The organism is Mucilaginibacter sp. UYCu711 (assembly GCF_050433825.1).
Classification (GTDB): Bacteria; Bacteroidota; Bacteroidia; order Sphingobacteriales; family Sphingobacteriaceae; genus Mucilaginibacter.
Genome location: NZ_JBNPWM010000010.1, coordinates 1 through 57671, shown reverse-complemented (window position 1 = coordinate 57671; position 57671 = coordinate 1). Strand labels below are relative to the sequence as shown.

At 42.3% G+C, this 57671-nt stretch carries 59 protein-coding genes (1 of these 59 running past the window's edge); 33 read left to right on the top strand and 26 right to left on the bottom strand.

Annotation, left to right across the window (positions count from 1 at the left end):
- Positions 1-960: the 5' portion of an NAD+ synthase gene (locus ABIB50_RS20095; protein ID WP_429382679.1), read on the bottom strand. It extends 690 nt beyond the left edge of the window; 960 of the gene's 1650 nt are visible here — the first part of the coding sequence; the start codon lies at positions 958-960; the stop codon falls past the left edge of the window.
- Between the two features lie 68 nt (positions 961-1028).
- Here ABIB50_RS20095 and gldB point away from each other — a divergent pair, with 68 nt between their 5' ends.
- Positions 1029-2069, top strand: a complete 1041-nt coding sequence (gene gldB / locus ABIB50_RS20090; protein ID WP_429382678.1) for a gliding motility lipoprotein GldB — start codon at positions 1029-1031, stop codon at positions 2067-2069.
- Positions 2070-2148: 79 nt separating this feature from the next.
- Here gldB and ABIB50_RS20085 read toward each other — a convergent pair whose 3' ends face one another.
- The 5 genes from ABIB50_RS20085 to fabG form a co-directional block, all read right to left on the bottom strand.
- Positions 2149-2334 carry a hypothetical protein gene (locus tag ABIB50_RS20085; protein ID WP_429382676.1) on the bottom strand — a complete coding sequence of 62 codons (186 nt, stop codon included), beginning with the start codon at positions 2332-2334 and terminating at the stop codon, positions 2149-2151.
- Positions 2335-2517: 183 nt separating this feature from the next.
- Positions 2518-3378, bottom strand: a complete 861-nt coding sequence (locus ABIB50_RS20080) for a DUF4349 domain-containing protein (RefSeq protein WP_429382675.1) — start codon at positions 3376-3378, stop codon at positions 2518-2520.
- A gap of 268 nt (positions 3379-3646) precedes the next feature.
- The gene (locus ABIB50_RS20075) at positions 3647-5731 is read right to left on the bottom strand and encodes a hypothetical protein (protein WP_429382673.1); all 2085 of its coding nucleotides are present in this window, start codon (positions 5729-5731) and stop codon (positions 3647-3649) included.
- A gap of 247 nt (positions 5732-5978) precedes the next feature.
- Positions 5979-6443 (bottom strand): hypothetical protein, encoded by a 465-nt coding sequence (locus ABIB50_RS20070; protein WP_429382671.1) that lies wholly within the window; start codon positions 6441-6443, stop codon positions 5979-5981.
- 87 nt (positions 6444-6530) lie between these two features.
- Positions 6531-7274, bottom strand: coding sequence for a 3-oxoacyl-[acyl-carrier-protein] reductase (fabG, locus tag ABIB50_RS20065; RefSeq protein WP_429382669.1), 744 nt, complete (start codon positions 7272-7274; stop codon positions 6531-6533).
- Positions 7275-7460: 186 nt separating this feature from the next.
- On the opposite strand from fabG, the gene ABIB50_RS20060 reads away from it, so the two are divergent.
- The 4 genes from ABIB50_RS20060 (at position 7461) to ABIB50_RS20045 (ending at position 11036) form a co-directional block, all read left to right on the top strand.
- Positions 7461-8360 (top strand): NAD(P)H-binding protein, encoded by a 900-nt coding sequence (locus ABIB50_RS20060; RefSeq protein WP_429382667.1) that lies wholly within the window; start codon positions 7461-7463, stop codon positions 8358-8360.
- A gap of 12 nt (positions 8361-8372) precedes the next feature.
- The gene (locus tag ABIB50_RS20055) at positions 8373-9290 is read left to right on the top strand and encodes a helix-turn-helix domain-containing protein (protein WP_429382666.1); all 918 of its coding nucleotides are present in this window, start codon (positions 8373-8375) and stop codon (positions 9288-9290) included.
- A 133-nt stretch (positions 9291-9423) separates the two neighbouring features.
- Positions 9424-10389 carry an NAD-dependent epimerase/dehydratase family protein gene (locus tag ABIB50_RS20050; RefSeq protein WP_429382664.1) on the top strand — a complete coding sequence of 322 codons (966 nt, stop codon included), beginning with the start codon at positions 9424-9426 and terminating at the stop codon, positions 10387-10389.
- A gap of 23 nt (positions 10390-10412) precedes the next feature.
- Positions 10413-11036: a YdeI/OmpD-associated family protein gene (locus tag ABIB50_RS20045; RefSeq protein ID WP_429382662.1), complete on the top strand. Its 624-nt coding sequence runs from the start codon at positions 10413-10415 to the stop codon at positions 11034-11036.
- Between the two features lie 27 nt (positions 11037-11063).
- On the opposite strand, the gene ABIB50_RS20040 is transcribed toward ABIB50_RS20045, so the two are convergent.
- The 4 genes from ABIB50_RS20040 to ABIB50_RS20025 form a co-directional block, all read right to left on the bottom strand.
- On the bottom strand, positions 11064-11426 hold the full coding sequence (locus tag ABIB50_RS20040; RefSeq protein WP_429382660.1) for a DUF5615 family PIN-like protein: 363 nt from the start codon (positions 11424-11426) through the stop codon (positions 11064-11066).
- Positions 11423-11653 carry a DUF433 domain-containing protein gene (locus tag ABIB50_RS20035; protein ID WP_429382658.1) on the bottom strand — a complete coding sequence of 77 codons (231 nt, stop codon included), beginning with the start codon at positions 11651-11653 and terminating at the stop codon, positions 11423-11425. The genes ABIB50_RS20040 and ABIB50_RS20035 overlap by 4 nt, the downstream gene beginning before the upstream one ends.
- Before the next feature lie 124 nt (positions 11654-11777).
- Positions 11778-12761, bottom strand: a complete 984-nt coding sequence (locus ABIB50_RS20030; protein WP_429382656.1) for a type I phosphomannose isomerase catalytic subunit — start codon at positions 12759-12761, stop codon at positions 11778-11780.
- 21 nt (positions 12762-12782) lie between these two features.
- The gene (locus tag ABIB50_RS20025; RefSeq protein WP_429382654.1) at positions 12783-13481 is read right to left on the bottom strand and encodes a hypothetical protein; all 699 of its coding nucleotides are present in this window, start codon (positions 13479-13481) and stop codon (positions 12783-12785) included.
- 150 nt (positions 13482-13631) lie between these two features.
- On the opposite strand from ABIB50_RS20025, the gene ABIB50_RS20020 reads away from it, so the two are divergent.
- The gene (locus ABIB50_RS20020; RefSeq protein WP_429382652.1) at positions 13632-14300 is read left to right on the top strand and encodes a hypothetical protein; all 669 of its coding nucleotides are present in this window, start codon (positions 13632-13634) and stop codon (positions 14298-14300) included.
- 17 nt (positions 14301-14317) lie between these two features.
- Positions 14318-14611, top strand: coding sequence for a hypothetical protein (locus tag ABIB50_RS20015; RefSeq protein ID WP_429382651.1), 294 nt, complete (start codon positions 14318-14320; stop codon positions 14609-14611).
- Between the two features lie 64 nt (positions 14612-14675).
- On the opposite strand, the gene ABIB50_RS20010 is transcribed toward ABIB50_RS20015, so the two are convergent.
- Positions 14676-15905 (bottom strand): NADP-dependent isocitrate dehydrogenase, encoded by a 1230-nt coding sequence (locus ABIB50_RS20010; protein ID WP_429382650.1) that lies wholly within the window; start codon positions 15903-15905, stop codon positions 14676-14678.
- A gap of 199 nt (positions 15906-16104) precedes the next feature.
- Between ABIB50_RS20010 and ABIB50_RS20005 the strand changes: the two genes are divergently transcribed.
- Both ABIB50_RS20005 and ABIB50_RS20000 read left to right on the top strand, forming a co-directional pair.
- Positions 16105-16812 carry a hypothetical protein gene (locus ABIB50_RS20005; RefSeq protein WP_429382649.1) on the top strand — a complete coding sequence of 236 codons (708 nt, stop codon included), beginning with the start codon at positions 16105-16107 and terminating at the stop codon, positions 16810-16812.
- 72 nt (positions 16813-16884) lie between these two features.
- Positions 16885-17298: a hypothetical protein gene (locus ABIB50_RS20000; RefSeq protein WP_429382648.1), complete on the top strand. Its 414-nt coding sequence runs from the start codon at positions 16885-16887 to the stop codon at positions 17296-17298.
- 12 nt (positions 17299-17310) lie between these two features.
- Here the strand turns inward: ABIB50_RS20000 and ABIB50_RS19995 are convergent, their stop codons facing one another.
- The 3 genes from ABIB50_RS19995 to ABIB50_RS19985 all read right to left on the bottom strand — a co-directional run bounded on the left by ABIB50_RS19995 (position 17311) and on the right by ABIB50_RS19985 (position 20051).
- On the bottom strand, positions 17311-17805 hold the full coding sequence (locus tag ABIB50_RS19995; RefSeq protein WP_429382646.1) for a hypothetical protein: 495 nt from the start codon (positions 17803-17805) through the stop codon (positions 17311-17313).
- A 96-nt stretch (positions 17806-17901) separates the two neighbouring features.
- Positions 17902-19701, bottom strand: coding sequence for a DNA polymerase III subunit gamma/tau (locus tag ABIB50_RS19990; RefSeq protein WP_429382645.1), 1800 nt, complete (start codon positions 19699-19701; stop codon positions 17902-17904).
- Positions 19702-19778: 77 nt separating this feature from the next.
- Positions 19779-20051, bottom strand: a complete 273-nt coding sequence (locus tag ABIB50_RS19985) for a hypothetical protein (protein WP_429382644.1) — start codon at positions 20049-20051, stop codon at positions 19779-19781.
- A gap of 234 nt (positions 20052-20285) precedes the next feature.
- On the opposite strand from ABIB50_RS19985, the gene rpsF reads away from it, so the two are divergent.
- Genes rpsF through rplI form a run of 3 tightly spaced genes read left to right on the top strand, consistent with a single transcriptional unit; the run spans position 20286 to position 21375 of the window.
- On the top strand, positions 20286-20651 hold the full coding sequence (rpsF, locus tag ABIB50_RS19980; protein WP_429382643.1) for a 30S ribosomal protein S6: 366 nt from the start codon (positions 20286-20288) through the stop codon (positions 20649-20651).
- Positions 20651-20914 (top strand): 30S ribosomal protein S18, encoded by a 264-nt coding sequence (gene rpsR / locus ABIB50_RS19975; RefSeq protein ID WP_067054791.1) that lies wholly within the window; start codon positions 20651-20653, stop codon positions 20912-20914. The genes rpsF and rpsR overlap by 1 nt, the downstream gene beginning before the upstream one ends.
- 17 nt (positions 20915-20931) lie before the next feature.
- On the top strand, positions 20932-21375 hold the full coding sequence (rplI, locus tag ABIB50_RS19970) for a 50S ribosomal protein L9 (protein ID WP_429382640.1): 444 nt from the start codon (positions 20932-20934) through the stop codon (positions 21373-21375).
- A gap of 118 nt (positions 21376-21493) precedes the next feature.
- Here the strand turns inward: rplI and ABIB50_RS19965 are convergent, their stop codons facing one another.
- On the bottom strand, positions 21494-21991 hold the full coding sequence (locus tag ABIB50_RS19965; RefSeq protein WP_429382639.1) for a hypothetical protein: 498 nt from the start codon (positions 21989-21991) through the stop codon (positions 21494-21496).
- Positions 21992-22106: 115 nt separating this feature from the next.
- Between ABIB50_RS19965 and ggt the strand changes: the two genes are divergently transcribed.
- The 4 genes from ggt (at position 22107) to ABIB50_RS19945 (ending at position 25980) form a co-directional block, all read left to right on the top strand.
- On the top strand, positions 22107-23783 hold the full coding sequence (gene ggt, locus ABIB50_RS19960; protein WP_429382638.1) for a gamma-glutamyltransferase: 1677 nt from the start codon (positions 22107-22109) through the stop codon (positions 23781-23783).
- Between the two features lie 67 nt (positions 23784-23850).
- Positions 23851-24297, top strand: a complete 447-nt coding sequence (locus tag ABIB50_RS19955; protein WP_429383085.1) for a MarR family winged helix-turn-helix transcriptional regulator — start codon at positions 23851-23853, stop codon at positions 24295-24297.
- A 154-nt stretch (positions 24298-24451) separates the two neighbouring features.
- Positions 24452-24925: an FKBP-type peptidyl-prolyl cis-trans isomerase gene (locus tag ABIB50_RS19950; RefSeq protein ID WP_429382637.1), complete on the top strand. Its 474-nt coding sequence runs from the start codon at positions 24452-24454 to the stop codon at positions 24923-24925.
- Positions 24926-25038: 113 nt separating this feature from the next.
- Complete coding sequence (locus ABIB50_RS19945; RefSeq protein WP_429382635.1) at positions 25039-25980, top strand: FKBP-type peptidyl-prolyl cis-trans isomerase; 942 nt, start codon at positions 25039-25041, stop codon at positions 25978-25980.
- Position 25981: 1 nt separating this feature from the next.
- Here ABIB50_RS19945 and ABIB50_RS19940 read toward each other — a convergent pair whose 3' ends face one another.
- The 3 genes from ABIB50_RS19940 to ABIB50_RS19930 are packed head-to-tail and all read right to left on the bottom strand — an operon-like array spanning position 25982 to position 29655.
- On the bottom strand, positions 25982-27289 hold the full coding sequence (locus tag ABIB50_RS19940; protein WP_429382634.1) for a cryptochrome/photolyase family protein: 1308 nt from the start codon (positions 27287-27289) through the stop codon (positions 25982-25984).
- A 3-nt stretch (positions 27290-27292) separates the two neighbouring features.
- Complete coding sequence (locus tag ABIB50_RS19935) at positions 27293-28204, bottom strand: TIGR01777 family oxidoreductase (RefSeq protein ID WP_429382633.1); 912 nt, start codon at positions 28202-28204, stop codon at positions 27293-27295.
- Complete coding sequence (locus ABIB50_RS19930; RefSeq protein WP_429382631.1) at positions 28201-29655, bottom strand: SDR family oxidoreductase; 1455 nt, start codon at positions 29653-29655, stop codon at positions 28201-28203. Before ABIB50_RS19930 ends, ABIB50_RS19935 begins: the two co-directional genes overlap by 4 nt.
- A gap of 275 nt (positions 29656-29930) precedes the next feature.
- Between ABIB50_RS19930 and ABIB50_RS19925 the strand changes: the two genes are divergently transcribed.
- From ABIB50_RS19925 to ABIB50_RS19885, 9 genes are all read left to right on the top strand, one after another.
- Positions 29931-30563, top strand: a complete 633-nt coding sequence (locus ABIB50_RS19925) for a TetR/AcrR family transcriptional regulator (protein ID WP_429382630.1) — start codon at positions 29931-29933, stop codon at positions 30561-30563.
- A gap of 6 nt (positions 30564-30569) precedes the next feature.
- Positions 30570-31928 carry a TolC family protein gene (locus ABIB50_RS19920; protein ID WP_429382629.1) on the top strand — a complete coding sequence of 453 codons (1359 nt, stop codon included), beginning with the start codon at positions 30570-30572 and terminating at the stop codon, positions 31926-31928.
- A gap of 13 nt (positions 31929-31941) precedes the next feature.
- Positions 31942-32997 carry an HlyD family secretion protein gene (locus ABIB50_RS19915; RefSeq protein WP_429382627.1) on the top strand — a complete coding sequence of 352 codons (1056 nt, stop codon included), beginning with the start codon at positions 31942-31944 and terminating at the stop codon, positions 32995-32997.
- 5 nt (positions 32998-33002) lie between these two features.
- Entirely contained in the window at positions 33003-34550 is a 1548-nt protein-coding gene (locus ABIB50_RS19910; RefSeq protein WP_429382626.1) for a DHA2 family efflux MFS transporter permease subunit, read from the top strand.
- 255 nt (positions 34551-34805) lie between these two features.
- Entirely contained in the window at positions 34806-35429 is a 624-nt protein-coding gene (pnuC, locus tag ABIB50_RS19905) for a nicotinamide riboside transporter PnuC (protein ID WP_429382625.1), read from the top strand.
- A gap of 48 nt (positions 35430-35477) precedes the next feature.
- Positions 35478-36017 carry an AAA family ATPase gene (locus tag ABIB50_RS19900; RefSeq protein WP_429382623.1) on the top strand — a complete coding sequence of 180 codons (540 nt, stop codon included), beginning with the start codon at positions 35478-35480 and terminating at the stop codon, positions 36015-36017.
- A 295-nt stretch (positions 36018-36312) separates the two neighbouring features.
- The gene (locus ABIB50_RS19895; protein ID WP_429382622.1) at positions 36313-36873 is read left to right on the top strand and encodes an RNA polymerase sigma factor; all 561 of its coding nucleotides are present in this window, start codon (positions 36313-36315) and stop codon (positions 36871-36873) included.
- Positions 36870-37427, top strand: coding sequence for a hypothetical protein (locus tag ABIB50_RS19890; RefSeq protein WP_429382621.1), 558 nt, complete (start codon positions 36870-36872; stop codon positions 37425-37427). Before ABIB50_RS19895 ends, ABIB50_RS19890 begins: the two co-directional genes overlap by 4 nt.
- Positions 37408-38832: a hypothetical protein gene (locus tag ABIB50_RS19885; RefSeq protein WP_429382619.1), complete on the top strand. Its 1425-nt coding sequence runs from the start codon at positions 37408-37410 to the stop codon at positions 38830-38832. Before ABIB50_RS19890 ends, ABIB50_RS19885 begins: the two co-directional genes overlap by 20 nt.
- 123 nt (positions 38833-38955) lie before the next feature.
- On the opposite strand, the gene ABIB50_RS19880 is transcribed toward ABIB50_RS19885, so the two are convergent.
- Together ABIB50_RS19880 and ABIB50_RS19875 are read right to left on the bottom strand one after the other, a co-directional pair.
- Positions 38956-40143: a class I SAM-dependent rRNA methyltransferase gene (locus ABIB50_RS19880; protein WP_429382618.1), complete on the bottom strand. Its 1188-nt coding sequence runs from the start codon at positions 40141-40143 to the stop codon at positions 38956-38958.
- A gap of 182 nt (positions 40144-40325) precedes the next feature.
- The gene (locus ABIB50_RS19875) at positions 40326-41885 is read right to left on the bottom strand and encodes a trypsin-like peptidase domain-containing protein (protein WP_429382617.1); all 1560 of its coding nucleotides are present in this window, start codon (positions 41883-41885) and stop codon (positions 40326-40328) included.
- 188 nt (positions 41886-42073) lie between these two features.
- On the opposite strand from ABIB50_RS19875, the gene dapF reads away from it, so the two are divergent.
- The 5 genes from dapF to ABIB50_RS19850 all read left to right on the top strand — a co-directional run bounded on the left by dapF (position 42074) and on the right by ABIB50_RS19850 (position 50591).
- Entirely contained in the window at positions 42074-42859 is a 786-nt protein-coding gene (gene dapF, locus ABIB50_RS19870; protein WP_429382616.1) for a diaminopimelate epimerase, read from the top strand.
- A 186-nt stretch (positions 42860-43045) separates the two neighbouring features.
- Positions 43046-45937 (top strand): DEAD/DEAH box helicase, encoded by a 2892-nt coding sequence (locus ABIB50_RS19865; RefSeq protein WP_429382615.1) that lies wholly within the window; start codon positions 43046-43048, stop codon positions 45935-45937.
- 113 nt (positions 45938-46050) lie between these two features.
- The gene (locus ABIB50_RS19860; RefSeq protein ID WP_429382614.1) at positions 46051-48507 is read left to right on the top strand and encodes a PIG-L family deacetylase; all 2457 of its coding nucleotides are present in this window, start codon (positions 46051-46053) and stop codon (positions 48505-48507) included.
- An 86-nt stretch (positions 48508-48593) separates the two neighbouring features.
- A complete protein-coding gene (locus ABIB50_RS19855; RefSeq protein WP_429382613.1) occupies positions 48594-48785 on the top strand; it encodes a hypothetical protein in 192 nt (63 codons plus the stop codon).
- Positions 48786-48893: 108 nt separating this feature from the next.
- Positions 48894-50591, top strand: a complete 1698-nt coding sequence (locus tag ABIB50_RS19850; RefSeq protein WP_429382612.1) for a sodium:solute symporter — start codon at positions 48894-48896, stop codon at positions 50589-50591.
- A 53-nt stretch (positions 50592-50644) separates the two neighbouring features.
- On the opposite strand, the gene ABIB50_RS19845 is transcribed toward ABIB50_RS19850, so the two are convergent.
- On the bottom strand, positions 50645-50818 hold the full coding sequence (locus ABIB50_RS19845) for a hypothetical protein (RefSeq protein WP_429382611.1): 174 nt from the start codon (positions 50816-50818) through the stop codon (positions 50645-50647).
- A 64-nt stretch (positions 50819-50882) separates the two neighbouring features.
- A complete protein-coding gene (locus tag ABIB50_RS19840) occupies positions 50883-51221 on the bottom strand; it encodes a hypothetical protein (RefSeq protein ID WP_429382610.1) in 339 nt (112 codons plus the stop codon).
- Between the two features lie 155 nt (positions 51222-51376).
- On the opposite strand from ABIB50_RS19840, the gene ABIB50_RS19835 reads away from it, so the two are divergent.
- Positions 51377-51838 (top strand): hypothetical protein, encoded by a 462-nt coding sequence (locus tag ABIB50_RS19835; RefSeq protein ID WP_429382608.1) that lies wholly within the window; start codon positions 51377-51379, stop codon positions 51836-51838.
- 356 nt (positions 51839-52194) lie between these two features.
- On the opposite strand, the gene ABIB50_RS19830 is transcribed toward ABIB50_RS19835, so the two are convergent.
- Together ABIB50_RS19830 and ABIB50_RS19825 are read right to left on the bottom strand one after the other, a co-directional pair.
- Positions 52195-52686, bottom strand: a complete 492-nt coding sequence (locus ABIB50_RS19830) for a hypothetical protein (protein ID WP_429382606.1) — start codon at positions 52684-52686, stop codon at positions 52195-52197.
- Complete coding sequence (locus tag ABIB50_RS19825; RefSeq protein WP_429382604.1) at positions 52683-53264, bottom strand: RNA polymerase sigma factor; 582 nt, start codon at positions 53262-53264, stop codon at positions 52683-52685. Before ABIB50_RS19825 ends, ABIB50_RS19830 begins: the two co-directional genes overlap by 4 nt.
- A gap of 322 nt (positions 53265-53586) precedes the next feature.
- Here ABIB50_RS19825 and ABIB50_RS19820 point away from each other — a divergent pair, with 322 nt between their 5' ends.
- Positions 53587-53946 (top strand): DUF6249 domain-containing protein, encoded by a 360-nt coding sequence (locus tag ABIB50_RS19820; RefSeq protein ID WP_429382603.1) that lies wholly within the window; start codon positions 53587-53589, stop codon positions 53944-53946.
- A gap of 91 nt (positions 53947-54037) precedes the next feature.
- Here ABIB50_RS19820 and ABIB50_RS19815 read toward each other — a convergent pair whose 3' ends face one another.
- On the bottom strand, positions 54038-54547 hold the full coding sequence (locus tag ABIB50_RS19815; protein WP_429382602.1) for a DinB family protein: 510 nt from the start codon (positions 54545-54547) through the stop codon (positions 54038-54040).
- Positions 54534-55754, bottom strand: a complete 1221-nt coding sequence (locus tag ABIB50_RS19810; RefSeq protein WP_429382600.1) for a sensor histidine kinase — start codon at positions 55752-55754, stop codon at positions 54534-54536. The genes ABIB50_RS19815 and ABIB50_RS19810 overlap by 14 nt, the downstream gene beginning before the upstream one ends.
- A 219-nt stretch (positions 55755-55973) precedes the next feature.
- On the opposite strand from ABIB50_RS19810, the gene gltX reads away from it, so the two are divergent.
- Positions 55974-57476: a glutamate--tRNA ligase gene (gene gltX, locus ABIB50_RS19805; protein ID WP_429382599.1), complete on the top strand. Its 1503-nt coding sequence runs from the start codon at positions 55974-55976 to the stop codon at positions 57474-57476.
- Positions 57477-57671: the final 195 nt, after the last annotated feature.

Here is a 57671-nt window from a genome sequence, read left to right as displayed (position 1 = left end):
ATTTTCCGCTCCCAATGCCTCAGCGGCCAACGCGCATACAACTGCCGAATCAATACCGCCTGATAAGCCTAATATCGCCCTGCTAAATCCAGACTTATGGAAATAATCGCGGATACCTAATATCAGCGCCTGGTGGATCTGTGCGATATCACTCTCGCGTTCTTTTTTTACGGTTGACGGATGATCAAAAGATATCGCGTCGTTATCATCTAAAGTATAATAGGTTAAGCATTCCTCAAAGTAAGGCAGCTCATCAACCAGGTTACCGGCTTTATCAAATACTAACGATCCGCCATCAAATATCAGTTCGGTTTGCGCGCCTACATGGTTAACATAAAACAGCGGCAAATTATACCGGATAACGTTATCTTTTAAAATAGCAATCCGTTCCTCATCATGGTTATAAGCAAATGGCGACGCGGCTATATTAATCATCACATCCGGGTTTTGCTTTATCAGCGTATCCATCGGGCGGGTAATGTATAGCGGGTTTTCAATGGTGTTCCACAGGTCCTCGCAAATAGTTAATGCTATGCGCTTGCCTTTAAACTCGATACAATTAAACTCTGTCGACGGCTCAAAATAGCGGTACTCGTCAAAAATATCGTAGTTAGGTAGCAGCGCCTTGTTTACTACTGCTTTAACCTTCCCGTTCTCAATAAAATAAGCCGAGTTGTTCAGGTCCTTTCCTTCCGGCTTATGATTAGGGATAGGCAAACCAATTATACAAGCGATATCTATACACTCGGCAGCAATTTGTTGTGCCGCTATTTCGCATTGGTTTATAAACTCGCTAAACTCCAGGAAATCGCGCGCCGGGTAGCCGCAAACGCATAGCTCGGCAAATACAACCAGGTCGGCCCCGTTTTGCTTCGCTTTTTTTATGTTTTGGATAATATGCGCCGTGTTCGACTCAAAATTACCAACGTGATAGTTAAGCTGGGCTAAAGCAATTTTCATAAATATATTCTAAGTATCCGCTTGCACCTAAATGCAAATAATAAATTAAATTTGTTGAAAGTATAAAAATGATACCATCCTTCTACAAGTTCAAACAAATTTATTTAATTTTTATTATCGGCGTGCTGTTAACAGCCTGCGGCCGAAACAAAAAAATTGATGTCAGCAATATACCAATTGATGTTAAAATAGAACGCTTTGACCACGATTTTGACGGTTTGCGTACAAAACCAATGGAGCAACAAGCCATATTTATGCTGCAAAAGTATGGGGGCTTTTACCGCGATTATACCCAGCAGATCCTGGAAGCCGGCAGCATTAATGATACGGCCTATTTTAACACGCTGCGTAACGTTTTTAAGGGCCAGGCGTATTTGGACCTGAAACATGACGTTGATGCCGTATACCCCGGCAATATGGCTAAACAGGAGGCCGAGCTAACAGATGCCTTCAGGCGGATAAAATATTATTATCCCAAGAAATCAATCCCAAAAGTATATGCTTATTTCTCGGGCTTTAAAGCGCAAACATCTGTTGGCGATGGTTATTTTGGGATAGGGCTGGATTTGTTTTTAGGCGCCGATTCAAGATTTTACCCGGCTTTAACAGAGGTGTTCCCCCGGTATATCTCAAGGCGCTTTACACCCGAAAATATTGCGCCGCGTGTGGTTGAAGGTATGGCCCGCGAGGATATGTTCCCCGAAAGTGAAAATGATAAAACATTGTTATCAAAAATGGTGTATAATGGTAAGATACTTTACTTTATGGACCAAATATTACCAGACGTAGCCGACTCTGTAAAGATTGGCTACACCACCCAGCAAATAAAATGGTGTACAGATTTTAAATCGACGATATGGGCTTACCTTTTAGAGCAAAACCTGTTGTACGAAACTGACGATCAGAAGATCCAAACTTATATTAACGAGGCACCCTTTACCCCGCAATTGGGCGAGCATAACCAATCGGCACCTAAATTAGGTGTATGGACCGGCTGGCAAATTGTAAAGGAGTATATGGACAGGCACCCCGACGTTACCTTGCAGCAACTAATGAACAACCAGGATGCGCAAAAAATATTGAATGATTCAAAATACCGGCCCAAATAGCTACAAGCTAAGGCACAAAAAAAGCGTCCCGCAAATACTGCAGGACGCTTTTTTGTTAATATATAAGTTAAAGTATAAGTTACTTGATAATGGAAAACACTGCTTTTAAAGCAACGCCTGTACCAACCGCTAATATAACGTTAGCAACAGCCGACGCATGTCTAAAGTCCGCGAAGCGTAAATAAACGCCAACTAAACCTATAACTATAGCAATTACTAATAATATGTAATGGCGGTCTGAATTTGCTTCTTGTATTGAGCTCATAGTGCTTATTTTTTTATTGCTACAAAAATAGAAATGTTTACCGAAAAACTAATACCGTTTTAAAGATTTTAAATATTTGTTTTTAACAGCATTCCCTCCGTCCCCTCAGGGTCTCTCGGAGAGGACCCTGAGGGTGCATTTGCCATACGCAGGGTCCTCTGCGAGAGACCCTGCTGAGACGGGTTATATTGTTGGTTTTGAAATTGATTTTTTACGATAAGCCTTTACCGTTAACCAAATACCAATACCTGCTGCAATAAACACCCAGGCATTAACCAGTATCAGCATAAACTCTTTAAAAATGTACCAGCCATTACCAAAGGCCAGGCCCACCCTGTTAAAGAAAGGAATATTATAAGCCGATGGGTTATCATTAGCAATAATCTCTTTAAGGATAGTGTTACTTTGATAAAAGCTTAAACTCACGGTACTGTATTTTACAGCGTCGTCAATACGGCGGTTACTTATTTGCTGGTCTATCAGGTCGTCTTTTAAAAGCAATACGTCGGCAGGGTTCTTTATAGTTACCTTGCCTTTGCGTTGCTGATTTAAAAACTCGCGGCGTCCGGTTACTTTAAGTTGTGATGAAAGATAATCCAAGGTCTTATCTTCCAGGTCCATCTTGCGGAGCGTGACATAGATGCCCATATGGCTAACCTGGTTCATGTATTCATCCAGCTTTTCTGATGGTACTTTAGCCGTTATCTCGCAATTGGTATTCATGGCCGATACCCGCATTACCGAATCGTCGCTTATCTTAACATCGTGACTATTATTAACAGATGATGTGGTTTGATGATGAACGATGGTGCCCTTAAACTGTGTAGTCAAAGCGGTTACCTTTTCACTGCTTTGCTGTACGTTTTTTACCTTGAAACCGATCTCGGCTGTTTTAACAATTTTGGGTTGATTGCCAACGGAATCAGTTTGCTTAACCGCAATACTATCGGCTGATGATCTGTCGGTTTCATAGTTACCGGATCCTTTACAAGCGGCCAGCAGCACAACGCCTGCCAGCAGCAGATTTAAAATTTTGTTTTTCATGATGGATAGATTTAAATGGTTTAGTATTGATACCAAAACATGTTAAATAGTAACCCATTATAAGTGCTGATTATAAAGTTGTTACAATTGAAGTTACTCCGACAACGCGGTGTTACAGGTGTTTCAGGTGTGACACCTGTTTCTGTAACACTGTAACAATAAAATCCTGTATTAATGAGATGAAATCATAATTGAGCGTTCTCTAAGTGTGCCAGGTGTGCCAGCTGTGCCAACTGTTACACCCGTGCCTGGCACAGTACAGTATGTCCTATACTTCCCCCTCGCGCTTGCGCAAAAACCACTCGATAGCCAGCAACGCAACAATCAACCCGAAGATCCATTTCACATCTATCATATCGTTGTAGTGGCTGTCCTCATACACCAGGGTTTTGATGTTTTCGTTCTTGCGGATCAGGTCGGCCAGCTGGCCAATCTGCGAAGGGTATAACATTTGCCCGCCGCCCTGCTTAGCCATATTTTTTAACAGCTGATGATTAGCCGCGCTCTGGCGGATTTCGAGATTAAGTGGCTTAACTGTTAACTGCCCATTGGCATTGAAAAGACGGTTCCCTAATTTGGTCGACGCGGCATAAGTATATTCCCCAACCGGTAATGTACCGGCATCCAGCTGGTAGCTTTGCCCGTTACGCGTGGCTAAAAAGCTGTAGTTTTTACCATCGGCATTTTTAAGTTCTATTCTTACGTCGGGGGTGTTAACCAGTTCAAGCGCATCGTTGTACAACTCGGCGTTTATCAATACATTCTCGCCCTCGTCAAAAATATTTTTTGCAGGATAGGCCCTAAAGCGCTGCCTGTTGGCATTGGCGGTAAGGTACTGCACGCTTTGGCTAAATAGTTCTTCTAGAGCATGATGATTGCCGTAAGCCTCAAACTCGGCCAACTGCCAGCGCCAAAGGCCCTCGCCGGTAAGCACACCTATGCGGCGGCCATTATCATCGCCAAATAACAACAATGGGTAACTGGTAGTAACCGTACCGATGCGCTGTTTAAACAAAATGCCGTTGGTAACCGCCGCGGTATAGCTGCCAAACGGCGCCATTAAAGGCGGCATCCGGCTTATTTTTTGCATGGTGGAGTCTGTCATCACAAACGACGTAAACTCGGCCGCGGGTTGGGCAAAAACCTCCTGCATATCCAACCGGCCCGCGCTTATGCGGGTTAATTTTTGAACCTCGTTAAAGCTGCCCAGATTAGCCTGCCCGCCTAATAAATACCATATGGGTGTTTTGCCTTTAACTAATTCGCTAAGCTGGCCGTTTGCAGCAGGCATAGTTTGATGCAGGATAACCAGGCTATAATCGCTCAGCTTTAAACCTGCGATATCTGCCACCTGGCTGGTTTTCAACTCGTAGTTTTTATTGGCTTCTATAGCTTGTTTAATAACGGTAATGTCCGGGTGGGGGCCATCATACAATAACAGTATTTTTTGCTTGGCATCCAGCACTTCTACATAAATAGTTTCCGTGTTGTTTTGGGTAGACAGCTCGTTTTTTACCGGTGTAATGCTGATATTAAATTTATGGATCCCTTTTCTATCGGCATTTAACTTAATGGTCAGGATCTTTTTAAAAGCATCATTAGTTACCGGGATTATCTGCCCGTTTACCTGGCGGCCATCTTCGGTAATACTCAAGTGCATGGTTTCGCCTTTGCTTTGGTAGGCCTGGGCTAATACCTCTATCTCGAAATCGTTCCCTAAAAACGCGGTTTTGTTATAGTTTACATTGCCAATCAGCAGGTCGCGTTTAGCGACGGTGTCGCCTAAGGCTATGGTGTAAACGTTGGTTTTGAAGTTACGCGCCTCGTATTGCGGGTCGGCGTCCTGGTTATATAAACCGTCGGTAGCCAATACCAACGCGCCGATGTTTTGGTTAACAAACCTATCATTTAACTGGCGCAAAGCAGCGGCTATATTGGTTTGCTTATTATTAAACGTTTTTGATAAGCCGTTACTTAGGTCATGCCCGAAATTAAATTCCTGCACCTCGTAACCATCGCCCAATTGTTGTTTTAGCTTACCCAACTCATCAACAAATTTAGCCGGGTCAAAACCAGCCGGGTGGAAAGTATTGATAGAACCTGAATTATCCTGCGCTATTAAAACCAACGGCTTTTGCGGTTTATAATTGGTCGACCGTACCAATGGTGACACCAGCAGCAACGCGATCAAACACACCACAATCGCCCTGAAAGCCGCCAACACATACCTGAATTTATTGGACAGGTTTACCGGTTGCCGGTACATCAGCCATGCATACAACGCACCCAACAGCAGGCAAACAGGTGCCCACCAGCCGGAAACAGTACCCCAGGTGATTGAAAATAGCAGCATTTTTAAGGTTGAACGTTATACGTAATACGTTTTACGTTATTGTGCAAAATGCAAAAATATTGTGAATGTTTAGTGTAATAATGTTGATAAGAGGTTAGCTCATCCAGGTGTACTTTTGTCTAACTATTTGCCATTGGCCTTTTATTTTTCTTAAAATAAACATATACCCCATCGCGCCTTCTGCATACCTGTTTAGTTGCACATATGCTTGCTGCTGATCTAATGAAAAAACAGGTATGGACAATTCCTAATAGGGCGTTCTTTTTTTCCTTTTATTTTGCTCCTCTTTTAATTCATTTCCACTAATAAATCTAACGTTTGCTAAAGATTTTTTGTCAACCTTAAACTGCTTCAAGAAATAGTATTGTGTGAGGATATACAGTGAGTCTGCTTTTTTAAAGTGTAAAGGGTCTTTAGAGTTTAGCATTTGATTAATAGATACAGTATAAAAATCACTTGTTTCGGCAGCGATAACAGTAACTTTTTTAAGATCGGTTAATAGTTTTAAACTATCCAAAGCATTGTAATGTGCAATACCCGGTTTGGTAATAGCCATACCCATCGAATCAAATAACACTACGCAGCTTTGCTGGGTAATAATAGCTTTTACAATATCATTAATATCTTTCTTATTCGGCACAGGGTAATCCTTCTTAGGCTCATGGCATCCAAAAAGAAATATCCCAACCACAAAAAGTAAAAATCCGCGCATAAAAAAACAGCATATCTGTATTACCAAATATGCTGTTTTAAATATAATCCGGCAACTAATCTCTAATCACCGATCTTTAATCTCTACCTACAACATTCCTCCATCAACCGGGATAACCTGGCCGGTGATGTATGTTGCCATGTCAGACGCAAGGAATACGCAGGCGTTAGCTACGTCTTCGGTTTCGCCGGCGCGTTTAAGCGGGATAGATGCTGCCCAACCTTCAACTACTTTCGGGTCTAACACCTCGGTCATTTCGGTACGGATAAAGCCCGGTGCAATAACGTTGGTGCGGATATTACGCGAGCCTAATTCTTTAGCTATTGATTTAGAGAAACCAATAATACCTGCCTTTGAAGCCGCGTAATTTGATTGCCCGGCATTACCATCAACCCCAACAACCGAGCTCATGTTAATAAACACACCATCGCGGGCTTTCATCATTATTTTTGATGCCGCTTTGGTAATATTGAATATAGATTTAAGGTTAACGGTTAAAACGTCATCCCATTGCTCTTCGGTCATACGCATCAGCAAACCATCTTTAGTTATGCCGGCGTTGTTAACCACTATGTTTAAAGTGCCAAAATCGGCAACTATATCATTGATCAGTTTTTCTGCTTCATCAAATTTTGAAGCATCGCTGCGGTAACCTTTTATCTGGGTACCAAAGCTTTGCAGTTCCTGCTCAAGGGCCAGGCCTTTTTCAACAGATGATAAATAAGTAAAAGCCACATTAGCGCCATGCTCGGCAAACTTTTCGGCAATTTTGCGCCCAATTCCTTTTGACGCTCCGGTTATTAACGCGGTTTTTCCTTCTAATAATTTCATAAACTTTTAAACAATGCTGTTTAGGGCAGCGAAGATAAGAATTTAGTATGAAAAGTTAATGAAAGGGTAAAGGGCAGTATACATTAGCAGATAATATATCTAAATGTGGCTACAACAACAGTTGATTTGGCTACACCTGCTTACCCGGCATGGTGCACCTTTGTACCACATCAATAAATAACAAAAATGAAAATCATAGTAACAGGTTCGTTAGGGCATATTAGCCTGCCGCTTACCCAGGAATTAGTAAAAAACGGGCACCAGGTAACCGTTATCAGCAGTAAAGCCGACAAACAGGAAGCTATTGAAGCATTAGGCGCCACGGCGGCCATTGGGTCATTAGAAGATGTTGATTTTTTAACAGCCACTTTTACCGGGGCAGATGCCGTGTATTGCATGGTGCCGCCAAATAATTATTTCGACCATAGCCTCGACCTGCACGCTTATTACCGCAGACTCGGACATAACTACGCTACTGCAATTGAAAGATCGCGCGTAAAACGTGTGGTTAACCTAAGTACCATTGGCGCTCATTTAGAAAAAGGCTCGGGCATTTTAATAGGCGCCCATGATCTGGCCGAGATCCTTGACGCGCTACCATCTGACGTAACCATTACCCATATGCGCCCTACATCATTCTATTACAACTTATTTAGTTATATGGATATGATAAAAAACCAGGGCGTGATAGCCACAAATTATGGCGATGGTGATATTGTTCCCTGGGTTTCGCCGATTGACATTGCTGCTGCTGTAGCCGAAGAATTGCAGGCCCCACTTACCGGCCGAAAGGTCCGTTACGCATGCAGTGAAGAGCTTACCGGTAATGAAGTAGCTGCCATATTAGGATCGGCAATAGGCAAGCCCGATTTGCAATGGGTTGCAGTTACTGATGAGCAGGTGTTAAACGGCTTAGTAGGCTTTGGCATGAACCATAAAATTGCCGCCGGATTGGTTGAAATGTATGCCAGCCTGCACACCGGGTTATTGTCTGAAGATTATTTCCTTAACCGGCCCGCCGTTATGGGTAAAGTAAAAATGGCTGATTTCGCGAAAGAGTTTGCGGCGGTTTATCATCAAAAATAAGTATATTGTGATATGCCAAATATTAAGCTGCACCGGTTTAAAACGATAAGCGAGTTCCATAAATTCAGGGGCTTGCCTAAACCCGAGCATCCGCTTATCAGCGTTATCAATGTAGCCGATGTGAAAGAATTGCCGGCTAACGAGATAAGCCTGGTAAACGATTTTTATTCTATTGCGCTTAAAAGAAATTTTAATGCAAAACTGAAATATGGTCAGCAGCAATATGATTTTGACGACGGCATCATGTTCTTTATGTCGCCGGGCCAGGTATTCAGGATAGAAGTGGAAAAAGATACCGAATCACAACAATCGGGATGGATGCTGCTTATCCATCCTGATTTTTTGTGGAATACGCCATTGGCTAAAACCATCAAACAATACGAGTATTTTAGTTATGCCGCAAATGAGGCGTTGTTCCTGTCAGAAAAAGAGGAAACGATAATTGCCGGTATTATGCAAAACATTCAGCAGGAATATCAGGCCAACATTGATAAATTTAGTCAGGATATTATTATTGCCCAGGTAGAGTTATTACTAAATTATTCCGACCGTTTTTACAACCGCCAATTTATAACCCGTAAAATAGCCAACCACCAATTACTTGACCGGTTGGAAGATGCGCTGACCGCTTATTTTAATAGCGATGCTTTGGCGACAAAAGGATTGCCAACGGTAACCTACATTGCCGACATTCTTAACGTTTCGCCCGGCTATTTAAGCGGATCGCTAAAAACCCTAACCGGTAAAAGCACCCAACAACACCTACATGATAGCCTGATAGAACGGGCTAAAGAAAAACTGTCAACAACCGGTTTGTCGGTAAGCGAGATTGCCTATCAATTAGGTTTTGAGCACCCGCAATCATTTAGTAAGTTATTTAAGACAAAAACCAACGTTTCGCCGTTAGAGTTCAGGCAGTCGTTTAATTGATATACTGCCAGGTATGTTCCGCCTTTTTGTGCCTGTTCATTAGCATGCTGTGCAATATCTCTGGAAACTTTACTGCTGTATATCCTCATTTGCATATCCGCACATCTATCACCACATTTGCACATCCACAATAATGATATTAATAACAGGGGCAACAGGTTTTTTAGGAGCAGAATTGGCTAAGCAGTTGGCCGATAGGGGGCAGGCTATTCGTTGTACTAAGCGGGCGTCGTCTATAATCCCTATGCTGCTGGTGCCTTATAACCAGATAGAATGGGTTGATGCCGATATGCTGGATATTTTTGCTTTGGAGGGTGCTTTGGAGGGAGTTACGCAGGTTTATCACTGCGCGGCCTGGGTATCGTTAAAACAAGCTGATAAGACCGCTATGATCCGCACCAATGTAAACGGTACAGCCAACCTGGTTAACTTATGTTTGGACAGAGATATCAAACTGGTACACGTAAGCTCCATAGCCGCTATAGGCCAGGCAAAGCCGGGCGAACTGATCACCGAAAATCATCATTTAGAGATAAGTACCGAAAACGACGGCTATGCCATATCAAAGCTGGAAAGCGAGATGGAAGTATGGCGCGGTATTGCTGAAGGTTTGGATGCAGTAATTGTTAATCCTTCATTAATTATAGGGCCAAACGCAGGTACTTTGGGTAGTGGGCAACTTTTTGAAACGGTACGCAAAGGGTTGAAATTTTATACCGATGGCACCTCAGGTTTTGTTGATGTGGCCGATGTCGCCAAATGTATGATAGCATTAATGGAAAGCGATATTACCGAAGAACGCTATATCATCAGCGCCGAAAACTGGCATTATAAAGATATGACCGCCGCCATAGCCGCTGGCTTTAACATAACACCACCTGCTACTTTAGCCAAACCCTGGATGATGGAACTGGCCTGGCGCGGCGCAAAATTAGCCGGGTTTATTACCGGCAAGCCGCCGGCTATTGATAAAATTGCGGCACAGTCCGCGGTACAATTTCGTGATTTTGATAATAGTAAAATTAAAGCTGCCATTGGTATCGAATTTAAGCCGATAAGCAAGTCTGTTACAGAGATCTGCGAGCGATTGGCTAATTAGTTATAAATAATTATCTTGGTACTATGAAGCAATATGATCCACGCGTAGACGAGTATATCGGCAAAACGCCGGCCTTTGCACAGCCCATACTAAAGTATATCCGCGAGCTAATGCATGCCGCCTCGCCGCATATTACTGAGAATATAAAATGGGGGTGCCCTTTTTTTGAGTATAAAGGTATAATTGGCAATATGGCCGCCTTTAAGCAACATTGCGCCGTTGGCATCTGGAACAGTGCTAATATTAAAGACGAACACGGTTTTATAAAGGTGGCCGGCGAGAAAGATTCGGCAGGTAGTTTTGGGCGCATAACCAGCCTGGCCGACTTGCCGCCCGATAAGATCTTGCTGGGATATATTAAACAGGCAGTTGCTTTAAACGAGGATGGTAACGCTAAACCAATTGCGCCGGGCAGGTCAGCAACGCCAAAACCAAAGGCCGAAATTGCAACGCCCGACTATTTTATTGCAGCTTTACAAGAAAATCAAAAAGCAAACACGGCGTTCCAAGCGTTTAGCCCATCATGCAAACGCGAGTACCTTGAATGGATAACCGAAGCCAAGACCGAACCTACACGCCAAAAGCGTATGGAAACAGCTTTAGAATGGATAGCCGAAGGTAAGACAAGGCACTGGAAATATAAATAAGCGTTTGTGTACCGATGCCTTTATTCTTTATAAAGGCAAGATTCTGATACGCTTTTTATCCTCATCGACTACAAGCAAGGCGCCTTTTTCCAGCAAATCAGTATAGGTTTCAAGGGTTGGGAATAGTATGTTGGTTAAATACGGTATAGTTACGTTTTGTGTCCTTACTTGTATTACACTTGGTTTATCGGCTTTTGTTAAAGCAAGCGCTGTTCCAAAATCCAGGTCGTGTGTAAAAACCAAGTGTTCGTTTTTTATGGCCCAAGCGATGATTGTCTCATCCGGAGCATCAAATTTGCCAATAGCGGACCAGTGAATAGCGTCTATGTTATGAAGTTTAAATTCCTGAACCCATTCAGGAGATAAATTCATATCAATTAGTACTTTCATGCAGTAGCAAGCGGTACTTCGATTTCTTCAGACCGCCAGGCGGCGTATGATAGGGCAGCAATAATATCCTCGGCTTGTAAATATGGATACATCTTTAAAATGTCCTCATTAGTTTGGCCAGAAGCTAAAAGCCCGATAATGGTACCAACAGTCACTCTTAGCCCCCTTATGCAAGGCTTACCACCCATAACATTAGGGTTTAAGGTAATACGTTCTAAGTTTTTCATAATATGCGCTATTGTTCATCAAAAATAAACAATAAAATATAATTATTAGTTTCCGAAGCTTACTAAATAAAAATGGACAGCTTTAGAATAAACCGAGCTGCCCATTAATAATGTTTAAATTTGCTTACGCTATAAAACTTTCCAATATTTTAAACCCGCCTTCTGTTTCCAGTTCAATTTTATCAATTGTTTTTGGCAGCAAAATACACTCACCCATTTTAACGGGGTAACTTTCGCCGTTGTATTTAATGGTGTAAGCGCCGGCAAGGCAAACGTGTATCACAAACGAATCCAGGTTGCTGTAATCTTTGCCGGTACTTTCGGTAGCATCCAATACGCTGGTAGTGAAGTACGGGCAGCTAACCAACTGTACAGTTTCGTCTTTTTCGGGCGTGTATTTGGTTTTGTAGTTGCCGTAATATTTATAGTCGATAGCCGCTAAAGCTTCTTCAGTATGCAACTCGCGTTTATTACCATTTGCATCCACACGATCGAAATCATAGATCCGGTAGGTAATGTCTGATGTTTGCTGGATCTCGGCTAATAATAAACCCGCGCCAATAGTATGTACACGCCCAGCAGGTAAAAAGAAAACGTCACCTTCATTAGCAGTTTCGCGGTTCAATACATCCATTAAATGGCCGCTGTTAAACTTTTCTAAATATTCTTCCTGGGTTAATTCCTTATTAAAGCCCGCAATTAGGGTCGAACCCGGGTCAGACTCAATAATGTACCACATTTCTGTTTTACCGAATGAGTTATGGCGTTTTTTTGCCAGCTCATCATTTGGGTGTACCTGGATAGAAAGATCCTCGTTAGCATCAATAAACTTTACCAATAGCGGGAAGATGTTACCAAAGTGCTTGTATACTTTTTCGCCCACCAACTCGGCGCCATATTGCACTAACAGATCGGCTAACGATTCGCCGTTAAGCGCACCGCCCTCAACAATTGAAACGTCAGACTTTACGCCCGAGATCTCCCAGGTTTCGCCGCAATTTGGCAGGTTGCCAAAATCTTTATGCAGGTAAGTTTTTATTTTTTGACCACCCCAAATTTTGTCTTTGAAAATGGTTTTGAATTTAAGCGGATATAATGCTGTTGACATGATAGGATGTGAATTTTTGCGCTAAGTTATGGATTTTGTGTAAGCCTTAAACAAGGTTTCTCTAAAAAATAAAACTATCATGCCCATAATTGCTGTGTGCAAATAGATCAGATCGGCCACGCCCAGCAAGTGCCTTTTAGCTAAAAACCCGGCTTTTAATACTTCACCTAAAAGCATAAATTCATAAGGCATCATGATACATAGCGGGATGGTACAAAACCCTGTTGTTATTAAAAGTTTGTTTTTATTAACCAGCTTTTTATAAGCCATATATATTGGCGGGAACGCTAAGGCAAATACCAATAAAAAGTTAATAACCTTAATTAACAGTAACGACTGATGGTTGAATAAATAGGTTAATACTCCTCTTTCATCGCCACCACCCATGCCAGCAGTAAATATGCGCGCGAATGCAAGATTGCCCAATATCAGCACGAAACCTAAATTATACCGTTTTGTGTTAGCAGATCGAAGAATAAAATAGCCCGTCCACATCATTAGATAGCTAAAAAGGGGGCCGGCAATGCCGGCTAAATAGGTATAGGGATTGCTTTCGCAGGCGGCACAAATGGGCCTGATCAAATTAAAATCTAACTGTATCCCGGAGGCGCCGCAGATCAGGTACCCTGTTAGCATATGCGCCATTTCATGCAACTGGCCAAATACAAAAACAAATGCCATAAAGGCCAGGCAATAGCGCCATGTAAGTTTAATTTCCATGCGGGCTATGACGCGGGTGATTAAAAGCAGGTTACAAAAATCGCATTGATTTCTTACCTGTAATAAAAGAAAAGTATATTTAGACATTAAAACTTATCACGTATGCGACTATATCTACAATTGCCTTTAATTTCATTGCTTTTAATGTCATTGTACAACGATGTTAAAGCTCAAAGCACAGAAAAACTAATATTTTCGTTGCCACAAAAAAAAGTGGTTAATAGCTTATATAACAAGATTACATTAATCGATATCAGGCCGGATACGGAACATATGGGGATGATACAAACAGGAGTTTTCAACAAACCTACTGTAGTTGTTGCCAAAGAGCCACTTAATAATCAACTCAATAATATTTTGGCTGCGCTAATAGATAATACGGCAAAATCACAACAAATAGTATTGCAATTGCGTCGCCTTGATTTTGCTGAAGTGACTGGAGCTATTAGTGAAAAGGGATACTTCTTTTTAAATGCGCAACTGTTTGCAAAGGCAACCGATGGATATAAAAGAATTGGTACGATAGATACTGTGGCAAAAGTATCCGCTATGGACGTTTCTAACGCTTTGCTTAAAAAAGGAGGCGAAATACTGTCAAATTTTATAGCAGAAAATTTATCAAAACAGCCATCAAGTTATAGTTATAATTATGATGCTATAGAAAAAGTGGACAGTATTGAGAAAAGCAAACTAACTGTTTACAATTCCAACATCTACACTGATGGTTATTATTTAACTTATACATCATTCAGCAACCAAATTCCCGATGGCCAGATTGTAGTTGACGGCGATGAAGTAAAGCCCGGGAAGGTAAAGTAGCAGACAACAATGGCAAATTGAAAAAGATAAGGTCGGAGTCGTTATATGCCATAGTACACAAGGGTAGACCTTATATTGTAAATGCTTTCGGATATTATCCTGTTAACAAATCTGGCAACGACTTTTATTTTACAGGTAGATTGGCTCAGAGCGCAAAAAATGGAGTTATGGCATCAGGCGCAATGTACGGCGCTATAGGAGGAGCAATTGCCGGGGCATTTTCTTCCGCAATGTCTGATCAGATCTATGATGTAAAAATTTATTATTTGACTGGAGATTTTATTCGGTTAAAAGAAGCAAAAACAGATTGAAACCTTTTATAATAAGAAAGCCCACCTTCAATAAGGTGGGCTTTCTTATTACTATCAACTGGAATTACTTACCCAACTTCTTTTTCAAGTTCTCATCAATTGCCTCAAGAAACTCTTCGGTGTATAAGAAATCTATACCGTGTTGTACTTTTGGTTTTATAGTGATGGCCAGATCCTTGGTCATTTTACCACTTTCAACAGTCTCAATACAAACTTCTTCTAAAGCTTTGCAGAAGTCGATCAACTCCTGGTTTCCATCTAATATACCGCGGAACTCTAAACCACGCGTCCACGCGAAGATAGACGCGATAGGGTTGGTAGATGTTGGCCGGCCGGCCTGGTGCTCGCGGTAGTGGCGGGTTACTGTACCGTGTGCAGCTTCTGCTTCCATAACGGTTCCGTCCGGAGTAACTAAAGTTGAGGTCATTAAACCTAATGAACCAAAGCCTTGTGCTACTGTGTCAGATTGTACGTCGCCATCATAGTTTTTACAAGCCCAAACAAAGTTACCGTGCCATTTAAGGGCCGATGCAACCATGTCGTCAATTAAACGGTGCTCATAAGTAATGCCGGCATCAGCAAATTTTTGCTTGTAATCGTTTTGATAAATCTCTTCAAAAATATCTTTGAAACGGCCATCGTATTTTTTAAGGATGGTGTTTTTGGTTGATAAATATAAAGGCCAGCCTTTCATCAGCGCCTGGTTAAAGCAAGCATGTGCAAAACCACGGATAGACTCATCAGTGTTGTACATTGCCAAAGCAACGCCATCGCCTTTAAAGTTAAATACCTCGAAAGATTGCTCCGGGCTACCATCCTCTGGTGTAAATTTTATGGTAAGCTTACCTTTACCTTTTGTTAAAAAGTCGGTAGCGCGGTACTGGTCGCCAAATGCATGACGGCCAATGCAGATTGGTGCTGTCCAGTTTGGCACTAAACGCGGTACATTGTTCATCACAATAGGCTCGCGGAAAACTGTTCCGTCCAAAATATTACGGATGGTGCCGTTTGGCGATTTCCACATTTGTTTCAAGCCAAACTCTTCCACACGCTGCTCATCAGGTGTAATGGTAGCGCATTTAATACCAACGCCGTATTGTTTAATAGCGTTTGCAGCATCAATAGTAACCTGGTCGTTAGTTTCGTCGCGATACTCTAAACCAAGATCATAATATTTAATATCCAGGTCCAGGTACGGAACTATCAGTTTATCTTTTATAAATTTCCAGATGATGCGGGTCATTTCGTCGCCATCCAGCTCAACTACGGGATTATTTACTTTAATTTTTGACATACCAGGTTATCTTATTTTTTATAATGGCACCAAAGATATAAAATAGTGTCTATCAATAATTAAATGGAATTGTAAAATAGTGGTTAATTTTAAATAAATTCGAAGCTGATATAGTTTTCAGGATCAATCCTTTAAATTTTAACCAATAAGAGGGGTAACTGTTAATAAACTAACTTATAAACTTGCCCGTAAATAACATATGAACCTTTTTATAAAAAAAAGTATTTTACTGTTTGTTCTTTGCTTAACAATAGGAACGGTTAAGGCACAGAGTAATGACTTTGCACAATATGACCTGGGCCTGGGTCTTGATTTTAATAGTGCATATACCGATGCGGAAACTATCATCAGCACACGGTCGGGGCATTTTAATTTTAATTATAATGCAACCCCGTTTGTTAACTACATTATTGAGTATCATACAGGAACACTACAGGGGGGCGACTCATTAACTACAGCAAGTGGCAGGCAATTTAATAATAACTTCGCCGCGGTAATGTTCAGGGCGCAGTTACAAATGGGCGAAATAATAGACTATTCGCAAAGTAAAATGGCTAATGCCTTTAAAAATCTTTACATTTCATCAGGTATTGGCTTCGTTGTAAATCATATGACCACCATTAACAGGGCATCCATTAAAACCCCCGGATTTTACACGGATGGCGAAAATAACAGCAATGAGATCGTTATTCCGGCCAGGATAGGTTATGAGATAAAATTCTTTAATAAGTATAACCAGCCCGGGTTTAAAATAGATGCCGGTTACCAATATAATTTTATAATGGGCGACGGCCTTGACGGATTTACAGCCGGCACGGGAAAAGACTCGTTTTCGCAATTCTCCATCGGTATAAAATTTGCCATTGGCGGGGTTGCTACGTACAGAAAACAGATCACCTCTGATTAATCATTTTATTTAGTGGGTTAAATCATTTTTTGGCAGGGTTTTTACTGTATTTTTATACTAAATAATAAACCCATGAACAATAATCCTTTTAACAACGAAAACGACGACAGGGATAAAACCCTTAAGGACGAACTTGGCGAAACAATTGACAAAGGGCAATTACGTTTTAACGCTGATGATAACAGCTATGAGCTGGATGTAAAAAGCGACGACCCGGATTATGACCACCCGGATCCTTATAATACCTCGCAAAAAAACGGTGCCGATATGAACTCGACTTATGATGAGGCTAACCCTTATGATGTAGTTGACGAATACATACCAAATGAATCATTAGAAACAGATGTTGACCAGTTGGGAATGCATATCGATAATGGCGAAAGTGTAATTACCGATCCTATTGATGAGATGCTGGCCCACACGCCCGAAGATGACCGGGACGACCTGGACGAAGAAGGCTATCCAAAAAATGATACACCTAAATAATAGATAAATAGGCTACCTGGCAAAAATTACCTGATAAGCTTCATGAGCCGGTTTTCCGTTAACTACGACCGTATTTGTGTCGATGGCTAGCCATGTCATTGCACGGGCAGTTAAATTTGTGATACGAGTAGTACTATTGGCACTATCGAAGAAAACGTTAGTGCCTAATTGTATGAATAAAACATTATCCGTGGTATACAATCTATAAAGTCCGGAAGGTTTTTGATCGGCGTAGAGAAATGTGCCATTAGTAAAAACAAATGTTTTAGTATTATCATTTAGTGATATAGACGTGAACCTGTTAGGCACGCTCGTTCCTGAAATAACGACATCACTAGTGTCATAGTATTGTTTTACAGTTGAACTAACCGTCCAGAGATTGGAAAGGTAACTATTGTTAACTGTTTTATTAAAAACGTTAATACCCAAAACGGTGCCCCCTGAATTGAAATTTGGATTTGGCACAGGTATTAAAGGGTCGTCAAGTTTGCATGAAATTGCTATCATACACAACGTAGTAAATATTAGGAAAGGTTTGTTATAACACGTCACTAAGTGCAAAGTTGATAAAGTTTTAATTCTAAGATACAATTTTTCCGATCGTTAATCAAAGTCAAGGTTAAAGCGTTTTCTAAGCTCGGCTAAGTGAGGGTTCTTTGCGGCCATATGCTGGTATTTTTCCTGGCTGGTATAAGGACGTTTTACAGCAACCTGTTTATCAATACGTGCATTAACTTCCAAATCAAAGTTTTTAAGTGTGCTGCGCATATAGTTTAGAAAATAAGGCTTCTCATCCCTGAAAAGATCTTCCTGTACTTTATTGGCAACAATTATCTCAAACACATAAGGCTGTAGCATGATAGGCACTTCTGTTATAAAAACGGGTAGCAGGTTCATTTTCCCCTCGGCCTTTATTTTAGAGGCGTACGTGTTCCATTCTCTTAAAAAATCATCAAAAGTAACTGGTTCTTTTGCATCGCCTTTTAAATAAGGATCTTCTTCCTCGGTTATGGTTTCCGGTGTATTACCAATGTCTTTTAACGATGGTATTTTTATGGATGCGGTGCCCGCGTTTGGTATAAAAGATGGTTTCGGTTTTTCTGTTATCGGCTCTTGTACAATTTCTGTTGTTGCCTTAACGGGCTCAATGGTTCTTGGTGACGGTATATAGGGTGCGGGCGTATCAGCAACCATGGCCACCCCGTTGTTAATAACAGGTAGTAGGGTATCTATTGCTGAGGTATCAGGTTTTTTTTTTAGCTGCTCGTTATCGGGCATTGCAGTTAGCGGCGTGGTAGCCAAGCTAAATACCGAGAGCAGGTGGCACATTTTAAGCAAGGCCAATTCAACCTGTAAGCGTTGGTTCTTGCTCAGTTTATAATTTAGATCGCATTGGTTGGCAATATTCATGGCCGACAACAGGAACGACACGCTGGCCGCCTGGGATTGCTGTAAATATTTAGCTTTTATGCCCTCGCTTACTTCCAACAGCTTTAAGGTCGATGCGTCCTTGGTTACCAACAGGTTACGGAAGTGTTCTGACAGGCCCGATATAAAATGAGCGCCATCAAAGCCTTTGGTTAAAATCTCATCAAAATATAATAGCGTTTTAGCCGTACTTTCTGTAAGCAAGCTATCGGTTATATTAAAGTAGTAATCGTAATCAAGAATATTCAGGTTATCAATAACCGAGCGATAGGTAACATTAGCGTCCGAAAAGCTTACGATCTGGTCAAACATTGACAAAGCATCCCGCAAACCACCGTCAGCCTTTTGGGCGATGATATGCAGGCCGTCAACCTCATACTTAATGTCCTCTTTTTTGGCTATAGATGCCAGGTGGTTAGCCATATCATCAATACCAATGCGGTTAAAATCAAAGATCTGGCAACGCGACAGTATTGTAGGTAGTATTTTATGCTTCTCGGTAGTGGCCAATATAAATATAGCGTAATGAGGCGGTTCTTCCAGCGTTTTCAGGAAAGCGTTAAACGCCGCCTGCGATAGCATGTGCACCTCATCAATAATATAAACCTTATAACGCGCGCCTTGTGGCGGTATGCGCACCTGTTCTATCAGGCTGCGGATATCATCAACCGAATTGTTTGATGCTGCATCCAACTCATGCACGTTAAATGAGTTACCGTTTTGGAAGGACAGGCAGGTGCTGCAAGTACCGCAAGCCTCGCCGTTGGGCTGTAAATTTTCGCAATTAATGGTTTTCGCAAGGATGCGCGCACAGGTAGTTTTACCCACACCACGCGGGCCACAGAACAAAAACGCCTGTGCCAGCTGGTTATTCCTGATAGCGTTTTTAAGCGTGTTGGTTATATGTTGCTGACCGACAACGGTTTCGAAAGTAGCCGGGCGGTATTTGCGTGCCGAAACAATAAAATTATCCACAGCTACTAAGTTAGCAAGAAATTGCTTTACCTGAAAGTGTCAAAATGGATTGTTGATAAATTGAGAGGGGTGATGATCTATTGTAACTCTTCTTCCGGCAAATGATCATCATCCGGGTCGGGGTTGGTGATATCATATTCACCCTCTGCATCAGGTTCGTCAGTATCATCACTTGCCTGTATAGCGTGCTGATCGTCCAGGTCATCAGCCTGGTCGTCAAAATCTTCATCCTCTTCATCTTCCCAGTCGCCCTCGGTAAAATCGTTTTCACCGGGTTGTTGAAAATAAATAGTATCATACATAAATACGGTATGATTTGTTGATTGGCTTTCAAGATATTCAAACTCCATGGCAGTAATGTTTTGCTAATTAAAAGACAATCAAACTTAACCTTATGTTTTATCCCCCACGTTAAATTTGTGTTTTATTTTTATGAACAAAAGTTGATTATAATATCAGCTATAACGCAGGTATAAAACTAACTATGCATATTACTTGTGGTTTGTATTGTATAAATCAAAATATCTTCCTACATTTGCAGCCCCGAATTGTCGGGTTAATTAATTAAAAATCAAAGTATAATAATGCAACAGTACGAAATCGTGATCGTTCTAACCCCGTTGTTATCAGAAGAGACAGCTAAAGAGGCAATAGCCAAATACAGCAAAACTCTTACTGATGGCGGAGCCGAAATTGTCCAGGAGGATAATTGGGGTTTGAGAAAATTAGCGTACCCAATCCAAAAGAAAGTGACCGGGTACTATCACTTAACTGAATTTAAGGCTCCAGGTGATTTAATTAACAAATTGGAAGTCGAGTTAAGACGCGATGAGCGTGTTTTGCGTTTCCTGACTATAGCTTTAGATAAACATGCTATTACTTACAATGAGAAAAAACGCAGTGGTGCTTTTAACAAGAAACCTGCAGCTAAAGTGGAGGAAGCAAACTAATGGCAAACGACCAAATTAAATACGTAACCGCCCCTAAAGTAGAGGACAACCGTAAAAAATACTGCCGTTTTAAAAAGAATGGTATTAAGTATATCGATTACAAAGACGCTAACTTTTTATTGAAGTTTATTAATGATCAGGGTAAAGTATTACCTCGCCGTTTAACCGGTACTTCATTAAAGTTTCAGCGTAAAGTGGCCCAAGCCGTTAAACGTGCGCGCCACATTGGTTTATTACCTTATGTTACAGACTCATTAAAATAATCAGGAGGTAAAAGACAATGGAAGTTATTTTAAAACAAGACATAAAAAACCTGGGTGATAAAGACGATGTAGTAACCGTTAAACCAGGATATGGCCGTAATTTTTTATTCCCTAAAGGATACGCCATATTAGCTACTGTATCTGCACGCAAAGTTTTAGCCGAAAACCTAAAACAAGCTGCATTTAAACAAGAAAAAATACGCAAGGATGCTGATGCAATTGCTGCCCGTTTAGAAGGTGTGAAATTGACCATCGGTGCTAAAGCCGGCGAAACCGGAAAAATCTTTGGTGCTATCAACACTATACAAGTTGCTGATGCATTGAAAAAAGAAGGTTTTGACGTTGACCGTCGTCGTATTACTTTTGACCAGGAACCAAAATTTGTTGGTGATTACACCGCAATTGTAAACCTGCATAAAGAAGTTAAGGTACAAGTACCTTTTTCAGTAGTAGCAGAGTAATTTAAAATTTCGGAAGTCGGATTTGCGACTTCGGAATTGGATTATTGAATATAAAAAAGGTGTTGAGTTTTGCTCAACACCTTTTTTTGTTTACCGGCATTGCGGTGATTGATAATAGTTATTTAAAAATATACTTTATACCTAATCCCGGTGCCAGGTCAAAATATGGGCCGGTGGCCAGTTCAACCCGTGGGTTAAGGTCCAGGCTAACCGCTATGGGCGATTCGGGAATAATGTATTCAAGGCCTATTACAGCATCGCCACCTATTAATAACTGTGGTTTGGTGTAGATCCGGTCGTTACCATTAAACGTGCGGTAAGTGCCTTGCCCAACCGAGCCTATGTGCCCGCCAAAGCCATAATAAAATTTTAATGCCGGTACACCAAAGGCCTCCTGGTGGATCTCGTATAACCCGGTAACTACCAGCCCGCCATTTCTAAAACCCAGCAAGCCTTCAATAGCAGTTTTGTTATGCATAAAGTATTTGCCTGATATACCATTTTCATATCCGCCAAATTTTAAACCGGCAGCCATCTTGTAATCCTGTGCGTTCGATTGTAAGCCAACGAACAAAAATGCAGCTGCAATAAGTAATTTATAAGTAGTGTTTTTCATGATGCTATAACGTGGGTTTTTAAATTTTATGGTAAAGACCCGTAAAAACTAACAAGGTTTAACACGACTTTAGCTATTATTATTTAGCTTAGGTGCTAAATAAAATACGATTACGATGTATAGAAAGTGGTATTTCCTGGGTGCTTGTTTGTTGATCGTCAATTATGTAAATGCGCAAAGCGATCAAAATAAATATCAAAATGGCATGGTGGTTTGCGCCTATCCTGATGCTGCTAACGTTGGCGTTGAGATCCTAAAAAAAGGCGGTAATGCGGTTGACGCTGCCGTGGCTGTACAATTTGCTTTAGCTGTAGTACATCCGCAGGCAGGTAATTTAGGGGGTGGGGGATTTATGGTGTTCCGGTCTGCAAAAGGCGAGGCAAATACGCTTGATTTTAGGGAGAAGGCCCCCGCACTTGCAACCACCAATATGTACCTTGATACAGCCGGTGATGTAATACCCGATATGAGTTTGGCCACTCACCAGGCATCGGGTGTACCCGGCTCTGTTGACGGGATGGTGGAGGCGCATAAAAAATATGGTAAATTAAAATGGCCACAACTGGTACAACCTGCCATAAACCTGGCAAAAAACGGTTTTAAAATGACCGCCCGCCTGGCCGCTGATATAAACCGCGTACACGATACTTTTATTAAAATGAACCCGGGTAAGGGTTACCTGGTAAAAGCCGAACCATGGAAAGAGGGGGATGTTTTAATCCAAACTGATCTGGCTAAAACATTGCAATTGATCCGCGATAATGGCCGCGCGGGCTTTTATGCAGGTAAAACAGCCGATGCTATTGTAGCCGAAATGAAAACAGGCAACGGGCTTATCTCAAAGACTGATTTGGCCAACTATCATGCCGTGTGGCGCAAGGCAATAAAAAGCACGTATAAACAATATGCCATTTTTACCATGCCGCCACCATCAAGCGGAGGGATAGCGCTGGTGCAGCTGTTAAAATCTGTTGAGCCATATCCATTGCATCGTTTTGGACATAACACCGATTCTACCGTTAGCGTGATGGTTGAGGCCGAGCGCAGGGTATATGCTGATAGGTCAAAATACCTGGGCGATCCTGATTTTTACGAGGTACCGGTTGATAGCTTATTAAGACCGGCTTATATCAAAGCACGCATGAATAGTTTTAGCTGGGATGCAGCCACGCCAAGCAGCAGCATACAGCCGGGCAGCTTTGCAGGTTATGAAAGCGACCAGACAACACATTATTCTATAGTTGATAAAGAAGGCAATGCGGTGGCCATTACTACCACGTTAAACGGAACGTTTGGATCTAAGATATTTGTAGGCGGGGCCGGGTTTTTATTGAACAATGAGATGGATGATTTTAGCTCTAAACCAGGTGTGCCGAATATGTATGGGTTATTGGGCGGAAAAGCCAATGCTATACAACCCAATAAACGCATGTTATCCTGCATGACGCCGACAATTATTACTAAAGATGGGAAACTGTTTATGGTGGTAGGCACGCCCGGTGGATCGACCATCATGACATCTGTATATCAAACTATATTAAATGTGATTGAGTTTAATATGAGCATGCAGGACGCCGTTACTGCCAAACGTTTCCACAGCCAATGGATGCCTGATAAGGTAGATATTGAAAGAGGGGCACTTGATGCAGCTACCATTAATAAATTAGACCAAAAAGGTTATAAAATAGTTGCGGGCGGCAACATAGGCAGGGTGGATGCTATTTTAAAAACAAAAGACGGTTACCAAGGGGGCGCCGACCCGCGTGGCGACGATACAGCTATAGGCTGGTAATACAGTTTCATAAAAATTACGTACAATTGCGCTATATAACGCTTAGTTTAAATATATGCCGGCCAACATAAAACACCAGGAAACTATAGATTATTTTTTGAAGATAGTTTGGCAAACCGTTGCAAACCGGTACAACGCCCTGGTTACTGATTTTGGCATAACGCAATCTATAGGTTATCTACTCATTAATATTGATGATGAGGAGGGTACAACAGTATCGCAGGCGGCCGCTTTGTTAGGGTTAAAATCAACAAGCCTTTCGCGGATGCTGAACCAGTTAGAGCAAACCGGGCTGATCTACCGCGAATCAAACCAGGGCGATAAACGATCTGTAAAAATATACCTTACGCCGTTGGGTAAAGAAAAAAGGCAGCAGGCCCGCGCCGTTGTAAAGCAATTTAACAATTATCTTAACGCCCACATCAACGAGGCCGATAAATTGTATCTAACCGATATGCTGAAAAAGATCAACCAGCTCACCTTAAATTATAAGCCCGAATCGCCTGATAAATAACTAATACCGCCGCAATTGTCAAAGCATGTGATATTTTAAATGTTAAAATATGTTAAGCTGCTGTTTTTGACAGATAAAAGAATAAATTTGCCTTTTGAAAATGTAAATGAACAGGGCGGCGTTAATCATATTGTTTTTAGGTGCTTGTTTTATTATGGCTTGCGGTAAATCAACAAGTACAGGTAAAGCAGTATATGAAGCGCAAAAAGCCATAGATGATAAGATCATTGCTGATTATTTAAAAGCAAACCCTACGTTAAATGCAACTAAAATTGACACATCGGGTGTTTATTATATCGTTATACAGCCGGGTAGTGGTAACGCTTTGTTCACCAGGTCAACCAGGGTTACTATAGCCGATACCGGGAGGTTATTAACAACCGGACAGCTGTTCAGGCAAACCAACGAATTTCATCCTTCGTTTACATTGTCAGAAATAATATTGGGGTGGCAATTGGGTATCCCCAAAATAAAAAAGGGCGGGATAGTAAGATTGTTAATACCATCACGTTATGCATACGGGCCAAACCCGCAACCTTTGGTTGGGGTAGAGTTTGGTTTAAAAAATGGGTTGCCGGCAAACGCGATACTTGATTTTAATATCCAGTTGTACGATATTACCAATTAACAAAATATTAGCCCTTATATAATTAAGGGTTTTACCATATAAATTAAATAATTGCTGTAAGGCAATATGGCCCCCAAGCTGGTTAGCTGCCGGGCCGGGAAACAATAACACAAATGAAACAAACCACTTTTACTTTTTTATTATTTGCTACTATAGCCTTAGTGTCCTGCCGAAAAGATAATTACGGGCCAACCATTAAGGAGTATGATGAAGATCAAATTAAATCCTATATAAGTACTAACGGTATAACTGGGTTGACGCGCGACACCAGCGGCATGTACTACAATATAATTAACCTAGGCACAGGCCCTGCTATAGAATACTCTGATAATATTTCGGTAGTTTTTAGCGTGCGTAGTGTTGATGGTAAATACATCTCTGTTGATACAATAAGCAACCATTTCCAGGAATTTGCAGGCCATATAACATCTATAGTTCGTCCGATAGGGATAGGTGTTTCGGGTGTGCAATCGGCTATTCATAATATATTAAAGTATCACGGTGGGGCCATGCGCCTTATTGTGCCTTCGCGCCTTGCCTACGGCACCGGCGGTGCGGGTTCAGGTAGCAGCGAGCTTACTTCTGGTAGGATAGCAGGTAACCAATGCCTTGACTATTATATTCATGTTATTAATAACCAGGCTACTGATAACCAGGCTACTTATGATGTTGCAAGTATTAAAAGGTACCTGGCTAATAATAATTTAACTTCGGTGATGCAGTATGACCCTGCCGGTTTTTGGTACCAGATAGATGTACCGGGTACAGGTACGGTACCAATAACCGAAAACAGCACAATACAAATGACTTACACCGCAACGATATTTAACGGAACAGTTGTTGACCAATATAATAATCCATCGAATCTTCAACCCTTTGATGTTCCAGACCTGATTCAGGGTGTACAAATAGCCCTGAAAAAATATGCCACTGCAGGTGCATTGCTCAGGATAGTAATGCCATCATCATTAGCTTACGGCAAAACAGGCTCCGGCTCGGTACCGCCAAATAGCTGCTTTAGATTTGATGTGCAGGTTCGTAGTATAACGCCATAAGTTATTTGCTTAAAGCGGCTTTAAAAGCTTTTAAACAACGGTCGCGCGCAAAAGTGTGATCAACGATGGGTTTAGGATATTTGCTGAAATCAGCATACTCCGGAACCCATTTTTTTATGTATTTCAATTCAGGGTCGAACCTTTTGGTTTGTGCGTCTGGGCTAAAGATCCTAAAGTATGGTGCCGCATCTGTGCCTGATCCGGCGGCCCATTGCCAGCCGCCAACATTGCTGGCCATATCATAGTCCAATAATTTTTCTGCAAAATAGCGTTCGCCCCATCGCCAGTCTATCAACAGGTCCTTGGTTAAAAAGCTGGCGGTTAACATGCGGATGCGGTTATGCATAAATCCGGTTTCATTCAATTCGCGCATCCCGGCATCAACCAGTGGGTAACCCGTTTGTCCTTTGCACCAGGCTTCAAAATGCACTTCGTTATTAACCCATTGTATGCGGTCGTATTCGGGCCGGAAAGCGTGGTCCCTGGTACGCGGGAAATGATGGAGTATCATCATATAAAATTCGCGCCATATCAACTCATTTAGCCAGGTTTTTTCCTGAGCATTGTTAGCGTCGGTTGCCAGTGTACGGATACTTACCGTACCAAATCGTAAATGTATGCCAATATGCGAGGTGCCCTTTATGGCCGGATAATCGCGCTTTTCAGCATAATCATCAATAACAGTTTTATAGTTTTTTCCCGGAAACTCCTGCTTGCCTGGCTCAAACCCCAGGCTTTTTAGTGTGGGTGTAGGTAGGTGTTTTATCTTGAGCAGGTGTTTTAAATGTTTTTTGGAAGGGTACGCGCTTAAATAAAAATCATTCAGCTTTTGTTTCCATTTGCGGCCGTACGGAGTAAAAACAGTATAGGGTTTGCCGTCATCCTTAGTTACTTCATCCCGCTCAAAAATTACCTGGTCCTTGTAAGTTTTTAGTTCGATGCCTTGTTTTCCCAGCAACGTTTTTACTTGCTCGTCGCGGGTTTTAGCGTAAGGCTCATAATCATGATTGGTGTACACCGCCGCAACATCATATGCTTTTAAAACGTTGTACCAGGCGGTTTCTACCTTATCATATACTACCAGCAAACTACTGCCGTGTCCCTCCAGTTCTTGTTGTAGCCCGTTAATAGTATCGTAAATAAAGGTTACGCGGGTATCGGCCTTATTATCCAGCTTACTTAATATCTCATGGTCAAAAATAAACAGGCATAGCACGGGGTTGCCACTTTTTAAGGCATGATATAAACCTGCGTTATCATCCAATCGCAAATCGCGCCTAAACCAGAAGATGGTTGTTTTTGTATCCAATGGCTACTTATAAATCTCTTTCAATGCCCAGGTTAAAGTAGGATATTTAAACTTGAACCCGGCATCTTCAATTTTTTGTGCAGATGCTTTCTGGCTGGCTAATACTATCGCGCTCATTTCGCCCAGGGCAAGTTGTAACGCAAATGCCGGTACTTTAGGCAACCATAACGGCCGGTGCAACTGTTTGGCTACTGCCTGGGTTAGCTGTTTATTGGTAGCAGGGTTAGGGGCCACCATGTTATAGTCGCCGCTTAAGCTTTCATTTTCTATGGCAAACAGGTACATGCCGATAACATCCTCCTCATGGATCCACGACATCCATTGCTTGCCGCTACCCAATGCCGAACCAAATCCAAACTTTACAGGTTTAGCCAATGCAGCGAGCGCACCACCATTTGCATCCAAAACAACTCCGGTACGAAACTTCACTATCCGCAACCCTAACGACTCGCCGGTATCAGCGGCATGCTCCCATTGCAGGCAAACATTGGCCAGGAAATCGGTGCCGGGAGCGCTATCTTCGGTAAGCAGCTCGTCGGCCCGGTCGCCATAATAACCAACGCCTGATGCTGATATAACGGTATTAACGGTATGCGATTTTTTATCGCGCATTAGTTTATAAATCAACTCGATTGATTTGGTTCGGCTGCGTATGATCTCTTTTTTGCGATCGTTTGTCCAGCGGCCGTCAGCCACGTTTGCACCTGCCAGGTGTACAATTATATCCACGCCATCAACAGCGTGCTCATCAATTTCGCCTTTATTTACATCCCATAAATAAGTATGTACGCCGGTATCAACATCAGCAAGTTTGCGGCTTAAGTGACTAACCGAATATCCTTTATCTAATAATAGTTTGGTAAGCTTGGTGCCGATCAACCCCGTACCGCCGGTTATTAAAATATGTTTGCTCATTTTTTAGCAGGTAGTATTTCAAAATTTACAATTTGTTGTGCCATCCCTTTAAATATAAACAAATGAAACGGAAACATTAAATACCAATATACACGCCCCCACAAACCGCTGGGCCTGAAAGTAGCTATTTGGCTCAGGCTTTTCTTCCCATTGCGCTCAATTATTTTAAACTCCAGCCAGGCCTCACCAGGTAGTTTCATTTCGGCATATAATAATAAACGTTTGGCTACCTTATCAACCAATAACACCCGCCAAAAATCTATTACGTCGCCGGGCGATACTGTTACATCGCTGGTGCGCCCGCGGCGCAACCCGACACCGCCAACAACACGATCAAAAAAACCGCGCAAACCCCAGATCCAGTCCCAATAATACCAGCCGCGTTTACCGCCTATAGCCATAATATTATTTAAAACAGCTATCGGGTCGCGGTCGAAGGGGGTATTAACTTTATATTCAAGCGTTCCGTTTTGCGGTACTTTTATCTGATCCATAAAGTCGGAAGTGAGGTAGCCGTTATTCAACGCATCGCGCCAGCTTGAAACTATCGAGTTCTGTTCTATCTTTTTAAATGCCAGGGCCAAAGCTTCGCGATAGGTTAGGCATTCGCGTTTTATTACTTTGTCGATATCATGATTTTTCATGATGGTTTCGTTTTTCATGCTGTCAACCAGGCTTTGCGCCAGCGAATAGCTAACTGACGTTACAAAGTACAGCCAGTACGACGAGATTTTGGGCGACAGGAACGGAATGGTAATAATGCGCCTTTTTAAATGACGCACTTTGGCATAGTTAAGCATCATATCCTTAAAACTCAGGATGTCGGGTCCGCCAATGTCAAAGGTTTTATCGAAAGCTTTTTCGTTAAGCATTACGCCATCTAAATATCCCAACACATCGCGGATAGCAATAGGCTGACATTTTGTATGTACCCAGCGCGGAACAGTCATGATGGGTAACTTCTCAGTTAAATCCCTGATGATTTCGAACGATGAGCTGCCAGAGCCAATGATGATAGCAGCCCGTAAAACAGTTAGCCTGGCCTTAGCCTCGCGCAACACATCCTCTACATGCCGGCGCGACAGCAGGTGTTCAGACAGGTTATCATCATTAGTTATCCCGCTTAAAAATATCACCTGTTTACAATGTGTCTTATCCAGCAACTTCACAAAGTTTTGGGCCGATTGGGCTTCCAGATCTGCAAAGTTCTTGTCCTGCGACATGGAATGTACCAGGTAATAAGCCACATCAATATCTTTTGGAAAAGATTCGACAGTGGCTTCTTTTAGCAGATCGCCTTTTATCAGGGCCACCCTATCGCTAAAATCGCTTTGTTCATGAAAGCGGCGCTTATCGCGCACCAGGCAAACCAGGTTATGATTCTGCTCCAGCAAAACCGGGATAAGCCGCGTACCTATATAACCATTTGCACCTGCCAATAATACTTTCATATGTAAAGGTAACAACAAAGTGGGGTGGGGGTTTTTATTTGTGCAGCTGGCTCACAACAGGTAGCTATAAGGGCCGGTATCCTGTAACCTCGCGTTTGTCCAAATTATCGATGCTCAATCGTTATTAAAACAAATCGTCCAAAATACTGTGTTTGCTATAGTTAGTTAATCGATTGATTAATTTTTATGATTGATAGTCAGTTACTTATGAAATTAACATAAAAATAATATTGCATTAATCAATCGTTTGATTAACTTTGTGCTGTTATAAGATTATGGACAAAGATAAAATAGATAAAAAAGACCATATACTGGACGTAGCCGAGCGCGTATTTTCAGAAAAAGGTTTTGACGGCGCATCAACCCGGTTGATATCGGGTGAGGCCGGTGTTAATATGGCTATGTTAAACTATTATTTCGGTTCGAAAGAAGGTTTGTTCCTGGCAATTTTCCAGCGTAAGATCTCATCCTTTCAAAACATTTTACAGAACCTGGGTAATGATGAAACCATAAGTGCATGGGAAAAAATGGAAAAATACATTGAAATATACGGCGAAAAGATTGTAAACAACAACTGTTTTCAACGCTTGTTGTATCAGGAAATGGGCATGAACCGGAGCAATGATCTTTCTGACAAATTGCGCGATATGCTACTTAAAAACGTAACCGAGCTTGATAAGATCCTAAACGAAGGCATAGTACGCGGCGAATTTAAAAAGGATATAGATATCCCTATGGTGATAGCTACCCTTTACGGCACAAAAAATTATATCCTTAACACGCCCCTCATTGCATCTGCATTATTGCGCTACGATATACAGGACGAGAAAATGATAGAAGCAAAGTTGAAGCCGCAGATTAAGAGCTTCATGAATAACTTAATGAAAGCATACCTACTCAACAACTAATTACCCATGAATATACAATTTAATACATCTCACAAACTACACCTTTGCAAGTTACCATTGATAGCCGTTGTGCTGGCATGGTTGCTTATGTCGCTGGTGGGCAACAAAGCCCAGGCGCAGGACAGGGACCTGAAATTAGAAGAAGCCATTAAACTTGGCCTTGATAACAGCAAAACCCTTAAACTATCTCAATCGCGTATTGATCAGGCAATCTCGCAATACAATCAGGCTAAAGACAAAGCGCTACCTACCGGTAGTGTAAGCCTTGCTTATAACCGTGCAGAAATACCTTATAATACGCTGGCCTTTGGCAACAGCGATATTCATTTACCCAAAAGCGCCGATGCTTTTTTAGGCATTGCGTCATTAAGCGAAACTATTTTTGCAGGGGGCAGATATAAATATGCCAAACAGTCGACCGAGATATTAACCAACATTTCGCGCTTAGACGCCGATAAGGATAAGGACCAGATAACTTACCAGGTCATCAATGCTTATTATAATCTATACAAAGTATTGCAAAGCCAGAAAGTAGTGGCGCAAAACCTGGCAAGTATTGATGCGCAGATCCACCAGTCGCAACGCTTTTTTGAACAGGGATTGGTTACCAAAAATGATGTGCTGCGTTTCCAGCTGCAACGCTCAAACGTTGAATTGACCGGTATTGATTTGGAGAGCAACCGCAAGATCATTAATTACGATTTGAACATATTATTGGGACTACCGGAAAGCACTCGTTTAACAATTGCCGAAATACCTATGGCAAAAAGATCTATTGGCACTTTAACAAATTATGTTGATTCGGCTATCGGCAACCGCCAGGAACTGCGCCAGCTTGATCTGCGTAACAAATACGCCGAAACAAATATCAAAACCATCAGCGCCGAAACCAAGCCTACGCTATCGGCGTCGTTAGGTGCTTATTATGTTGATGCCAACATTAACCCTTTACCAAGAAGCGGCAACTTTATTACCCCGGTAACTATAGGCCTAACCGGAGCCTGGAACTTTGGCACACTGTGGACCAACAAAAACAAATTGGCACAGGCCCGTTTAGAGCGCGATGAAGTAAGCATTAACAAAGGCATTACTGTAGATAACATTAAAAACGAGGTTAACCAAAACTACCAGGCTTATATAACAGCGCTTGATAAAATTCAATTATTACAAACATCAATTGAGCAGGCAGGCGAGAACAACAACATCCTGGCATCAAAATATAAAAGCAACATCGCATCGGCAACAGATAAGGCAGATGCAGAAACATTATTATACCAGGCCCAGATAAATTTAGAATTGGCTAAAGCCGATGCTGGACTGGCTTATTACACATTATTAAAATCAACCGGAAAACTTAACAAATAATACACGACACAAAATGGCAAAGCAAGAAACAGAAACACCAGCAAAAAAACCTAACAGAGTACTTCCTATCGTTTTAGGAATCTTACTATTAGGCGGAGCAATTTTTGGTGTAAAAGAATATATATACTATGGCAAACACGTTGATACGGATGATGCGCAGGTTGATGGCGATATAAGCCCCGTTGTAGCACGCGTAGGCGGATATGTTGACAGCATTTACTTTGAAGAAAACATACACGTTACAAAAGACCAGGTATTGGTAAAAATAGATCCACGCGATTACAAGGTTAAATTAGAGCAGGCACAAGCGGCACAGGTTGGTGCAAGTGCAGGCGTTAATGTAGGCCAGTCGCAAATTTTCACCACTGCATCAAACTCGGCGGTGGCTAAAGCAGGTGTAGTATCGGCACAGGCACGTTTAGATAAGGTTAAGAAAGATTATGAACGTTATGCTAACCTGATTAAAGATGGCTCAATTACCCAACAACAGTTTGACCAGTCGAAATCTGATCTGCAAGTTGCACAAGCAAACCTTGACGCTGCAAAAGATCAATACAGAGCTGCTGCGCAACAAATTGATGTAACCCGCGACCAGTTGAAAGTTACCAATACTGGCGTTAGTCAGAAACAGGTTGATGTTGATTACGCCAAACTGCAATTAAGCTATACTGATGTTAAAGCACCAGCAAGCGGTATCGCTTCAAAAAAGAATGTGCAGTTGGGCCAGTTGGTACAGGCTGGGCAAACTTTGTTCTCTATTGTTAACGATAACAGCCTGTTCATCACCGCTAACTTTAAAGAAACACAGTTAGAGAAGATTAAAAACGGTTTAAAAGTTAATATTGAAACTGATGCTTATCCTGACCTTAAAATTGAAGGTACGGTTTACAACTTTGCGCCTGCTACCGGCGCTAAATTCTCATTATTACCTCCGGACAACGCTACAGGTAACTATGTAAAAGTGGTACAACGTATCCCTGTTAAAATAAAATTAAACGCATCAAAAGATGTTTTGGATAAACTGCGCCCGGGTATGAGCGTGAACGTATCTGTTATTACTAAAGACTAATTATAATGGCTGAAACTGGCTTTAAAAAATGGATCATTACCATCACGGTTATCGTGGCCTCGTTGCTGGAGCTGATAGATACCACGATAGTAAACGTATCCTTACCGGTTATACAAGGTAACCTGGGCGCCACGTTAGAGGACGTTGCCTGGGTGGTTACCGGCTATGCCGTTGCAAACGTAATTATATTGCCAATGTCGGGCTGGTTAGGCAGCCGCTTTGGCCGTAAACAATATTTTATCACATCCATCATTGTATTTACCATAGCATCATTTTTATGCGGTAATGCAACCGGCATGGACGAACTGGTTATCTTTCGGATACTGCAGGGGATTGCCGGTGGTGGTTTGATATCAACATCGCAGGCCATTTTGGTTGAAACCTGGCCGCGCGAGCAAATAGGTACCGCGACAGCACTATTTGGTTTGGGCGCAGTAGTAGGGCCTACTGTGGGCCCTACCATTGGTGGTTATATTACCGACCACGCCAACTGGCGCTGGATATTTTATGTAAATATTCCCGTTGGTGCATTGGCCGCGTTTTGTGCCTACACTTTTATTAATGAAACACCCAAGGAGGCAAAGGGCAAACCTATTGATTGGTGGGGCATTGGCTTACTTGCTGTTGCAGTAGGTAGCTTACAAACCATATTAGAAAAAGGCGAATCGGAAGATTGGTTTGCTACTACCTATATCCTGGTATTAACTGTAACTGCTGTATTAGGAGTTATCCTGTTTATCTGGCGCGAATTAAGTATAGAGTACCCTATAGTAAACTTTGGCATATTGCGGCACCGTAGCTTCGCGGTAGGTATGTTTACCTCATTTATATTAGGGTTTGGATTGTATGGATCGGTGTTTGTGTTCCCGGTGTTTTGCCAGAATCTTTTGGGTTTCTCGGCACAACAAACGGGCGAGCTTTTATTCCCCGGCGGCCTTTGTACCATTGTAATGATGCCTTTTATTGGCAAAATGCTTAACAAAGGTATCCCGGCGCAATTTATGGCGACAGGGGGGATGTTCTTGTTCTTCGTGTTTACTTTTATGCTCAGCAAGTCTACATTAGCTACAGGCCAGGCAGATGTGTTAATACCCTTATTGATAAGAGGTGTTGGTATGGCTTTATTATTTGTACCGCTAACTACCTTAGCTATTGCCGACTTAAAGGGTGCCGAACTTGGCCAGGGAACCGGCTTAAACAACATGATGCGCCAACTGGGCGGATCATTTGGTATAGCCGTGTTAACTACCATCATACATATCCGCACTGGTTTTCACCGCAGTAACCTATTAGGCAATATCAATCCTTATAATAACGCGTTTACAGAGCGGTTACACATGATGGAGCAGGCGTTTATTGCTAAAGGCAAATCTGCTTCTGACGCTTTACATATGGCTTATGCAGCCATTGAGGGCGCCGTAACCCGGCAATCGTTATTATTGACCTATGACGATGCTTATTATATCTCGGGGTTGGTTATGCTATTCTCGATTCCATTGCTGTACCTGCAGCCATTTAAAAAGAATGCCAAGGTGCCAACAGATGTGCACTAAAAAAGAAAGCCGTTCTCCTATGAAAAGAACGGCTTTTTTTGGCAAAAAAATTAACAATTAAATTTTAGTAGGTGTCCCCGGTTGTCGCTTTCCTCACACAAAAAGTATCGCCGCGAGACTTGTTTAAATCTTAAGCATAAATTTAGGAGTTTTTAATTAACAAAACCTACTTTTATTTGCCTTAAATGAAAAAAAATCATTTTACTTAAATAGTATACCCAATTATTTCCCTGTACAAACTCATATATTTGAACAATGGCAATATTACACACGCTGCAAACCTGGTGGCAGCAGCAATCGCTGCTTGAAGTAATTGGTGTTATAACCGGCTTATTGTGTGTTTATCTGGCAGCCAAAAACATTATCTGGAACTGGCCGATAGCTATTATTAGCACCGCAATTTATATTTATATCTACGGGAAAACCGGCTTCTACGCAGATATGTTTCAATATATTTATTTGTGTATAACAAGTATGTATGGTTGGTATAACTGGACTCATCACCCTGTCACAGAAAATACAGTGCCAATAACTAAAATTTGCAAAAGTCAAATAATTTGGTCTGTCATTATTGTTTTGGTAGCTACACCTACTCTAGGTTATACATTGATAAGGTTTGCCAGTATTCTTCATTATAATCCACCCGCATATCCATATATTGATAGTTTTTGTACATGCTGTAGTTTTATAGCACAATATTTTCTTACCCGTAAAATAGTCGAAAATTGGTTGATATGGATTTTCGTCGATATCATATATACCGTGATCTATTTCAAAAAGGATTTACAGATCACAGCCGGTATGTTTGCAATATTGATTATTATCGCTGTTTTTGGATATATTGACTGGAAAAGGGATTGGAAGAAGCAGGGTGTGTGAGATGCCTACTCCCGAAGCGTCAGACGGTCAGGGGTGAATTTGATAAAAATGAGTAAACCCGAAATAAAGAAAATAGCCATCGTCGGCCCTGAATCTACCGGAAAATCAACAATGTCGGCTTACCTGGCCGGGCATTACCACACCGTTTGGGTGCCTGAGTATGCCCGGGGCTATTGCGAGAAACTAACCGAGCCACCTACCTGGCAGGATGAGATCAATATGTTCCACGGGCAAATTGCTTTGGAAAATGAATTGTTGCCGCAAGCCAATCAAATTCTGATCTGCGATACCACCTTTATTACTGTTAAGATCTGGAGCGATGAAATGTTTGGCAAGTCACCAAAGGAAGTACTGGATGAGTTGCCAAAGCATCCCTATGATCTTTACCTGCTTTTAAATATAGACCTGCCCTGGCAGGATGACCCCCTGCGCGATTTCCCCCACATGCGCGAACATTTTATGGAGGTATGGTACAAAGAGCTAAATGACTTGAACGCTAACTATGTGCTGATAAGCGGCACCGGCCAGGACAGGTACGAAAGCGCGGTAGCGGCTATTGATGGGTTTTTGAGCGACAGCCCGCGTTAGTGATCAAAGCGGATACCAGCCTGCGCCTAAGGCCTTGTGACGTATAAGCGGAGAGCACGGGCCGGAGGCAACGCTATATTTAGTGGTTAGTTGATTGGTGGTTAGAGATTAGGCATGCTACTTCATCAGATTATTTGCCAAACTAATCTTTAATCTTCAGCCACCAATCTTAAAAACCAATCTCTAATTAACTAACCTCTAATCACTATCTTCATATTATTTTCATAATTATTTCACTTTGGTGCAACGTTTAAAAATTACTGTTGTCATATAACCCGAAAGCTGTAAAGAAAACTTGGAGACCACCTTATTCATAGACAAGCATTACAACTTAGTAGTTGAATGTAAGCAAGGCAGTAAAAAGGCCTGTTATGAGTTGTACAAACTGTATGCTAAAGCCATGCTAAACGTGGCCTTTAGGATAGTAGGGAACGTGGGCGAAGCCGAGGACGTTTTACAGGAAGCTTTTTTAGACGCGTTTAAACGCATACATGATTTTAGGCAGGAAACCACTTTTGGTTTATGGTTGAAACAGATAGTAGTAAGCCGCTCCATAAACCTGTTGCGCAAGCGCAAGATAGAGCTGGTTGAGCTGGGCGATGATGTAGATAATATAATTGACGAAGAGGAGAATGACGATGAAGAAGTACAATATAAGGTGGCCCTGGTAAAAAGGGCGATGGAGGAGTTGCCCCACGGCTATAAACAGGTAATATCATTATACCTGATAGAGGGCTACGACCATGAAGAAATAGGACAAATATTAGGAATAACGGAAAATACATCAAGAACACAATTTTTAAGAGCTAAAAGAAAGCTGAGCGAGATTTTATTAAGGAGAGGAATAGTACAATGAGTAAGCGATTAGAGGATTTTATAATTAATAATAAAGAACATTTTGACGAACTTGAACCAAGGGCCGACCTGTGGAGCAAGATAGAGGCCGAGTTGCCACAACATTTCAGGGACGAAAAGCGCGAGGATAAAACGTTTTCGTTAGGGTTTGTATTAAGGGTGGCTGCATTGATAACTTTAGTTATGGGTACCTGCTTTATTACTTACCTGGCTAAACAAAAACCGACTGCAGTTAACCTGGCTGCTATCAACCCAGAGTACGCTAAACAACAAGTACGCTATACATCATTAATTGCCAGCCAGCGCACCGAGCTTAAAAGCATTGCCAAAACCGACCCCGAACTATACAAAGAGTTTACGGGCGAGTTGGCAAAAATGGATTCGACCTATAAAAAATTAAATAAAGATTTGGCTACCAGCCCTAACCAGGAAGCTGTACTGCGCGCAATGATCCGGAACTTGCAGGTGCAAACAGAGGTGCTTAATCAGCAACTTAATGTAATTGAACAATTTAATGAATTTAAAAACCAAAAAAATGAAAGTAAAAATATATAGTATCGCCCTGGTGGCTGTTATGAGCCTGGTGGGCCGTAATACTGCCAGTGCACAAACCCCCATTGCTCCGGTTGCACCTGTTACTCCCGTAGCACCTGTCGCCCCGGTTCCTGCAACAACCGAGACACGTGTTTATAGTTCGCAGGCGTATAGCGTAGCGCCACAAGTGTATACGGTTAGCCCCGGGTACCAGGTTTTTTCTTCTTATGGCGGTTCACAGGACACTGCTTACCGTACTAAAATGCGCAAACTGCAGGAAAAAATGCGCGCTTTAAACAAAGAAATGTCTGACTTAAGCCGCGAAGAAAGAACAAAGGCTACCGCAGCAAGCCAGGAAAGAGTTGCTGCTATGCGCAAAACCATGAGCTTTAGGCTGGATTCGTCTATGAAGCGTACTTTTAGCAGAACCATGGCTACCAACATCCGTTTTAATGGTGACAATGCGGACGCCAACCTGGCTAAACAAGTGGCAAGCGGCGAGGTAAAAGAGAAAACAAAGACTTTTACTAAAAGCTATGCGGTTGATGCCAATGATGCTTTAAAAATTGATAATAGCTTCGGTAAAGTAACTATAAATACCTGGGCAAAAAACGAAGTTAAGGTTGATGTTGATATTAAAGCTTACGCCATTGACGATGCTGATGCCCAAAAACTAATTGATAAAACTACTATTAACGCCAGTAAAGAAAATAATACTGTGGCATTTGAAACCGCTATCGAACGCGAACAAAACTCGTGGTGGGGTACCAGTTCAGAAAATGGTAAAATAACCAAAGTGCGTAAAGTTATTATCAACTACGTAGTTTACATGCCGGCCAAAAGCGCTTTAACCATCAACAATAAATATGGTGGTATTAGTTTACCCGACCTGAGCGGTAAATTAAACATCAGCAATTCATACGGCGGCCTTGTTGCCAAAGCATTAACTAACAGCGACAATAATATTGAAGTTAGATATGGCAGCGCCAATATTGAAAGCCTTGCCAACAGTGATTTGAAAGTTTCTTATGGCAGCCTTCAGTTAGATCAGGCCGATAACCTTAATGCCAATATTAGTTACAGCCCTGCAAAAATTGGCAGGTTAAGCTCATCAGGTACATTTGTAGTACGCTATGGCGGTGGTTTAGAAATTGGCGATGTAGGTAAAAATCTGAAAGCATTATCAATTAACTCATCATACGCCCCTATAAAGTTAGGGTCGCTAAATGATGCGAACGCGGATTTTGACGTGACGGTACATAATGGCGATTTCCTGTATGACAGCGCAACTAACGTAACCAGCAAAACCCCGGATAACGAACGTGGCTACACCTCGACAAAAAATTACAAGGGCCACGTGGGTAAAGGCAACGCCGATAAAGTGATCACTATAAAATCTACTTACAGCACTGTGAAGTTTGATTAAAGGGAAGCCAAGAATTAAGACTTCAAAGGCAGCCAACAAAATAGCCATTGCTTTAAGCAATGGCTATTTTATTATTATTATTATTATTATTGACTATTGATTCTTACTTCTTGACTCTCTCCCCTAAAACACCCTGCACAACAAGCCCTTCAAATACTCCCCTTCAGCGAATGATGATCGTACCGGGTGATCCTCGGGCTGGCAGAACTGGTAAATAAACTGCACTTGTTTGCCGGCATCTAAAGCTGCCCAGGCCAGTACTTGCTTGAATGTCTCCATATTCATTGCGCCAGAGCACGAATAAGTGGCCAGGAGGCCGCCTTTGTTTAATAACAGCATCGCCAGCCTGTTTAGGTCCTTATACGCTCTCGAGGCTCTATCTAAAGCCGAGCGCGATGGGGCATATTTAGGCGGATCAAGCACAATGATGTCAAACGTAGCGCCCTCGTCTTTAAAAACCCGTAGCTGCTTGTTTACATCTGATTGTATAGCGGTATGCTTTTTAGCATCCAGCGTATTTAATTTGATGTTTTCCTTTAGTGTTGCTATCGCCAGGGCCGAGCTATCTACGCTGGTAACAGTAGTTGCGCCATTATACAAGGCATTCAGTGTAAACCCCCCGGTATAGCTAAAGCAATCCAGTACGGATTTGCCTTTGGCGTATGCGGCCACAATTTTACGGTTATCGCGCTGGTCACAGTAAAAGCCTGATTTCTGGCCTTCGGCGATATTGATATTGTATAGGATATTGTTCTCTTTTACTTCTACCGACTCGGGCGGATTGTCACCAAACAAAACCACGTTCTCGGTCTCCAGTCCCTCGTGCTGGCGCGATGCGGCATCGCTCTTGTCAAAAACGCTTTTAGGGTTTAACAAGCGTTTCAGCTCGTCAATTATCACCGGCATCATTTTTTCGATACCCGATGTAAGCACTTGCACAGCCAAATGATTGGCATATTTATCAACTATTAATCCAGGTAGGTAGTCCGACTCGCTGAATATTAAACGACATGTATTGGTGTCGCCGGTACTCAATAACTCACTGCGTGCAGCTACGGCAACTGCTACTTTATTACGGAACCAACCCTCATCAACAATAACCTCTTCGTCCCACTCTAATAACCTTACCGCCACGCGACTCTGATCGTTATAAAAACCATAAGCCATAAAATCGCCTTTTGCATTAACCAGGCGTACAATATCGCCATTGGCAGGTTTGCCCTTTACATGCGCTATCGCCCCCGAAAATACCCACGGGTGGCGATGCAGTACCGCTTTCTCTTTACCCTTAGTTAATACAATATCGATCATGGGGGCAAAGGTAATATAAAAAAGCCTCACCCTAAATCCCTCTCCAAAGGGGAGGGGCTTCGATGCAAGACCTGTTAATTAAGGCGCAATAAAAAGCTCCTCCCCTTTGGAGAGGGGGTTGGTTTGAGGCCACAAAAAAACCCGGCTTTTGGCCGGGCTTCTTCATTATTTATTATTAATCATTACTGAGCTACCATAAAGCTGTTATTAAAATTACCACCGTCAGGGTAATATCCGGTTATGGTAACAGTACCATTTTTAAGGTTGGTTATTGCCTTGTCAATATCGCCAATGCTGTTTACAGCCTGTTGGTTTACTTTGGTAACAACTGATCCTACCGGAACTTCAAAATTCTCAAACATACCGCCGCTGCGTACTTGCGTTACCAACACGCCGCTGTTTACATGAAACTTGGCTTTTTGTTGCGGGGTAAGTGGTACAAAGCTGGCACCTAATTTATTGTACAATTCGGCAGCTGATTTGGTTACCACTGCAGTACGTGTTACTGTTGGCGCATCTGCTTTTAGCGTTACGGTAAAGTTTTTCTCAGCACCATCACGCAATACAGTTAAGTGAATTTTATCACCCGGCTGTAAACGGCCCACGCGCTCCTGTAAGTCAGACGACTCATAAACTGGTTGGCCTTCAACTTTACTGATGATATCACCTTTTTTGATACCCGCTTGTTCTGCGCCGCTACCGTCAACTATATCATTAACATATAAACCTACTGTGGTTTTAATGTGCAGGTTCTCGGCAGCGTCTGGGCTTAACTCCTGGAAGTTTACACCTACATAACCGCGTTTAACCGCGCCAAATTTCTGGATATCATTCAATACCTTTTTAGCAAGGTTAATAGGGATGGCAAAGCCATAACCTTCGTATGAACCGGTATGAGAGGCAATAGCCGAGTTAATACCTATCAACTCGCCTTTGGTGTTAACCAATGCACCGCCGCTGTTACCAGGGTTAATCGCAGCATCAGTTTGTATAAACGACTCAATACCTTTATTTAAGCGTGGAGTAGCCGGTTGTTGCCTGCGCATACGGCCAAACGGGTTGGCATCGTCGTCGTCCTGGTTATCTTCAGAACCAATAATGCCAATACCACGGCCCTTGGCGCTAACAATACCCGCGGTTACGGTTGATGTCAGGTTAAAAGGGTTACCAACTGCCAGTACCCATTCGCCTACCCTTGCATCGTCAGAGTTACCCAACTTTACAATAGGCAGGTTAGTGCCTTCAATTTTAATTAAAGCCAAATCGGTGTTAGGGTCGGTACCTATCACTTTAGCTTTAAACTGGCGATGATCATTTAAAGTAATATCAATTTTGTCGGCTTTAGCTACCACGTGGTTGTTGGTAACAATGTAACCGTCGGGCGAAATAATAACCCCCGAGCCTGAAGCCATTTGCGGCGTGTTTTGACGCGGCTGGCGCTGGCCAAACATATCGCCAAACATTTGTTGTAACTGATCTTGCTGTGAGTTTTGCGCAGTATTAGTGTAAGTTGTACGGATGTAAACCACAGCCGGCGTTACCGCTGCAGCTGCCTGCGTAAAATCAACCTCACCCGCTGATGATGTAATGGCCGACGACAACTTGTTGTTTGCAAAGTAAACCTGTTGTTTCTCGTCGATGCTCATATTATCAGCATACTTCTTTTCAACCAATTTGTAGGTACCCAGCGCCATAGCGCCGCCCACAAAAGCCGTTAATAATGTTAAACCAATTCTTTTCATCTTATAATCCTTATTTATTCTTGTTAGTTATACTTATTTTTGCAATTCAAATTTAATACCATATAGACGGTATATGCAACAATAAGTTATACGATTTTTTGTTAAAAAATGTTAAATTTAAGTAAATAGCCCATTGTGTTGTTATTGGCCGTTTGTTTGAGTTATAAAGTTACCATTAAATAAATACAGTGAAGCTACATTTCTATAAATATCAGGGCGCAGGCAACGATTTTATTTTGGTTGATAACCGCGAAAATGCTGCAAATCACCACAATATAAAGTTGATAGCCAGCTTGTGCGACCGCCGTTTTGGTATTGGCGGCGATGGGATCATGTTCCTGCAAAACAAAGAGGGGTATGATTTTGAGATGGTATATTATAATGCCGACGGCCAGCCCAGCAGCATGTGCGGCAACGGCGGGCGCTGTATTGTGGCTTTTGCAAAATTCCTGGGGATTATTAAGACCGAAACAGATTTTTTGGCAGTTGACGGTCCGCACCATGCCAAAATTTCAGAAACGGGCGACTGGGTGAGCCTGCAAATGATTGATGTTGATACCGTTACCAAAGATGCCGATGCTTATGTTTTAAACACCGGATCGCCACATTACGTAACCCTGGCTACCGATCTTGCCAATAAAAACGTTTATACCGATGGCCACGCCATCCGAAATAACGATACCTACAAAGCCAACGGCATTAACGTAAACTTTGTGGAGCCAAAAGCCAACGGCTATTTTGTGCGCACTTTTGAGCGCGGCGTTGAGGACGAAACCTATGCCTGCGGCACAGGCGTAACGGCGGTAGCTTTAGCCATGGCTAAACACAATAACCAAACAGGCAGTATAGAAACCCCTATAAAAGTTTTAGGCGGCGATCTGAATATCCGCTTTAATTATGATGGTAATACTTTCACCCATATATTTTTAGAGGGCCCGGCAAAATTGGTTTTTGAGGGGGAAGTAGAGATTTGAGCACAAAGCCGAAAGACTAAAGCTAAAAGCACATAGAAAGTTTTTAGCTTTCTGATTTAACCTTTCAGCTTTATCCGCACTGTTAATAATTATTTAACATCAAATATTTTTTCTTCCTGCAAATTCTAAGTACGTTTGAATTTTTTGTTGATGTAGCTTTTAATAATTTTTTATTTAAAGCTACTTATGTTACGTGTCGACAGTTCAAAACCTTGCCAAATTATTTATGCTATTGCTAAGCATGAGTACCTGGGCTATGTAATTGAGCCGCACGTGGTCCAGCTTAACCCTAATGGCGAATTTTCGCTTACCCACCAACGCTTATTTTCCAATACCGCCACCGAGTTTAGCCATTGTGTTGATGACGTTGATATCAAACTGATCAAGCTGCTTGAAGAGATTGAGCAGGGTAACGTCATAAAAAAATTCTATAAAAAGCCTATCCGACCGTCGGAGTTTTTTGCCAAGATCTTTAATGATACACTGTTTGAAACCATCCGCCCAAAAATGGAAAAGCGTATGGCCGACGCGTTGATTTTATTGGCCGACAAGCAGATCTACCAAATGAGCAAGGAAGGTTACCCTGCCGAGAAGAAATTGAAGATTGCTGATGAAGTAACTACCGTACTCTTTCACTTTCGTCGCGATGCTGAGGAGATCCGCTATTTCCCTACGTTAAAATACAAAGGGATGCGGATTGAGTTTATGTTCAAGAATGCCGAGATTATTTGCAACCACCCCGCCTGGATGCTGATGGACGACACCCTTTACCATTTTGATAAAGAGATTGAAGGTAAAAAGCTGCTGCCGTTTTTAAATAAACGCTATATCGCGGTACCCAGGTCGTCAGAGAAGTCGTATTTCGAAAAGTTTGTAGCGCCGTTGATAGAGAAGCATAATGTTTATGCCGAAGGCTTTACTATAGATACTGAAAAGCACGAGGCTATCCCCATATTGAAACCTATTTATGTTGAAGGCGGCACATCGCAGCTGCAATTGTATTTTAAATATGCTGGTTATATTTTCCCTTACGGGGATGGCAGGCATATTTCGGTACGTATGGATGTGGATGGCGATAACTATACCTTCCACCGCATTAAACGCTCGGTTACCTGGGAAAAGAACAAGCTGACTCAATTAGAGGAGTTAGGCTTAAAAACAGTTTCGTCATTGTTCCAAAACCTGGAGGTTGTGCATCACGAAGATGACACCAACCAGGCCCATTCTATATTTGAATGGCTGAACCACCACCACGACGCGTTAATAGAACAGGGTTTTGAAATTGAGCAGCCCGAGGGCCAGAAACGCTATGTTTTTGGCAACAGCAAGATCGATCTTGAGGTTACCGAGGATAACGATTGGTTCGATATCAACGCCTTTGTTTATTTCGGTAAGTATCGCATCCCTTTTATCCAGCTAAAAAATCACATCCTCAACCATAAAAAAGAATTTACCCTGCCGTCCGGCGAGATTGCGGTTATCCCCGAGCAATGGTTCTCGCAATATGGCAACCTGCTGCATTTTAGCGAAGGCGGCGACAAGATTAAACTGCGCCGCCACCATTTAGGCCTGGTTAACGACCTTGCCGGCGAAATGGCCGAAGTAACCATGAGCCGAAAGCTTCAAAAGCTGATGGACTTTGATGAACTGGCCGAGGTGCCTATGCCTGTCAACTTTTCGGGTAGTTTAAGGCCCTATCAGCAGGCCGGCTATAACTGGTTCCACTTTTTAAAGAATTTCCATTTTGGCGGCTGTTTGGCCGATGATATGGGTTTGGGTAAAACCATCCAAACGCTTGCCTTGCTGCAAAAACACAAAGAAGATACCGAGGCCACAGGTGGTAAAAGCACTTCGCTGGTTATTATGCCAACGTCGCTGATCTACAACTGGCTCAATGAGGCCAAAAAGTTTACACCGCAGTTAAGGCTGATGGTGCATACCGGCACGTTCCGCTATAAATCGCCGGAAGTGTTTGCCAATTATGATGTGGTGATTACTACCTATGGCATCAGCCGGATAGATATAGAGATGTTTAAGGCCTACTTTTTTGACTATGTGATATTGGATGAGAGCCAGAACATCAAGAACCCGGCGTCAAAATCGTTCCACTCTGTTAAGCAGTTAAAATCAAAATTTAAGCTGATATTGAGCGGTACACCGGTAGAAAATTCGGTTAACGACCTGTGGACACAGATGTCGTTCATCAATCCCGGCTTATTAGGCACGCAGCAATATTTTTTGAACGAGTTTGTAACACCCATAGAAAAGAAAAAGGATGAGGAGAAAGCCCGCAAATTGCAGGCCCTTATAAAACCATTTGTACTGCGACGCACCAAGGAGCAGGTAGCTACCGAGCTGCCGCCAAAAACCGAGAACCTCTTCTACTGCCAGATGAGCGAGGAACAGGCATCGGTTTACGAAGAAGTGAAATCAGAATATCGTAACGAACTGTTAAAAAGCCTGGAGGATGGCACCTTCGCCAAAACCCAGATCCAGGTATTGCAGGGGTTAACCAAGCTGCGCCAGATAGCCAACCACCCATACATGATCGACCAGGATTATGAAGGCGACTCGGGCAAATTCGAGAACGTTACCCATACGTTGAATACCGTGTTAGATGGCGGGCATAAGGTGCTTATATTCTCGCAATTTGTGAAGCAACTGGCTATTTACCGCCGCCATTTTGATGAGCAGCATATCCCTTATGTTTATTTGGACGGTGCCACCCAAAACCGCGGCGACGTGGTGAAGCAGTTCCAGGAAGATAAAAGTACCCGCGTGTTCCTCATCTCTATAAAAGCAGGCGGGGTGGGACTAAATTTGACCGAAGCCGACTACGTGTTCATCCTGGACCCATGGTGGAACCCGGCTGTAGAGCAACAGGCCATTGACCGTACCCATCGCATCGGCCAAACCAAAAACGTGTTCATCTACAAATTCATCACTAAAGATACGGTTGAAGAAAAGATCCTGGCGCTGCAGCAACGCAAGCTCAGCATGTCGCGTGCATTAATTACTACCGAGGAAAGTTTTATCAAGTCGTTATCTGCGGATGATATTAAGGAGATATTGGGGTAAATAAATAAAATCCTTATCGGGGCACTTGGTAGCGCTCAATATGAAAATGAATAAGGACAAAGCAATGACTTTTTCCGCATTAACAGACTGGTTTTTCTTTTATATATTTGGCTATGAAGCGTCCCCAATTACTTGCCATATTTTTGCTGATCTGCAGCGCCGCATTTGCCCAAACCGCACCACCAGCCGACCTGGCAACCATACAACAAAGCTTTAAAAAATTAAACGTGCTGGGCAGCGTGTTATACATGGCCGCGCACCCCGACGATGAAAATACCCGCCTGCTGGCTTACCTGGCGCAGGAGAAACATTACCGCGCCGGCTACCTTGCCCTAACCCGCGGCGATGGCGGCCAGAACCTGATAGGCAATGAGCAAAGCGAGATCCTGGGCCTTATACGCACCCAGGAGCTGTTAGCGGCGCGTAAAGTTGACGGTGCCGAGCAATTCTTTAGCCGCGCTAACGATTTCGGTTTCTCCAAAGGTCCGGAGGAAACCCTGCGAATCTGGGATCATGAAAAGGTATTAGGCGATGCAGTTTGGGTTATCCGAAAGTTCAGGCCTGATGTGATCATATGTCGTTTCCCTACAACGGGCGAGGGCGGCCACGGGCACCATACCTCATCAGCCATTATAGCCGGTGAGGCTTTTAAGGCAGCTGCTGACCCTAAGCGTTTCCCAGAGCAACTGAAATATGTACAAACCTGGCAGGTAAAGCGCGTGCTGTGGAACACCTTTAACTTCGGCAGCACCAACACTACAGCGCCAAACCAGTTTAAAATAGATGTAGGCGTTTACAACCCCATATTGGGCAAAGGCTACGGCGAAATAGCTGCCGACAGTCGCTCTAACCACAAGACGCAAGGGTTTGGCTCTGCTAAGCAACGTGGAAGTTCTTTCGAATACTTTAAGACCATCTTAGGTGATGCTCCGGTGAATGATTTGATGGATGGGGTTAATACTACGTGGGGAAGGGTAAAAGGAGGTGAGGCTATAGCCACCGAATTGGCCGGAATTAAAAAGGATTTTGATCTGGAGCGTCCCGAGAAATCGGTATCGGCATTAGTAGCCCTTTTAAGTAAGGTTGAAAAGATTAGTGATATTTATTGGCGCGAGCAAAAAGCTAAAGCGTTAAAAGATGTTATTGCCGCTTGCGCGGGACTGTGGTTTGAGGCATATGCCGATCAGCCGGCATATGCTGTAAATGAACCGATAAAAGTATCATCACAGATATTGAGTAGATATAGCGATCAAATTAAAGTACGTAGTATTGATGACCAACACACAGATCAGCATTTTGCCAATGGAAAAACCATACCGGCCGGTGTAGTGCAAACCTTTAATAGTACCGCGGTTGTAGATAAAATAACGCAACCTTACTGGCTGGAGATGCCACATCCTTTAGGTGTTTATAATATCGCCGAACAGGAAGATGTTGGTAACCCTGAGAATCCTAATCCGCCTTATGTAGGTTTTGATTTTATTATCGAGGGTAGCACATTGCATTTTGAACGTAAATTAATGTACAAATATGTTGATCAAGCCAAAGGCGAGATCTACCAGCCTATAGCCATAGCGCCACCGGTTACAGCCAATATTGTAAGTAAAGACTATGTATTTAACAGCACAAAACCACAAGCCGTTCAAATAAAGCTGCAAAGTTTTACCAACGCAACCGGCAGCATCAGCCTAAAGCCAATTGCCGGTTGGAAGATAACCCCGGCTAAAATTGATTTTACAAATACACCCAAAGGCACCGAGTGGACGGAATCATTTACCATAGCGCCCGTAGATAACAAGCCAGGCAATAATGTGTTGCAGGCGGTAGTAACTGCAGGTGGTAAAGATTGGAGTATGGGATTTCAACGGATTGTTTATGACCATATCCCAACAATAACATTATTTCCTCCGGCCGAATCCAAGCTCATCAATATCGACCTTAAAACTGCCGGCAAAAAAATTGGGTACATAGCCGGTGCCGGCGATGTGGTGGCCGAGTCATTAGCACAGGTAGGCTATGATGTGCATCAGCTTACTGAAACCGATATCATGAACACCGACTTGTCGGTTTACGACGCCATTGTTACCGGCGTGCGTGCTTACAACACCAATCCACGCCTGGTTATAGAACAACCTAAGCTTATGGAGTACGTTAAAAACGGGGGTAACTTTGTGGTGCAGTACAATGTATTCCAACCGTTGGTATTGAGCCAGATTGGTCCGTATCCTTTCAGAGTGGTTAACCAGCGTGTAACTGACGAAGAGGCAAAGGTTACTTTTATTGACTCGCAACATGCGGTGTTAAATTATCCCAACAAAATCAGCCAGGCTGATTTTGACGGCTGGATACAGGAGCGTGGCCTATACTTTGTAACCGGGATTGACCCCCGCTATAAAACCATCCTCAATATGAATGATCCCGGCGAAGCTCCAAACCCGGGCTCGTTAATTGTTGGTGATTATGGCAAGGGCCGCTTTGTGTACACTTCGCTTGATTTCTTTAGGGAATTGCCTGCAGGTGTGCCGGGAGCGTATAGGTTGTTTGTGAATTTGTTGAGTATGCCTAAATAAATTAAACAGGGTTACTTTTTTAACATATACTATTGCTACACATCATATAATAAATTACTTTTGCACGTACTATATTACAAAGCACTATGAGCCATCATCCAAAAGCAGAAAAAGAGAACTTAAACTACATCTATTACCTTGTTGGTATTTTAAGCGGCGCATTTATTGGCGCTATTATAGAGGTAGCATTTGCGTGGGTAATAGCAGGTGCGCTATTAGGATTTTTATTTTCGGCCTTCTTCGTACAAGTATTGGCTAAAAGCAGTGAAGAAGCCTGATCCTGAGCTTCCTTCATTCATAAAAAATTGGAACCAGTTTTACGGTATTGTAGCCGGGTGGCTGGTTTTTTTAATTATAATTTTCTGGCTCATTACCCTTTATCTTAAATGAGCTTAACCGACTGGATAGTTCTGGGTGCTACCATATTGCTTATCGTAGTTTACGGGCTATGGAAAAGTGGCAGCAATAAAAACATCGACCAGTTCCTTGTCGGCGGTCGATCATTATCCTGGTACCATATTGGTTTTTCGGTAATGGCTACGCAGGCCAGCGCTATTACATTCCTATCCGCCCCTGGGCAGGCTTACAGCGATGGGATGCGCTTTGTGCAATTCTACTTTGGCTTGCCGCTGGCCATGATAGTGCTCTGTATCACCTTCGTTCCCATCTTTCACCGACTTAAAGTTTATACCGCTTACGAGTTTTTAGAGCAGCGGTTTGATTTAAAGACCCGGGCTTTAACATCGATCTTATTTTTGATCCAACGGGGACTTTCTACAGGGATAGCTATTTACGCACCGTCCATTATATTATCAACCATCCTTAATATCAATACAACTTACACCACGCTGTTTATAGGTGGATTGGTTACTTTTTATACCGTAGCCGGGGGTACCAAAGCGGTATCGTATACCCAACTGCTGCAAATGAGCATTATCTTTTTGGGAATGTTTGCAGCCGGGGCATTAGTAGTAGTGCTGTTGCCGCAAAATATAGGGTTTGTACATGCCGTTAAACTTGCCGGAAAATTGGGTAAGATGAACGTTATCGACTGGAAGTTTGACCCAAGTAGTAGGTACAATATCTGGAGCGGGATAATAGGTGGTTTCTTTTTACAGCTCTCTTATTTTGGGACCGATCAAAGCCAGGTAGGGCGCTATTTAACTGGGAGCTCGGTAGGGCAGAGCCGCATGGGTTTGATCATGAACGGGCTGATAAAGATCCCGATGCAGTTTTGTATCCTGTTAATAGGTATACTGGTTTTTGCCTTTTATCAGTTTAATAAGCCGCCCATGTTTTTTAACCAGTACGAGGTTAAACAGGTTAAACAAAGCCCTTACGCGGGCCAATACAATGCTTTAGAGGGCAAGTATGCCACAGCCTTTGAGCAGCGTAAGACCAAAGCCGATGAGTTGATAACAGCGATTGATAGTAAGGACAAAACTCAAATAGATCAGGCGCAATCCAACCTTAAAAAAGCTGAAGCCACAGCTGACGACATCCGGAAGGAAAGTATCAGCCTGATGAAAAAAAATAACGGCAAAGCCGATACCGACGATACCAACTATGTGTTCCTGAACTTTGTTACGCATTACCTGCCGAAGGGTTTAATAGGTTTACTGATAGCTATCGTGTTTTTAGCTTCGATGGGGTCGACAGCAAGTGCGCTTAACTCATTGGCATCAACCACCGTGGTTGATATTTATAAACGCAGTGTTAACCCCGGTGCTTCTGATAATAATTACCTGCTGGCATCGCGCCTGGCTACAGTGTTTTGGGGGATAGTGTGTGTAGGCATGGCTTTATATGCGGGTAAAATGGGCAATTTGCTGGAAGCGGTTAACCAGTTGGGATCTTATATTTATGGTACTATTCTGGGTGTATTTGTAGTAGCCTTTTATGTGAAACGGGTTGCGGGCACAGCCGTATTTATTGCCGCTGTTATTACCGAAGCCATTATTTGTATAATGGGATATTTTGGTTGGGTAGCATATTTATGGCTTAACCCTATAGGCTGCGTACTGGTAATAATTATAGCGCTGCTAATTAATCCTTTTATAAAAGAAAAGGCAAAGATCGCCTGAAACAAAAAAGCCCCTTACCAACCGGTAAAGGGCTTCAGCATTAAATAGCTATATTATTTGCAAACGCAATTAGCTGTCACTTTTGGGCAGGTTGCTTTGCTGGTACATTTTGCTTTAGCGCATGTGGTACAAGCAGCTTTTGCTTTTTTAACCGTAACTTTTGGTGTTGCAAATACAGATGCGCTTGCGATCAATATTGCTGCAGCGCTTAAAATTATTTTTTTCATGATGTTTTTAAATTAATGTTTAATAATAAATACTTAGCCCAAAGGCTCAAAATCGGGTATTAAATTAAACTTCCGGCGGTTTCCAGTCGGCTGATAGATGCCCGGTTGCATTACCGATTTTATATAGCTGTACTGGTTGATCAATTGAAGTGGCATAAGCAGGCTTAACTGTAAGCGGCTCGATAGCTAAAAAGCCACAAATCCCGCAGGTTAAAAACATACTGCACTTGCCAGTATCGCAGTCATCTTTTTTCTCTGATTTTTTATGGTGACAACTGCTTTTTGCATCTGCCTTTTTACAGCAATCAGATTTTACGGTTTGTATAACAACAGGCTTTGCAGTGCCCTGGAAGGACGATAAAAACAGGATGCATACAACTTGTAAAATGGCCAAAAATTTCATTAATCAAATGTATAAAAATAACAACTCAATATATAATGACATTGCGCACAAACGCGTACGAAAAATATGAGCTTGTTGCTGTTGGAAGGTATTAATCAAAACAATAATGTAACGCCCATGTTACAATTGATACACCAATTCAACAACATACAATTATGAAAAAGATCAGTTTAATAGCACTAATCGCCGGAATGGGTTTTACTATCCAATTTGCACAAGCCCAGGACAATGACACTTCAAAAAATAAAATTGAGGTAAAAAAGAAAGTTAAAACAGGGGTGCATGGTCGCCAGGTAACTAAAATTAAGGTAGAAGGCAAAGGTACACCCGAAGCAATAAACAGTGCAGCAGCCAGCGCCGTAACAGGTAAAACTCATGTAGTAGTGGCACCTGCACCCGTAGTGGTAGTAGCACCTGCTCCGGCAGCTAAGCCGGCAACCACTGTAACTACTACAGTCACAAAACCGGCTGTAACGGCTACTTCAAAAAGAACAACCACAACAACAGCTACCCATGTATCTCATAGTACAACAGCAGCTAAACGCCGGGTGTATCATAAACCGGTAGTATCTGGTAGCACTAAAACCACTACAACTACTACTATAAAAAAGAATTAATGTAATTAAGCAATATCATTGATTGCAAAAGGGTCTTAACGATATCGTTAAGACCCTTTTTTATAATGAAGCTGTATAAAGAATTTAAATGGTGTGTGTAAAAAAATCCTGTTAAAAATAAATGCCCCTTCGAACTTGCTTCTTAGGGGCATTCAACCTAAACCTTATCACAATTAAACTGGCAAGTTTGCCAGCTTGTAAATACTAACGCAATTACTATACCAATATTATTATATGGCATGCCAATACTTAAAACCATGGGTTTTAAGTATACTATTACTTGTTTTATCGGAATAATTGTCCAAAATAGAAAATACCGTGTTGTCATTTTTAGACACCAATGTGTATAAAATACATTACGGTTGTTTATACAAGATACGCTTACGCAAAAATCCATCAACCACAAATAACAGCAACACCACATCAAAAAACATAAAGCCTTTAAATATCCAGTTGTTAGTGATACCTGATAAATCGGGCATCCTAAATGTAGGCACGGTTACCGGCCCTGCTGCCGACCAATTGATACTTGCCAGCACCATTATTAACATTGCGGCGATAGTGATGATAAAAAATCCGCCTATAATTTTTATAATATTATTATTGATATGTGTTTTTAAAGGTTGGCGGGCATGTTCGGCACGTATGTTTTCCATTACCTTATAGGTAAAAGCCATTGATGGTTCTTCTAACTCCATTCCGGCTATTTCGCGGTTAAGGGCCAGTAGCTCTAAATATGTTTGCTGGTATTCTTGATCGTCCACCAATAACAGATCAATGGCAGCGCGCTCACCGGCAGTGCAGGTGCCATCAATATAGCTCCAAAGTTTTTCTTCTATGTTGTTCATATCAGTTCTTTAACCTCGTGTTTTAAATTGCGTTCCAGCTTTTCTTTCAAACGCTGACGCGCTCTGAATAGTTTAACCTTTACGCTGTTGGCCTCAATGCCCAGGGTTTGCGCAATCTCTTCTAAAGATTGCTCGCCTTTGTAAAATAGCGTAATTATAGTAGTATCATCGGCGGTTAATTGCCCGATAGCCTGGTTGAGATAAAACGATCTCGATTTATTCTCGATGTTATTAGTATCAAAGCCTGATGATACATTCTCTATCTGTATATATGTTTCTTCATCATCTATCGACGAAGTATCAACCCTTTTTTTGCGCAGCGATGTCATGGCTGTGGTATACACAATACTATATAGCCAGGTGCTGAATTTCGACTCCTGCTTAAACGTAGCTAACGACCGATAGGCTTTTATAAAACAGTCCTGTGCTACTTCCTCGGCATCCTCGCGGCTTTTGGTAAAACGCATAGCCAGCGTAAAAACAAAACGCTGGTGCTCTTTAACCAAATCGGCATAAGCCGCCTGGTTACCCGCCAGGGTTTGTTTGATCAAATCGATATCCGAAAGCTTTTTCTGCATCTTATATGATCTCTCTGACTACATGAAACCTGCCAAGGTTACACCTTAATGTAAATATATTGATTTGTTATAAGTTGAATGTTAAAGGTTGTATGTTTATATAATGCTTGTTTGACGAATTGTGTTATGTAGGTATACATATAAACTACCATATGTACGAGGCTGCAATCTTGCGTATAACATCTCAACTTTACAATATTCAAACCTTTCAACAATTTGAAAATAAAGTGTAACCTCATTAAAAAACGTGTAGTCATAGTTTACAAATACACCAATTGTGGTGATTTTGAAATTAAGTAACTAACTTTAAAATTTAAATAAAATGAGTATAGGAATAATCGGGGTTATGATCCCCATCGTGGTGTCAGTTGGGCTTTTCGCCTTAATATTTGGAATTGTTTATTTACGCAGCCGCGAAAAAATGGCAATGATTGAGCGTGGCATGAACCCGGGCATTGAAGTTATCAAACCCGTTAACCGCAATTTTGTGCTTACCTGGGGCTGCTTGCTGATAGGATCGGGTTTAGGTTTGTTTTTAGCCTATATATTAGACAATACCTTATATTTTGCAAGGGATAACGATAACCCCGCACTATACTTTGCTTTGATAGCCATATTTGGTGGTGCCGGTTTATTTGTATCATACCTTATCGAAAAGAAAGACGCTAAGAACGAAGAATAACAGAAAGGTAAAAGCTTAAAGCAGAAAGACCAAAGCAGAAAGCCGGGGATAATACTCTTTCGCGTTCTGCTTTGGTCTTTCTGCTTTAAGCCTATAGCAAATATCGCTCCCTCAGGATATTCAAATGGTGCAGCTCATGGCCGGCCATTATATAAACTATGCTGTTTACCTTTATACTGGCGTGGTTGGCTACACCAACAATATTTAGCTGATCTTCGGTTAATGAACGTAGCATATACAAATTAGCTTCCCGGGTAGCTTTAAATTCGGCGGCAAGGTCCTGTAGGGTACGGGTGTTAAAGGTTGCTGTTTCTACATATTCATTCTCATCAAAACCCGGCAGCTCGCCCTGCCCGCGCGAGAAAGCAAGTGCACGATAAGCAAATGTTCGCTCGGTATCAGTTAAATGTCCGGCTACTTCTTTAATTGTCCATTTACCCTCGGCATAGGCGTAATTAGCCTGCTCGTGGGTTAGGCTGCATAAAAAATCGTAAGTGCTTGTCTTTAACTTTTCAAGCGTTTCTAAAATCGGTTCGTCATTAACAAGATTGATGTACTTGTCGTAAAAAGCTGCGTGATCGCCGGCGTTAGGTCTGTTCATTGTATCGTATATTTTTTAATATTATCCTAAAAGTTGTGCCTTTCCCCAGCTCAGAATCGCGCACAAATATTTGCCCGTTATGGTAGTTCTCGACTATACGTTTGGTTAGCGAAAGCCCCAAACCCCACCCGCGTTTACGCGTGGTATAACCGGGCTGAAATACAGTGATGAATTTAGACCGCGGGATACCTTTGCCCGTATCGATAACGTCAATTATTACCTTGTCCTTGGTTTTGTTGGTGCCAATGTGCACGGTAATATTGCCCTTACCTTCAATAGCATTTACAGCGTTCTTTAATAAGTTTTCTATAACCCAGTCAAACAATGGTGTGTTTAAGCCGGCTACCAGGTCGCGGTCGCCGTTTATTTCAAAGCTGATATTGTTACTTACCCTTACTTTAAAGTAATTTACAAAATCCTCAACCACATCAAAAACTGAATGCTCCTCCAGCTTAGGTTTTGAGCCGATCTTCGAAAAACGGTCGGCCACAATTTCCAGCCGCTTAACATCATTTTCCATTTCGGCCATTAGGGGGTCGTCTTCGGCGTTAAATTTATCTTTTATCAATTCAATCCATGCCATTAATGAGGATATGGGTGTACCCAGCTGGTGGGCGGTTTCTTTAGCTAAGCCTACCCAAACCTGGTTCTGTTCTGATTTGCGGGACGAGTTAAATGAGGTGTAAGCCAGCAGTAAAAACGCCGCTATGACGGAAAGTTGCACGTAGGGAAATATCTTTAATTGCGTTAGCAGGTCTGAGTCTTTATAATATATCAGCCAATATCCCCGCGGCAGCATTATTTTTATAGGCGCATGCTGCGCCTTCATCGTCTCCAGCTCATCCTTAAAATAACCAGGATCATAGTGTGGCGCGTTCAGGTCCTTTACAGCCTCAGGGATTGGCGGTATATAGGTTTTTGTGGTATCAAGCCCCTTAAAGGTTTGTATATCGCCTTTCTCGTCGGTTACTATAGCCGGTACTATGGAGCTATCCCTAACCGCAAAGATATAAGGCAAAAAGTCATTATCATCTGCAGATATTACCTGCTTCATACTCATGGCCCAAACCTGTGCCCGTGTACGCTCTGACCGCGCGATGTTGCGCGCCAGGTAATTGGTATAAAATAAAGACCCACTTGCTATAATTAAAGCAAAGGCAAGCAATATATATTTCCAGAGCCTTTTATTTTCGTAGGTGTTTAGCATATCAGTTCCAAATAACGTAAAATAGGTTTGTATCTTATAATTTAATTGACTGTGCCAGGTGTACCAGCTGTGCCAGATGTGTCACCTGTGCCTGGCACAGTACAGCCTTAATAGCGATGGGTTTCAAACTTATCGCTATGATTGGGCAATAATAACTTTACATCCCCCGGACTTTACGTCATTCAAACTTCCCGACTAAAAAATTATCTTTGCCGCACAATGTCAGATAAAAGAGTTAGAGTAAGATTTGCACCAAGCCCAACCGGTGGCTTGCATTTAGGCGGCGTACGTACCGCGTTGTTTAATTACCTGTTTGCTAAGAAACATAACGGCGATTTTGTTTTACGTATTGAGGATACCGACCAAAACCGCTTTGTAGAAGGCGCCGAACAATATATTATAGACTGCTTAAACTGGTGCGGTATAGTACCGGATGAAAGTGTACTAACCCCCGGCCAATATGCACCGTATCGCCAAAGCGAGCGCAAAAGTATTTACCGCGAATATGCCGAACGCCTGGTAATGCAGGGCCATGCCTATTATGCATTTGACACTGCCGAAGAACTGGATAAGAACCGCAAGGAGATTCCAAACTTTCAATACGGGCAGGTTTACCGTGATACTTTGCGCAACTCGTTATCACTACCACAGCATGAGGTTGATCAGCTATTGGCCAATCATACACCACATGTTATCCGCATAAAAATACCGGCCGACCAATCGGTTAGCTTTACAGACATGATCCGCGGCCGCGTTACTTTTGAAACCAACCAGGTTGATGATAAAGTTTTATTAAAGGCCGACGGAATGCCTACCTATCATTTAGCTGTTGTGGTTGATGATTATTTAATGAAGATTTCGCACGCGTTTAGGGGCGAGGAGTGGCTGCCATCGGCACCTGTACACTTATTGTTATGGGATTATCTGGGCTGGAAAGCCGATATGCCGCAATGGGCGCACTTACCGTTGATACTAAAACCAGATGGTAACGGCAAGCTAAGCAAACGCGATGGTACGCGCCTGGGTTTCCCGGTGTTTGCACTGGATTGGGATGGCGCTGCCGGATTTGACGGTATGGGCTTTTTACCCGAAGCGTTTGTTAACTTTCTGGCAACACTGGGTTGGAACGATGGCTCGGGACAAGAGATCTTTACCCTGGACGAGTTGGTTAAGAAATTCTCTATCGACCGGATAAGTAAAGCAGGAGCTAAGTTTGATTTCGAAAAAGCTAAATGGTTCAATGCCGAGTGGATTAAGAGGCTTAAAGGCGAAAGCTTAAAGGTGAAGGCTAAAAAGGTATTAGAAGAAAAAGGTATAGCCATTAAAGATGATGCTTATTTAACTACTGTTATCGACCTGATAAAGGACCGTTGTACTTTGTTAACGGACTTTTATCCGCAGGCCGCATACTTTTTCCAAACCCCGGCCGAATATGACCTTGCTGCCGTTAAACCAAAATGGACGGACGAGAAAACTGCTTTCTTTAAAACCATCATAGAACAACTAAAATCAACCCCAGCCATAATAGCTGCCGATTTTGAAGCCGCCTTTAAATTATTAGCCGAAGGAAAGGGGTTGAAAACAGGCGATGTTATGCTGCCATTCCGTATTATGCTGGTAGGCGGTAAGTTTGGCCCGCATGTTTTTGATATAGCCGCGCTGTTGGGTAAGGATGAAACTATTGATAGGGTGGAGCAGGCGTTGGTGGCGTTTGTCGACTAAATCGTACCATCGCGAGCTATTTCCGCTTTGCATCCTTGCGATTGCCACACTCGTACCTCGTTCGCAATGACAAACAGGATAAAACAAAAAAGGCTTGCCATTATAGACTGCCCCCAAAAAGTTAGACACTATTTGGGGGCATTTTTATGAATAAGAAGCACGATGAAATTTTTAAAGGCAAGGTTGTTAAAGAAT

What these genes read in the sequence shown, in the direction of transcription:
- ABIB50_RS19810 (WP_429382600.1), bottom strand. Translation starts at nt 55,754, where the DNA reads ATGCTAAACACCTACGAAAATAAAAGGCTCTGGAAATATATATTGCTT.
- ABIB50_RS19860 (WP_429382614.1), top strand. Translation starts at nt 46,051, where the DNA reads ATGAAGCGTCCCCAATTACTTGCCATATTTTTGCTGATCTGCAGCGCC.
- ABIB50_RS19950 (WP_429382637.1), top strand. Translation starts at nt 24,452, where the DNA reads ATGGCTTGCGGTAAATCAACAAGTACAGGTAAAGCAGTATATGAAGCG.
- ABIB50_RS19880 (WP_429382618.1), bottom strand. Translation starts at nt 40,143, where the DNA reads ATGATCGATATTGTATTAACTAAGGGTAAAGAGAAAGCGGTACTGCAT.
- ABIB50_RS19900 (WP_429382623.1), top strand. Translation starts at nt 35,478, where the DNA reads ATGAGTAAACCCGAAATAAAGAAAATAGCCATCGTCGGCCCTGAATCT.
- ABIB50_RS19850 (WP_429382612.1), top strand. Translation starts at nt 48,894, where the DNA reads ATGAGCTTAACCGACTGGATAGTTCTGGGTGCTACCATATTGCTTATC.
- ABIB50_RS19855 (WP_429382613.1), top strand. Translation starts at nt 48,594, where the DNA reads ATGAGCCATCATCCAAAAGCAGAAAAAGAGAACTTAAACTACATCTAT.
- ABIB50_RS19840 (WP_429382610.1), bottom strand. Translation starts at nt 51,221, where the DNA reads ATGAAATTTTTGGCCATTTTACAAGTTGTATGCATCCTGTTTTTATCG.
- ABIB50_RS20045 (WP_429382662.1), top strand. Translation starts at nt 10,413, where the DNA reads ATGAAGCAATATGATCCACGCGTAGACGAGTATATCGGCAAAACGCCG.
- ABIB50_RS20055 (WP_429382666.1), top strand. Translation starts at nt 8,373, where the DNA reads ATGCCAAATATTAAGCTGCACCGGTTTAAAACGATAAGCGAGTTCCAT.
- ABIB50_RS19835 (WP_429382608.1), top strand. Translation starts at nt 51,377, where the DNA reads ATGAAAAAGATCAGTTTAATAGCACTAATCGCCGGAATGGGTTTTACT.
- ABIB50_RS20000 (WP_429382648.1), top strand. Translation starts at nt 16,885, where the DNA reads ATGAACAATAATCCTTTTAACAACGAAAACGACGACAGGGATAAAACC.
- ABIB50_RS19820 (WP_429382603.1), top strand. Translation starts at nt 53,587, where the DNA reads ATGAGTATAGGAATAATCGGGGTTATGATCCCCATCGTGGTGTCAGTT.
- ABIB50_RS19985 (WP_429382644.1), bottom strand. Translation starts at nt 20,051, where the DNA reads ATGGAGTTTGAATATCTTGAAAGCCAATCAACAAATCATACCGTATTT.
- ABIB50_RS20060 (WP_429382667.1), top strand. Translation starts at nt 7,461, where the DNA reads ATGAAAATCATAGTAACAGGTTCGTTAGGGCATATTAGCCTGCCGCTT.
- ABIB50_RS19915 (WP_429382627.1), top strand. Translation starts at nt 31,942, where the DNA reads ATGGCAAAGCAAGAAACAGAAACACCAGCAAAAAAACCTAACAGAGTA.
- ABIB50_RS19890 (WP_429382621.1), top strand. Translation starts at nt 36,870, where the DNA reads ATGAGTAAGCGATTAGAGGATTTTATAATTAATAATAAAGAACATTTT.
- ABIB50_RS19885 (WP_429382619.1), top strand. Translation starts at nt 37,408, where the DNA reads ATGAAAGTAAAAATATATAGTATCGCCCTGGTGGCTGTTATGAGCCTG.
- ABIB50_RS19825 (WP_429382604.1), bottom strand. Translation starts at nt 53,264, where the DNA reads ATGCAGAAAAAGCTTTCGGATATCGATTTGATCAAACAAACCCTGGCG.
- ABIB50_RS20080 (WP_429382675.1), bottom strand. Translation starts at nt 3,378, where the DNA reads ATGAAAAACAAAATTTTAAATCTGCTGCTGGCAGGCGTTGTGCTGCTG.
- fabG (WP_429382669.1), bottom strand. Translation starts at nt 7,274, where the DNA reads ATGAAATTATTAGAAGGAAAAACCGCGTTAATAACCGGAGCGTCAAAA.
- ABIB50_RS20025 (WP_429382654.1), bottom strand. Translation starts at nt 13,481, where the DNA reads ATGGAAATTAAACTTACATGGCGCTATTGCCTGGCCTTTATGGCATTT.
- gltX (WP_429382599.1), top strand. Translation starts at nt 55,974, where the DNA reads ATGTCAGATAAAAGAGTTAGAGTAAGATTTGCACCAAGCCCAACCGGT.
- ABIB50_RS19910 (WP_429382626.1), top strand. Translation starts at nt 33,003, where the DNA reads ATGGCTGAAACTGGCTTTAAAAAATGGATCATTACCATCACGGTTATC.
- ABIB50_RS19830 (WP_429382606.1), bottom strand. Translation starts at nt 52,686, where the DNA reads ATGAACAACATAGAAGAAAAACTTTGGAGCTATATTGATGGCACCTGC.
- ABIB50_RS19845 (WP_429382611.1), bottom strand. Translation starts at nt 50,818, where the DNA reads ATGAAAAAAATAATTTTAAGCGCTGCAGCAATATTGATCGCAAGCGCA.
- ABIB50_RS19995 (WP_429382646.1), bottom strand. Translation starts at nt 17,805, where the DNA reads ATGATAGCAATTTCATGCAAACTTGACGACCCTTTAATACCTGTGCCA.
- rplI (WP_429382640.1), top strand. Translation starts at nt 20,932, where the DNA reads ATGGAAGTTATTTTAAAACAAGACATAAAAAACCTGGGTGATAAAGAC.
- ABIB50_RS19875 (WP_429382617.1), bottom strand. Translation starts at nt 41,885, where the DNA reads ATGAAAAGAATTGGTTTAACATTATTAACGGCTTTTGTGGGCGGCGCT.
- ABIB50_RS20070 (WP_429382671.1), bottom strand. Translation starts at nt 6,443, where the DNA reads ATGCGCGGATTTTTACTTTTTGTGGTTGGGATATTTCTTTTTGGATGC.
- ABIB50_RS20035 (WP_429382658.1), bottom strand. Translation starts at nt 11,653, where the DNA reads ATGAAAAACTTAGAACGTATTACCTTAAACCCTAATGTTATGGGTGGT.
- ABIB50_RS20040 (WP_429382660.1), bottom strand. Translation starts at nt 11,426, where the DNA reads ATGAAAGTACTAATTGATATGAATTTATCTCCTGAATGGGTTCAGGAA.
- ABIB50_RS19930 (WP_429382631.1), bottom strand. Translation starts at nt 29,655, where the DNA reads ATGAAAGTATTATTGGCAGGTGCAAATGGTTATATAGGTACGCGGCTT.
- ABIB50_RS20075 (WP_429382673.1), bottom strand. Translation starts at nt 5,731, where the DNA reads ATGCTGCTATTTTCAATCACCTGGGGTACTGTTTCCGGCTGGTGGGCA.
- ABIB50_RS19865 (WP_429382615.1), top strand. Translation starts at nt 43,046, where the DNA reads ATGTTACGTGTCGACAGTTCAAAACCTTGCCAAATTATTTATGCTATT.
- gldB (WP_429382678.1), top strand. Translation starts at nt 1,029, where the DNA reads ATGATACCATCCTTCTACAAGTTCAAACAAATTTATTTAATTTTTATT.
- ABIB50_RS19815 (WP_429382602.1), bottom strand. Translation starts at nt 54,547, where the DNA reads ATGAACAGACCTAACGCCGGCGATCACGCAGCTTTTTACGACAAGTAC.
- ABIB50_RS19920 (WP_429382629.1), top strand. Translation starts at nt 30,570, where the DNA reads ATGAATATACAATTTAATACATCTCACAAACTACACCTTTGCAAGTTA.
- ABIB50_RS20085 (WP_429382676.1), bottom strand. Translation starts at nt 2,334, where the DNA reads ATGAGCTCAATACAAGAAGCAAATTCAGACCGCCATTACATATTATTA.
- ABIB50_RS20050 (WP_429382664.1), top strand. Translation starts at nt 9,424, where the DNA reads ATGATATTAATAACAGGGGCAACAGGTTTTTTAGGAGCAGAATTGGCT.
- rpsR (WP_067054791.1), top strand. Translation starts at nt 20,651, where the DNA reads ATGGCAAACGACCAAATTAAATACGTAACCGCCCCTAAAGTAGAGGAC.
- ABIB50_RS20030 (WP_429382656.1), bottom strand. Translation starts at nt 12,761, where the DNA reads ATGTCAACAGCATTATATCCGCTTAAATTCAAAACCATTTTCAAAGAC.
- ggt (WP_429382638.1), top strand. Translation starts at nt 22,107, where the DNA reads ATGTATAGAAAGTGGTATTTCCTGGGTGCTTGTTTGTTGATCGTCAAT.
- ABIB50_RS19945 (WP_429382635.1), top strand. Translation starts at nt 25,039, where the DNA reads ATGAAACAAACCACTTTTACTTTTTTATTATTTGCTACTATAGCCTTA.
- ABIB50_RS19965 (WP_429382639.1), bottom strand. Translation starts at nt 21,991, where the DNA reads ATGAAAAACACTACTTATAAATTACTTATTGCAGCTGCATTTTTGTTC.
- ABIB50_RS19925 (WP_429382630.1), top strand. Translation starts at nt 29,931, where the DNA reads ATGGACAAAGATAAAATAGATAAAAAAGACCATATACTGGACGTAGCC.
- rpsF (WP_429382643.1), top strand. Translation starts at nt 20,286, where the DNA reads ATGCAACAGTACGAAATCGTGATCGTTCTAACCCCGTTGTTATCAGAA.
- ABIB50_RS19935 (WP_429382633.1), bottom strand. Translation starts at nt 28,204, where the DNA reads ATGAGCAAACATATTTTAATAACCGGCGGTACGGGGTTGATCGGCACC.
- ABIB50_RS20010 (WP_429382650.1), bottom strand. Translation starts at nt 15,905, where the DNA reads ATGTCAAAAATTAAAGTAAATAATCCCGTAGTTGAGCTGGATGGCGAC.
- ABIB50_RS20005 (WP_429382649.1), top strand. Translation starts at nt 16,105, where the DNA reads ATGAACCTTTTTATAAAAAAAAGTATTTTACTGTTTGTTCTTTGCTTA.
- pnuC (WP_429382625.1), top strand. Translation starts at nt 34,806, where the DNA reads ATGGCAATATTACACACGCTGCAAACCTGGTGGCAGCAGCAATCGCTG.